This is a genomic window from Ignicoccus islandicus DSM 13165, assembly GCF_001481685.1.
Taxonomy (GTDB): Archaea; Thermoproteota; Thermoprotei_A; order Sulfolobales; family Ignicoccaceae; genus Ignicoccus; species Ignicoccus islandicus.
Genome location: NZ_CP006867.1, coordinates 55,464 through 111,729 on the forward strand (window position 1 = coordinate 55,464; position 56,266 = coordinate 111,729).

A 56,266-nucleotide genomic window follows, 5' to 3' on the forward strand; every position below is an offset into this window, starting at 1 on the left:
ACGCTCCTCACGCACTATGGGAAAAGAAATTAAGTTTCACTGAGTGTCCTCCAGGTATTGCCAGTTTGGACATATCGCTACCTCTAATAGCTTCCAAGTTTTCCTTGGAACACGCAATAAAGGCCTACTCGGAGCTCCCAGCTAAGTTATTGGGCTTATGGCCTAAGTTAGGTGTGATAAGGAAGGGCGCGCAAGCGTCCTTCACGATTTTGCGCAAGGAGAGTTCAGTAGTTAATTGCGAAACGTTCGAAAGCAAGGCCAAATTCGGACCTTACTGCGGTTTCGCTTTGAAGTATACTGTTTACGCCACTGTAATTAGGGGTTCGCTTAGGTATTATTATGGAAGTTTTATGAAGAAAGACGTCTCGAACCTTCCGGGATACAGTTGAAGGTATTCTATATCCCTTCAATGATATTGATAGCGTACGTAGTAGTACCTTTAATAACTTTATTTGCTAACGTAAACCCAAGTAGCTTCGAAGAGGTCTTTAGTAATGAGTACCTAAGCAAGACTCTAAACGAGTCTATACGTACTACCCTAGTGGCTTCGGGAATCTCGGTCGTAATTCTCATATTGCTTGGAACACCCTTAGCGTACTTCTTGGCCCGCTCGCGCAGTAAGTTAAAAAACGTACTTCAATCTATTATTGATCTACCAATGGCGCTACCTCACAGCGTTATAGGAATTATGCTGCTACTGGCGTTCCAAGGAACTCCCCTCGGTTATTTACTTAGGGAAATTGGTATAACTATTATAGATAATATATACGGTACCATAGCAGTAATGGTGTTCGTGGGTTTACCTTTTTACGTCAATGGGCTCAGGAACGGTATAGAAGACATACCGGAGTCCTTGGAAATAGTAGCCAGGTCCTTAGGCGCTAATCCTTACCAAACGTTCATTAAAATAACGTTACCTCTTTCAAAAAGGAGCATAATGGTTGCCTCCTTACTGGCATGGGCTCGTGGAATTAGCGAGATAGGCGCCCTCTTAATTCTAGCTTATAATCCAATGACCCTAAGCGTGCTTGTTTACGAATGGTACAAAACCTTGGGATTGGAGTACGCGCTGACAGCTTCAACAATATTGGCTATAATTACAATAATACTCTTCCTCGTCGTTCAACAACTCCGGAGCAAGGGAAATGATTGAGATAAAGGGGCTAGTTGTCGAAGTTGAGGGTTTTCGCGTCGAGGTTGATCAAGTTAATCTAAGTGATAAGGACTACGTAGTAATTATGGGAGCGTCCGGGAGCGGTAAGAGTCTATTAATAGAAGCTATAGCAGGCTTCAGGAAGGTTGCAAAGGGTTCCATAAAGATAAATGGAATAGACGTAACGTCGTTGCCTCCCGAGAAAAGGGGTATTTCCGTACTCCCCCAAGACCTAGCGCTATGGCCTCATATGACAGTATATGAGAATATAGCCTTTCCCTTGAGGGTAAGGGGAATTCCTGAGGTCGAAGTGAAAGAGAAGGTGTCTGAGTTAGCAAAGGAGCTATCCATATCACACTTACTCACTAAGAAGCCACATCAGCTATCTGGCGGCGAGGCTCAAAGGGTCGCGTTAGCTAGAGCTCTAATAATTAAACCCAAGCTTTTGTTGTTAGACGAGCCCACGTCCTCGTTGGACCCGCGTACGCGTGGAAGAGCGATAGAGTTAATTAAAAGGGAAGTGAAAGGAAAACTTCCAGTTATACATATATCACACAATCTAATTGAAGCAATGGAACTTGCAGATAAAGTAGCTCTAATGGTTGAAGGAAAACTCTTAGAGCCTTTACCTCTAGAGAAGGCCTTGAGGGAATATCTAGAGGCGCATTTCGAGGAAATAAGGAAATTAAATGAGGTAATATCGAAATTAGAGCATTCTTAACAATAACTCGTTAATCTTCTCTCCTCTGTAGCCGGCTTCGCCGCCAGCTCCGTAGGGCTTCTTGGTACTACCTCTGAAACCTCCTCTAGGAGGATGGAGCCTGAAGACTGGTTTTATAACGTCTTGTTTATGGAGTAATACTTCGCCACTTAGTATCTTTTCAGCTAGTTCTTCGTAACTGTTAACATTGAACTTCTCTTTTAGTACATCTAAGGTAAGTCTCTTATTTCCTGGTAGTCTACCTCTCTTCTCCAAAAGTTGCGCTAACGTTTCCTTGTTTATTTCGCCCCAAGTTATCCATGCTTGCGCTTTCCTTAACATGCCTTCTAGTCCCGGTAAGTCCTTTGGATAAATTACGGCGTGATACCTTTTGTGCAACCTTAGGTTTTCTAAGGTCTTCTCGACGTCCGGTGGGACGTCTGGTTGACCTTTAATTCTTATTATAACGTAGGCACTCATGTCCTTCACCCTTCTTGCGGCTGCGTCCAGTCCCAAGGTGCCAAGAACCTATAGGTCTGTTTTAAGGCCTCAAGCGTGGCTTTGGCGAAGTTGTGTGTAGTCCTCGTCTCTCCTTCAGTATGGGTCCATACGTCCTTAAGACCAGCGTATTTTAGAACTGTTCTGGCTACATCGCCTGCGACCAATCCGGTTCCTCTTGGTGCTGGTTTCAAGGTGATTCTAACGCTGCCACTCTTTCCGTGTACTGTAAAGGGTACGCTGTGCGGTTCACCACACGTACATTCCCAGCTTCCGCAGCCTCTCCTTACGGGGATTATGTTGAGTTTCGCGTTAGTGAGGGCCTTCTGAATTGCAAACCTCATTTGCCTCGCTTTGCCCATTCCAAGCCCAACTAGACCGTTTTCATTGCCTACTACTATTAGTACTCTCAACCTAGTAATTCTTCCAGCATCCGTTACCTTCTGTACTAGGCTTACGTCCAATACTTCATGTTTGAGATCAGGGACAAGGAAGTCGACTATCTCCGGTTCCAGTATTGGTAGGTTTTTCTCGAATATCTCGTAGATGCTAGTTATCTTCCCTTCCTTTACCATTTTACCTACTCGGGTCTTCGGTACCCAAGTTTCCAAGCTTTCGGTTTGGTCCACTCGGACGCTCATTTCCGACCCCCTCCCTTTAACCCGCTACTTGTTTATAGTTTTCGAGGATCTTCGATTTCACTTCTTCGAAGTGACTTGGATAGTTCTCTGGGTCGAATCCATTCTTTAAGAGTACTGAGAACCTCTTTTGGAACTCCTCGGGGTTCTGTTCCTTTAGCATCTTAGCGTAGCTCGCTATGTGTTCACCCCTTATCCTCTCTTCAGACGGTGCGACCTCTTCCGACATAGGGACTTCTAAGCCTACGTCATTTGCAGCCTTGATGGCAGCGAAGACCCTTGCCCCTTTAGTTGGTTTGTGTAGACCTATATTGGGTGCGGCGTATTGAATGCCCTTCTCCTTTGCTCTGAGTGCAGCAAGCATACCAGTTAAGTAAACCGCAGGAAGGGAGTTACCAGAGCCCTTCCATCCGAACTTCTGTAGTTCCTTCGAATGGGCAGCCGCTACTACGACGTCGCCTTGGACTTGAGGCTTCACTATTTGAACCCATACGTACTTGTTAGACTTCCTTACAACGAATATTGGATGGCCGCTTAGGACTAATTTGTACCTTTTCCTGTAGTCAGTCTTTCCTTCTCTCCTTCTTCTCCTAGGTACCTTATATCTGGGTCCATGGGCCATTTCACTTCACCTCAATGCCATATCTTTCTCTTAGATGTAATTTCAAGTTCCTCAAGCTGTCGAATTCACCACCTTTTGCCTTTCTATATAGTTCCCTGTAGGTCCTTCTGTCTATTACGCCCTTGTCTCGTAGGTACTTTAGGAACCTCCTTATCTTCCTTATCTTGTTCATCCATACTTCCTTCTTGGGCGTTCTAGCCGTTGCCTTACCCTTTCTCTTACCATAACCCCTTCTCCTACCCTTCTTCCTTTGCTCGTGTCGAACCTTCCATCTACTCCTCGAATTTCCTCTCTCTGGTAGTACCTTGATGACGCCTTCTTCCATTAATTTCCTAACGTCGGCTTTAGAGACCACTTCGTTCAGTTCATCTAGCCTAGTTGGATCGATCCATATTCTACTTTCTCCTACACCAGCTACGCTAGCTGCTAACCTCGCCACCTTATCCGCTCTCATCCGAACTCACCTCTCGAAACTCGAACTAAGCGTTCGCTATCCTTATCCCGAGCTCTGCAGCCCTCTTAACTATAATTTCCCTTTTCCTCTTTCCAACACTGCTCGCTATGTAGACTATGTGTTTGCTCGCATCTACCTTTTCCAACTCCTTTTCGTTATGTATTACAATAGGCTCCAAACCGCTGGGATGCAGTCCTCTCACATCTTTTGGCGTTCTATATCCTATCTTTACGATCGGTGGGTATCCCTTTAGCTGAAGCCTGCTCTTGTTATCGTTGCCCTTAGGCTTCCTCCATTTATAGCCTCTTTCGAGCCTGAAGTACCTCCACCAGTGATATCTTATGAATTCTGGAAGATCGTTTCTGATCTTTATTGCTTTCTTCATTTTCTTCCTTCTCTTTTGTAAGTTTCTTAGTACTTCTTTGCGTTTAGCTAATACGTCGTTGGAGCTCATTTCTCAATCACCTCCTTCTCATAGATGTATATTCCATCGCTGAACACTCTTCTGTCGAAGTCCTTAATCTTAGTGGCTAGTTCTATATTTGCTGCAGTTTGAGCTACTTTCTCTAAATCTATCCCTTCAACTATTAGATCTCGACCCTTTACTTGAACCTTAACGCCAGGAAGGACTTTAGCTATCCTCGGGGCCTTTTCTCCGATGAAGTTCGCTATTTCAACTACGTCGCCCTTTACGTTAACGCTTATTGGGAAGTGTGAGAATATTATTTTCATTTTATACCTCCAGCCTTTGGTAACTCCGATTATCATGTTGTTTATATGAGCAGCAATCGTTCTAACTAACGCCTTCTTTTTGCGATTGGCAAAGAATGTCTCTACTAAGATGGCATCCTTGCCCTCTTCAGTCTTCACTAGTTTTATGTTAACGCCCTTAGCGTGGGAGAAGTCTCTTTCAAGCGTTCCTTTAGGTCCACTTACCTTCACTTTCAAGCCCTCTACCGTTACGGTCACGCCGTCCGGTATCTCTACTAAGTGATGGACCCACACGGCTTTAGCCATTTTTCATTTACCCATTGAGGGGTGTCTTACGGGGATTTAAGGACTCTTATGAAGCTTCTCGTAGGTATATTCCATTAACGAGTCTATTAAACTGCGTTCTTGAGAAGGACACTTTTCTAGTAAGAATAGTAGAGACGGAGGCTTCACCACTTTACTTCTAACTAAACCCTCGAGAGTTAAGTTGCCTTTAGCATTGTATTCCACTATGGAAGAGCGCTCGATCATTAGTACCTTATCCGATATCCATATGAGCTCGGGATCGTGAGTTGCAATTAAAGCGGACCTTCCTTCTTCTCTGAGCTGAATAATGTACTTCAATACTTTCCAATACGATTCGTTATCCAAGAAACTCGTGGGTTCGTCTAAGAGTACGTACTTTGGCTTGTATACTTCGATACTAGCAATAGTAACGAGTCTTTTCTGACCTAGGCTAAGTCTTAACGTTCTCTCCTTTGTAAGATGTTCTATACCAAACTTCCTTAACGTTTCAATAACTCTTGCTCTAATTTCGTCTTCGCTCATTCCCAGCGTCCTGAGCGAATACGCAACCTCATCGTACACTGTCGGGTTAAACAGTTGCGCCCCAGGATCTTGGAACGTTAGCCCAACGAGAGGTTTTAATCGAAACCTATCTTTGCTCCATCTTAGTCCATCTATTTCTAATCTCCCTTTGATTGGTTTGAGCAATCCGGCTAGAGTCATTAGTAGAGTCGTTTTACCGCTGCCCGTAGGTCCAACTAATGCAACTATCTCACCGGAATCTACGCGCACGTTGATGTCTCGAATTATAGGATACTTGTAGCCGATTTCACCGTTCTCGAAAATTAACATTATCCCAACCTCCTCGCCTCAAGAGCCATTAACCTTAGTTCTAAATAGAACCTTACCCTATATAAGAACATTTCAAGGCTCGATAATTGGTGTCTCCAAATTTCTTTCAAGAATAACTTCTTCAAAGTTCTAGATTCTCGTGCAGCTAATAGCGTTAGTAACGAGGTAGAGAGCGTTAATGCAACTAGAAGAACGTACTCATATAACGTTACAATACCTTCCGGTATTCCTAGGTCTACAAGGATTTTCAAAATATTAATTAAGCCAACTCTTTCTATATATAGACTTATTAGTAAAGTTGATAACGAAGATCTCATTGTAAGCGAGAGCCCTTCGACAAGACCGCGATCACCTAGCCCTGTCCACGAGAAAAGCGTAGTGATGAGACCTAGAGCGAGAGGATACAGGGTAACGCTAAACGGGTACTTCAGTGTACGTAATCGCGATCTTCTCTTAATCAGTTCCCTGAGTAAGAATGGAAGAGATACTAGTATCAGCTTATCAATGGATTTCTCGAAAGAAAGGTATATAGTTGCTGATACGTACAATAGGAACTCGATTTTCGATGTCCCCTCGCGACCTCGAGAGAGCGCATAAGAAAGCTCGCTGACTTCTTCCACGAACTTCGACGTAAGGCCTCCCATAATCTTATCACTTCTCAGCAGTTTTCGCTAATATGTATCCCACTGCGAATATTACTGAGATTCCTATGATGCCGGCAATGATGTAACCTATAGCATCTGGAACTCCCGGTACGGTGTAATCGCTGAAGGGGGTCCAGTTAAATTCCATTTCCTTTAAGTGAAGCGCCTCTGCGGCTACGTCTAACGGTTCATGGTATCCTACTAGGTCAGCACCTATTACACCGAAAAGCGGACTCACAAAGAGTCCTATTACTACTACTTGTAACAGCCTCCTATTCCTTAACACGTATTTTAACATGCGCCACCACCCCTTAAATAGGATTCCAGAAGTCCGACTCTCTAGCAGTTTTAACGGCAATCATTGTAATTAATCCCTCTATAATACCCAAAAAGAAGTGCCAAACGGTCATCACAGGAACGGATATTTCTACTCCAAAGGGAAATAGCGGACTTAAGCCTATCTCTATACCACAAACGAAACCTGCTAATGTTATGCCAAACCACGCTCCTAAGAAAGCACCGATAAGCTCACCGTTTCCCTTAAATTTATTCTTTATAGCGTTGTATACCAAATATCCGACCCACCCATCTACTATTGCCATATTGAGTAAGTTAGCACCGAGGGCAGTAATTCCACCATCGTGAAAGACTAAACATTGAGTTGTAATTACCATTGACATCGCGACGAAGCCTAACCATGGACCCAATAGAATGTAAGCCAGGGCCCCCCCCACGAAGTGCAAGCTAGTACCTCCTGGAAGAGGCCAGTTCAGCATTTGAGCCACGAAGATAGCTGCTGCTAGTAAAGTGGCCTTTGAAACGTTTTGCGGAGCCCATAAGTTGCCTTCCCTGATCTTCTTTATAGTTAGGTAAGCGTAGGCAATCGCAACAACGTATGTTAGAAGTACCCAGAGCGGACTCAAGTAGCCGTCAGGTATGTGCACAAATTTCACCAACTCGTGTACAAAATGTCATGCTTAAAAAGATTTTTAATATAAATATAAGGTTCTAATAAGAACCATTAGCAGTTGTTAAGCGAAAGGCATTCGACCTTAATAATGGAATAGAAAAGGAATATGCAGTTTATCACTCTAAATGTAAAAACGCGTTAAACTCGTTAAATGAAATTAGGGAGCAATTACGACCAATAGACTTCGTCACTCAATTAGCTATTCCTCTAAGGCGTTTTCTGAACGCTTCCATCCATTCCTCGTTAAGCTCGTCGTTATTCCAAGATGACGGATCTGAAACGCCTTTCACGTATAGGTAAAGAGTTCTCACAACTCCGTTCTCGTCTTGGAATCCTCTTCTAGCAATAGGCATCCAGTTAGGAATAGGTATCTCAAGCGTTACTATTCGAGTGCCGTCCTTAACTTCTTTCTCTAGCTTCCTTACTAAATAGTCTCTAATGACATCGTAGTATATGTAAAGGTATATGACTGTAGCTACGGATAAATCCACCTCAGTGAAGTCACCTTCAATAAACTCCACTCTGTTCGAAACGCCGTATTCGGATGCCTTCTTCCTCGAAATCGCCACCAATGCGCTATCGATTTCAACTCCAATTCCCTTACACCCGCTTAGCTTGGAGGTCAATACAACTATCCTCCCATCTCCCGAGCCTAGGTCAATCAGTACATCGTTGGGCGTTACTTTGGCGAGTTCTACTATCTTCTCTGCCGTTTTTACTGGACTAGCGATGTACGGAACCAACTTCTTCAAGGTAACTCCACCAAAACGACTAATTCCTTGTCTCCGATCCTTCGGGAAACGTTCTTGAGCGCGTCTTCCCCTTCTACTATTACTATTGCGTTATACTTCCCGATGGTCTTAATCACTTTAACGTTTTGGAGACCTTCCAGCCTATCTACGTCACCGCCCTTAAGCAGTAAAACGTATCGAGTTAGCTCCTTTACTATGTCAGGTAGTATGTATCCTATGTCTTTTATGGACGCAATTTTACCTTTCCAAACAACTAGTTTGTCCGTGTTGTTGGTTCTCATAAGCCTTACAGCGCACTCTAGGTCGGTTAAGGGATCGGTAGTGATGACCCTTTGAGCAGCGTAATTTAATGCTAAATCAGAGTAAGGGTCACCGTAGGCGGCACTTCTTAGTACGCTTTCATCAGTAACTAACTTCGAACCTACGAAAGCGGCTTCAGTGTCCATGTTGACTATCTCTGTTGCCACGTCAGCTATCGTAGCCCTTTCATCTAATCTAGGTATTCTCTTAGATACATTACCTAGGTTGAGCTTACCTGAGGGAATGAATTCCGTTAGCGCGAAAACTATATCTCTTATATATAGTATTCCCTTTAATTTGTTATCATGCGTGACTAGAACGTGAGATATTCTGTATTCTTTCAGTAATCTTAAGGCCGAAATCAAGTCCTTGTCTCCGCTTAGCTTCAATGGAGAGGGCGTTCCATATTCTTCCACGGTGGTAATTTCTAAGTCCTCTCCTTTCGCAACAGCCCTTACTACGTCAGTCTTAGTGATTAAGTAATTAATTCTTTCTTGGTCGTCTAGAGCCAGCGCGGCGCCTATACCTCCCTCGCATATTACTTTGGCCGCTTTCTTGAGCGAGTCCGTAGCTTCAACTCTCGGAATTACGGGGTTTTTCAACACGTCTTCGAGAGTTAGCATTCCTAACGTCCCTCGGCTAATATCTCATAGTACGTTATCAATACTACATCAGCTTTAATGGGAGATTACTGTCATAGAGGTAAACGTAATTCGTTACTTCATCTAGACCTAATCCTATTGCCTTAACGTTCACCCCAGATTTCATGGCTTCTAGTATCAAGTCCGTAATACCAGGATGTCCGTCTTCGAACGGTCTGAAACAACACGCTCCATCGAACCCCACAACGAAAACCAAGTACTTATCGTAACCTCTGAGACTAATCAGATCTTTAATTTGCTTCACGCCCCTTTGCGTGGGACAATCTGGCCACATACCTTCTTCATACTCCCCTTTGAGATCTGCGCTCTTTAACTCCACTATACCTATCTTCCCTTCGTTGGAAACTAATTGGAAATCGAAAACAGATGAACCAAACTTAGGAGCCCTCTTTATCACCTTATATCCCCTCAGCCATGGGAGCAAACCTCTTTCCAGTGCCTCTTTGAAAGCTATCTCTTGGATTCTCGTATCTAAAACTGCAAAGGAATCCATGAAGACCCTAGCTGCCACTAACTTACAATGCGTCCTCCTCCCTCCGTTAAGCGAACAGAAGCATTCGTTTCCTTCCCATATTAGGTCCAGAAGCCTTCCCGTATTGGAGTTGTGAGCTAATTTGATATCGTTACCAACTTTCACTTCAACAACGAAACGATTCAATTTTCTCAAAATAGAACATTTAATAACATCTACCCTAAATAACGAAACGAACTCGTTCCCACGTCGCGATTTAAGCGATGGTACCCAAAGAGGCATCAAGTTAGCTCATCCCATAGGGTGAGCTTCAAAAACTCTAAGAAGAAGGCTTTACGGCTGATGCCTATTGTGTGGATAGGCAGAGCAATTGGTCACACGCCTTCGGTCCTCTTAAGGAAGCTGGTTAACGATGAGAATAAAGTCATGGTCAAACTTGAGTTCATGAATCCTAGTGGTAGTATAAAGGACAGACCTGCCTTATTTATGATAAAAAAGGCTGAAGAAGAAGGATTGCTCAAGGAAGGCTCTACGATAGTTGAACCTTCTTCAGGAAACACGGCGATTTCATTGGCAATGTTAGCGGCCGCCCGAGGATACAAAATGGTTGCTGTCGTCCCCAAAACCACCAGTTCCAATAAAATAAAGATGCTGAAGGCCTTAGGTGCTCGAGTAATTTTCTCTGAAAGCGGAGTCCCTTTAGGTCATCCAGAGCATCACTACACTAAGGCCGTGAGACTCGCAAAGGAGAACGGTTGGGTAATGCTTGATCAATACAGAAACGAGGCTAACGTCAGGGCACACTACGAAACGACGGGCCCTGAATTACATGCCCAAGCAATTCAGCTAATGGGAGGGCTAGACGCTTTCGTGGCCGGTGTAGGCACGGGCGGTACAATTCTAGGCATTGGAAAGTACTTGAAGGAAGTGAAGGAAGACGTGAGAGTTATTGCCGTGGTACCTAGCAATACGCTAATTTCCAAATTCTTAGGACTCAATGGAGACAGAACCTTCCATTCGATAGAAGGCTTGACTGCTATGCCCGTTAGTTCTCTTCTAAGAAAATATAGGCACTTAATTGATGAAGTGATTGAAATATCCGACAACGAAGCTTTGGAGACAATGAAATTCTTGGCCTCAAGGGAAGGTATTATGGGAGGATTGAGTTGCGGAGCTAACGTGGCTGCGTCGCTCAAGCTTGCTAGAGAAGGAATTAGAGTTGCAACCGTCTGTCCGGATGGATTGATTAGGTACCTTGATAGATTGGAGCTATAAGTAAATATATACAACAAATACAACTTATGCGCGGTGATATCGTGAGCGACGTTTACGTGGTCTCAGCTGTCAGGACGCCTATAGGTAAGTTCTTGGGTGCCTTTTCAAACGTTCCTGCGCCAGACCTAGCGGCGATAGCAGTTAAGGAAGCCATTAGGAGAGCTGGTATAGAACCTAAGGACGTCAATTATTATACAATGGGTAATGTTATAGGCGCAGCTGTAGGTCAGAACCCAGCTAGACGCACCGCGCTCTTAGCCGGTATACCTCACCATATTGATGGCTTCACCATCAACATGGTTTGCTCCTCCGGCATGATGTCTGTAATAGATGCCGTTAGGGCGATCAAGCTCGGAGAAGCGAGGATAGCTTTGGCAGGCGGAATGGAAAACATGACTAGGGCCCCTCTATGTCTACCTCAAGAAGCCCGAACGGGTATGAAGCATCTCATTGGTAGGCAAGCGAACCTTATAGATACTATGGTACTGGACGGATTAACAGATGCTTGGAACTGGAGGATAATGGGAGAGGAGGCTGACGCAACTGCTAAGAAGTACGGTGCAAAGAGAGAGGAACTAGATGAGATAGCTTTCAATAGTCACATGAGGGCGGCTAAAGCTACGGACGATGGAATATTTAAGAACGAAATAGTACCGGTTGAGGTGAAAACCCGGAAGGGGGTAGTCGTAGTAGATAAGGACGAGGGAATAAGGAGGGATACTAGCATTGAGAAGCTCAGCAAGCTACCTCCCGCTTTCACTCCCGATGGCGTTCACACAGCGGGCAATAGCTCTCAGTTAAGCGATGGTGCGGCCGCCTTAATCTTAGCTCCAGAGAAGGTCGTGAACGAATATGGCCTCAAGCCGTTAGCGAGGATACTAGGTTACGATATAGTAGGCCTGAAGCCGGAGGACTTCGTTGAAGCACCAGTACCCGGTATAAGGCGCATTTCCGAGAAGCTCGGTGTAAAGCCGGACGACTGGGACCTCTACGAAGTTAATGAAGCGTTTGCTATAAGCTTGTGGCTTCCGCATCACTTGCTAGGAATACCGTACGAGAGAATGAACGTTCACGGTGGCGCAATTGCCTTAGGCCACCCGTTAGGCGCTTCGGGAGCCAGGATAATAGTGACCTTGATTAATGCTCTCAAAACACATGGACAGAATAGAGGCGTTGCCACCCTCTGTCACGGAACTGGTGGTGGAACTACGATAGCTCTGGAACTAGTCTAACCTTTTAGGAGATTCCTACATAGATATTGATACTGAGTCAGATTTGTTAATTTAATGTTAAGGATTGGTGGGCCCGCCGGGATTTGAACCCGGGGCCACGGGGACCCGAGTCGGGCGCCGACCCGAAAACCCTTGGGGGTACCGGCGTACCCCGCATCCTAGTCCAAGCTAGACGACGGGCCCACCGTTCCATAGACGACGCTATATTCTTTAAAAACCTATCTGTATGTCTTTCCATTTCGGTAATTAAATGAAAGTACTGGAGCTTTCTAAGTCAGACAAGTTTAATGAAATTCCTAGGGTATCGGCGGACGATCTAGAAAACACCTTGAAGAGGGAAAGCGTTATAGTAATTGGGAAACTCGAGGAAGTAATGAATTTCGCGAAGAAGCTAGATCTCAACAAATACGTTGAGAGACTTTTCATATGCCCAGAAGATCTCTGTCCTGAGGAAGAATTACTTAAGGTGGCCAAAGAAGCAGACAAGTGGATCTATACTTACTCCATAAAATTCGGTGAACTGCCTAAAGGTAAGGTGTCGAGGAAAGACGTCATCAAATCAATAGTCTCAATTTCGACTAAGAAGGAATTAGTGAAACTTCCAATAGTAAATGAAGGGGCGCTTTGTCTCTCACCCTATTGTACTAAATGCAAAGACGTGTGTAAATGGGAAGCCATAAGGTTGAGGGATAACTACGTTTCGATTGATCCCGATAAATGCGTTTCGTGTGGTGATTGCGTTGCCGTATGTCCTCAAAGGGTTCTTTCCATGCCCGGTTTCGATGACAGGGCACTAGGTCGTTTAGAAAACGTCAAGAAGATATGGTTGTTGGAGCCAAGTGAAATCTTCCCGGAAGCGTTTTCGAAAGAGAGTCTAGTTCTCTTTTGGAACCCCCGAGATGAGTTAGTGAAAATACTCCGATCCCTCGGTTTCGAGGTATGCTACGGAGGCGAATGTTACGAAGAGTTACCGGAAAAGCTTTCCAATTGCAAGTTCGTTCAATTGATCGATGATCAGCACGTAAAGAGACTTCGGATTAGAGGCTGGCCCGGTTCTTATAAGGTTAAGATAGATGAGAAGCTTTGCACCTTCTGTTTGCAGTGCGTAAACGTTTGCCCAACTCATGCTCTCGAACACGTTTTCTTGGATCCAGTTAGGAAATCTATACAGTTTTACCCCTCTAATTGCATAGGTTGCGAGGCATGCGTTAATGCATGTCCTCCTAACAAAGGAATAATTGAGATGGGAATTGATACAATAAGAGTCATTGAACTCGAGGAGGCGAACGAGAGCGAATGTAACTCAGAGACCTTGGTTACTGAAGGGGGGAAGGAATTCCAATGCTTCCTTTGCGGGAAACCGATCGACGTATCTCCTAGCTCGTTCATAGAGCTCTACAATACTCTCAAGACCCTCTCTACAATTGCAATGGATTCGATAGACTTGGAGACCTTATATTCAGCGCTGCTGCCCTTGTTGCAGACAATAGCATGTAATGAATGCTCAGATAAGTTAGCTATGGTAATTAATGAGAAGGCGAAGAAGGCTATACTTAGGTTGGCCTTACTCTACCTATCCTGTATATACCGGAGAAAGAGGCTGATACCGGGAGACCCCCTCGAAATCGAAGACTTGGTTGAGAAGCTGGGTCTGAGCACCATTAATGATCCTTGTTACGAGTGGGAACGAAGAATAGAGCTATTTAAAGTCGACGATTTGATAACTTGATATTAAGGTTCCTCGAGACGTTCAAGACGGTAGATAGTATATGGCTGGAATAGCGGGCGTCTTGGCGTTTGACCCGGCATGGAACGTTGCTAGGTTCAATTATTACTCTTTGTTAGCTCTCCAGCATAGGGGACAAGAAGAAGCTTGTATGTTTGTTAGCGACGGTACCAAGATAGAGTGGATTTGTGGGAAGGGTTTCGTGGATGAAGTTCTCCCTAGAGCTACTGAACTTCCGGGTTGGGCTTCCATTGGAGGCGTCTGGAGCGAAGTGCCCGGATACTACGGTTTCGCGGAAGGAGACGTTGAGGTCGCGGTAGTAGTGGATGGTAGAATATTTAACGGAACCCCGAAGGACGTGGCTACTGAAATTTCTATGGCAAGGAGCGAGGGAGTGAGCGGCGTCGAACTCGCTGAGAAGGTCTTAAGGAAATTCAAAGGTACCTTTTCGCTCTTAGCGCTCACTTCCGAAGGAGAAATTATCGCTTATAGGTCACCCCCAGGCTTGAGGCCGCTTCAGTTAGGTGGGTTCGGTTTCGATATGGCCGTTTTCGCTACGGAAAGCGTTGCCTTCGACGTAATCGGTGCTGACCTAAAGAAGGACTTCGACGCAGCAGAAGCTATTTACGTTAATCAACTGGTAATGGAAAGGAGGAAGCTCTATAACGTTCAGAAGAAACTATGTGTGTTCGAATATATATACAACGCGAGACCCGATAGCGTGATTGATGGTATAGAAGTATATAAGGTTAGAGAGAGACTTGGAAGAGAACTCGCTAAATTATATCCCAGAGACGTGGACGCGGTCGTTGGAGTTCCCGAAACGGCCCTACCCTTCGCTATCGGATATTCTAAGGAATCTGGAAAACCGTACGACATGGGCTTCGTTGCTACTGGGAGGAAGGCACGCACAGCGATAAGAGTTAACCTTATGGAAAGGGTCATAGGAGTTCAATTGAAGCTCAATCCAATAAGATCTGTATTTAGAAGAAAGAGGGTGTTAATAATAGATGATAGCGTAGTCAGGGGCTTAACCCTAAAGACAGTCATTCAAACGCTAAGAAACAGAGTTGGTGCCGTTTCAGTTGACGTACTTATTGGAAGTCCCAAGATCATTTCGGAATGCAGGTACGGAGTCGAAGTACCGCCAGCGGATCAATTAATAGCTTCCCAAATGTCTGATGAAGAGATAGCTAGGTACATTGGTGCCAGGAGCATTAACTGGCTACCTCCCGAGAAGTTACCGGAAATAATTGGCGTCGATGAGTCTCAACTCTGTATGGGTTGCTTTACCGGGAAATATCCCGTTGAGACCGAAGAAGGAAAGTGATTCTACGCCAGCGTCCTTTTAAAGAATTAGCTAGTAGCGGAAGCGGAGACGGAACCCATGAAGCTCGTAGTAATATCTCACGATCCGGATAGCGGAACCAACGTGGTTGTATTAGATAACGAATTGAATAAAGTAGTGAAACTGAAGGCTTTAACAGTTTTAGAGAACGAATGGAACCCAGATTTAGGTGAGTTCAGCGTACTTAGGGACAATTTAGAACTGGAATATCAGTTACCATTAAAGAAGGAGCAATACGAAGTACTGAAGAACTTCAACATGAGGAAAGAAGGCAAAACAGTTAAAGTAAGTATACCTTACTACGTCATCATGTATCCGAAGTACGGATACGAAGGATCCCCCTACGTAATATACCTCATTAGTCCTTACTTGGAGGACGCCATAGAGGACTTGAAGGCGTTAGCGCAACAAGCTTCTACGGGCGTGGCACAAGAACCACAAGAACTATTAGAAGAGGAATAAAAAGTTACTTCTTCTTATCGGGCTTCTCTTCTGGGTTTATACCAGCTAGTTTGAGAGCTACGTCTTCCATTTCTTCTAACGGATAGAATCTCCTCATCCATATCCTTTGCGCCTCTGGGCTTCCAGCTCCGTGTACGCTTTCAATAAGGAACTCCACGCTTAACGTTAAGTTCTCTAGAAGCCTCAGTACCCTGTGTCTCCACTCAGCGGGGTAGTCCGGTAGACACTTCAGGTACTCTTGTAAGTACTTCCCTATCTTTTCGTTGATTAAGTCCTTGTAAGATGGTAAGGTACCTATTAAGCCGCCGGCGATGTCGTGGGCGAGTCTAGCTATCTCGTATGGGAACCTAGTGACCATCTGCTTCGTTACGTTGGCCATCATTTGGTCTACGTAGTAAGTTCCTGAGGCAGCCTTCTTACCTTCCCATGCAGCTGCCAGACCACCGGCGTGCATCGATTCAGTAAGGAATATCATTTCAGTTAGCTTTTCTCTGATATGGCACTTATTGGCGATTCCCATCTGCTTCGCTAAGTGGTAAGACGCACCTATAATTACGTCCGCTAATCCGGGCTTGCATCCTCCGTAAGCTTGCCTGTGGTAGCTCGAGAATATCTCAACTAGCTCAGCAGCGAATTGATACTCTCCTAACATGAACACTCTCTCCCAAGGTACGAATACGTCATCAAAGATTACAATTGCCTCGGCTGGGAAGACGTTGGGTAGAGCATCAACGTCGGGCTTCTCGAACCTCCTCGTATCGTTCGTGTACCTACCGACGACTAAGGTCACTCCTTCGGCATCTATCGGTACGGCGAAAGCTACGGCGAAGTCCTTGTCCTTCTCAGTCATGGCCCTCGTTGGCATCACTATCATTTCTTCGCTCGCTATTACACCAGTTATGTTTGCTTTGGCACCTCTAACTATAATTCCGTCGTCTCTGATTTCCTTTACGTGGACGTAGACGTCCTTATTTGGTTGCTCATGAGGTCTTAAGCTCCTAACGCCCTTGGCGTCCGTCATTACGCCGGCTAGGGCTATGTCCTCCTTTTGTACGTACTTAAGGAATTTCAGGAACCTCTCGTAGTAGCTACCGAAGTGCTCGAAGTGATCTGGTTTCTTGCCATGTTTCTTGTACCATTCGTCTATATCGTACGTAATGATGCTTATGGTATTGATTGCGTCCCAACCAACGCACCTCTGGAAGCACGAACCGGCTTTGTGGGATAACTTTCTGAAGTACTTTACTTTAATAGCTAAGTCCTTCGGGCTTTGATGTATGTGATTGAACCTGTTTACTTCCTCGTTAATGAATGGAGAGAACGCCCTAGCTAGGTGAACGTCCAGTTCCTTATCGTAGAAGCTGTCGTCCCACGGTGCCTTGTATGTCCATTCGAACGCCTTAACTGCTGGAAGAGTGAAGGGGTGTTTGGTTACGTCCTCAACCTCTTCGCCTAACACGTAGATCTTCGCTCTCCTCGACCTTTCACTTAGCGCTTTTATGTACTCTTCGGGTCTTCTTAGTCCCACAGTTACACCAGCCTATTCAACTGGTAAAGGTACTATATACTTATCTATACATTTTCCGAGCGCATTGTAATAGGAGCTATATGGAGTAATGTAATGGACGGCGAAAATTGAGAGCCAGATACGAAATGTTAGGGGAAGCAACTTCATGCAATGAGAAAACGTTAAGCTTGACGATATACTATAATATAGAAAACAGCAAGCATTTACCTACTATATTAGCCGGACTTAAATCCATTTTGGACTTAGATGTAAGTTGTCACGAAGTAGCGTTAGTTGATAACGGTTCGAGCGACAATACACTCAAAATACTACGGGATTTCAGCCAAAAGTATCGGAACAGTAAAACGGTTCACCTAATTAGGATCGGAAGGAACCTAGGCTTCTCTAGAGCTAATAACGTAGCCTACTACGCCTTGAGAGACGAGTACGGTCCCTATGAGTACGTTCTCCTGGTCAATAACGATGCAATAATACTTAGCGAACCAATCAAGATACTAATATCTATCTTACGAGAATTTGATGGAATTGGTGGCGTTCAAGGCATATTAATTAACGAAGACGGAATAGATAGCGGTCCAATGGAATGGGATTACACTTCTTTTCCCTCGCGCCCCCTACTTTCTTGGAAATACGAGAAGAAGCTCGTTCGCTATCCTCAAGTCACCCCCTTCCTCGATGGAGCCGTATCAATCTTCAAGGCTAGAGTCTTAGACGAGGTAGGATTCTTTGATCCGTTGAGTTTCATGTACGGCGACGACTACGTTCTCGGTGCAAAGATATGGAAGGGGGGTTACGCCCTGCTCTTTGTTCCCGTGATCGTTGGTTATCACAAAAGGAGTGCAACGCTCTCAAGATATTCTAACTTGTTCGCGTACTGGAGCTCGTATTACCATTCTTGTGCGGCCATAAGGTATTCCGAGGGAGCTTTTAGGATATGGAATTGCATGGGTATGTTATGGACAATAGCGAAGTCCCTTTCCGCTTACTTTTTGGAGATGAATGGGAGGCATTTGGATTGGGCTCGTGGCAGAATGGCTTCATTGATAGAATGTCCCGAGCTATCGCCCAAAGGATTCCCCCAATGGCCCGTCTTAATTGACGATAACCTCGTTTCGTCTATTATAGGGGAATTAACGTCGATCGTTGGAATTAATGAAGCGTCTAGGAGGAAGTTGGATAAATTATTAAGGACCTTAAGGGAGCGTCTCGGATAGGGGCCCTTAACGAACCCTTCGGAGGCACGCGAATTTGAGCGAAGGCGATATATTCCTCGATATCTTATTTAAGAGGTTACAGGTTAAGGAGAAGCCTGAACTGAAAGTCCCAAAGATAGGCTTAAAGGAACCCGAAGTAACAGTAAATGAAATTGAAAACTTCTATGCTGTTGATGGAGGAGGTGGGCTGGCTAAACTGGATGGAGGAAGAACTTTCTATGTAGCAAGAGCCGTGGCGACCTCGAGAGAGGATATAATAAGAGATCTTAGAGCTGAAGTAACCTATTGGCATAGTAAGCCCCTACTCGAAGCGATGAGGAGCGAGGTTGAATTGAAAGTAGCGCTTAGCGCTCCGGGAAACGCGGTAGTGATGGATGGATCGTACTACACAATGGTCACTAAATGGATGACTCGTATTCTCAGAATAGCACTTATGAGAGCTAAGCTCTCGGAAATAGTATCTTTTCAACCCACGATATCTGCCTTGAACCTACTGAATGAACTTTTATTGCGTAAAAAGATCGTTTTCATAGCTAAGAACCCATCCTTCAAGTTCTTCAAGAACTACTACATATTAAGGAAGATGTACGAAGAAACGGGCGATGAGAAATACTTCTTGCTGATGAAGGAGCCTTTACTCAATAAGAAGGACTTGTTAACTGAGGCCAAAAGGAAATCGATTAGGGAGTACGTACTACTCTTACTTAACTCTGCCGTAACGGACGCTGATTTACTAGAGGGCGAAGGCCTCTCTTCAGCGTTAGAGTTACCTTTACCGAAGCAATTGAGGAAATTCGCATCGCCTTCGAAATGGAACGAAGTTTCTAAGATGGCGGCCGAATATTACGAACTAAGTGTGGGGGAGAGCCCGCGATTCGATCGTTTCAACGTATGTAATCTCAGAGTACCCCGTATCTGGTGGCTGAAAAAGGGAAAGGTTTTCTTAACTATTGAGGAACTCAGCGAGATATCTATATGCGCGCTAACTTCGATTCGCGAAAGGGAAATCGTCCCGAACTTAGCCCTTAGGATCTTAGGGAACGAACTGGAGTACCCACCGCTCCTAGAGGTAGCTCACATGCTGAGTACCCTCAGCTCCTCCCAATTGTTAAGCTACGTTAACCTCTTGTCCACTTCAATGAACATAGGCATAGATGGTTTGAGGGAAGAATTGATATCCCTTTCGAGATCTAAGTGAGAAGTGGGGATAGAGCGAATTGGTATTGAACGCTAATTTCCAAGACTATATAATAGTGGCCAATCCAGGGGACGTAGTGACCCCCTTTCAAAACTTGGCGACTACCGGAATCCTAACGCCTCTACAGAACTTAATACAAAACACCATTGCAACTTATACTCCAGAATATATAGTACCGGCAACGATAATGTACGTAATAATATCGATGTTCATACTAGCCTTATTCCTTTACATTGTTACCAGGATCATTAGTCCGGTGATCTAATGATATATTACGTACCCGAATGGTTTTTGAAGCTCATAGCTGCTCTCTTCACCTTAGGGTTCTGGTACCAATCAATTACACTTCTTAGTGCAAACGTGGCCCTCAATGAACCAACGAGGGGTTTCTGTGCGTTTGCGTACGATGCTTGGGCTTTGTTGGTCCTAACGTACGGCGGTTTCTACTTCACTGCCGTTTCGCTAGGCGTTGCTCCCTTTTCCGACCCCTTCCTCGCCTTCTTCTTCGTTACTACTTTCGCTGCCGGATTGGCCCTTCTTCCCCTTCTCTTGAACTGTCTCTTTAAATAGGATGTAGGTCCCGTCTTCAGTGTGAAGCAAGAGCGTTTTGAAATTACCCTTCACGTCGCCCTCGTAAACGTAGGTGTCTTTCGGTGCCTCCTTCCAATTCATTTCGTTTACGTTCGCTTCGGTCAAATTTTCGCTACTGACTGCCACTCTAAGTAATTTCGTGGGCCACTTAGCTAACGCGTATGAGCCCTTAACCTTTCCTAATACCGTTTTCTCGACTCTCCCCTCACTGGAACCCTTGATGTATTCTACTAATATATCATTCATAACGTCCATTTTTTCCATGGTTTCGATTAAGTCTTTTTGGAAGGACTTCATGTCCTTGAATTCGATAGATTTTTCCAGCGTGAGTACGCTTATTTTGACTCCATTAACATCCAATTCCCTAACTCGATATATTCGCTTCCGTAGCTCCATCTTCTTCGCCATTTAAGGTTTCCAAATTGCCCCTTCTAAACTAAAATACTTCTATGTAACCTCTTCATAGTGAGAGCCTTGATAGATCCTGAAGTTTCGGTGAAGAATTACGCGCGAATCGGATGGTTAAAGGTAGTTGAATATTCAGAACCCCTCTTAAATGCGGCGAAGGTAATGGTAGAGAACAAGATTAGACACGTCCCAATAGTTTCAAATAAGAAACTTATAGGTATGCTATCAGTGAAAGACGTAATTGATAAGTTAAACGCGTTAAACATGCCCGATTTACTTAAGTCGGAAGTCGGTAAGCTCGGAAGCGGAAAGGTAATAGCTTCTAAGCCCGATGAGCCCCTCTGGCTAGCATTGAAGGTAATGAAGGAAGCTGACGTAGGTGCCTTACCAATAGTTAATGAGGAGGGCGAGGTGATAGGCATATTCACTGAAAGGGACGTAGTAACGCAAATCGCTCCTGAAATAGAATGGGACAAGAGCGTAAAGGAAGTTGGATTAGAGAACCCGAAGACGGTTGAGTTGGGTACGCCAATACTCGACGTAATATCTCTTATGAATGAAATGAAGATTAGGCACGTCCCAGTTGTTGATAGCTCCGGTGCGGTTAAAGGTATGGTAACAGCTCTGGACGTTATAGGATATGCCCTAGAGAACGATCGTTACAAGAAGGGAATAAGGATATTCGAAGACGCAGTAGATACAATAATGAAGCAACCAGTATTCGTCCGAGAGGACGCAACCCTCAACGAAGCACTAAACGTATTAGCTAACAGTAATTACGATTACGTTCTAATTGTTGGCGAAGACTTAAAGTTAAAGGAAATACTAACCGACAGAGATGTACTGAGGATAACTGCAGATCTTATGGAAAAGTTACACGGTTAAAAGCAATCTTATCTAACCATTAATATTAAGCTTATTTAATATATATCGAATTAAGTTTCCAATGGGAGGACCACAGCTCCATGTTGGATAAACCCTTCGAAGTGAAATATCGACCTATTTCAATAAAAGATATTCTCAAGAATATGCATTCTGAAGCTAGCTTGAGTATGGACATGGCCTTCTACTCTATAATATATGGCGATAAAGACGTAGCTCAAGAAATAGAGAAAATTGATGAAAACGTAGACGAGGAGTTCAATCTATTGTCAATCCAGTTGATGATGGCTGCCAGAGATCTCGAAGACGCTAAGAAACTGTTACCGGCTCTTAGGTTGGGTGTGGCAATAGATACGGTTGTAGAGGCAGCTTCGGATATAGCGAGCACTGTCTTGAGGGGTTATACTTCGGGCGATGTCATCAAAGCCGCCCTGGAAATCACAGAAGAGATATACTTGAAGGTATCTATAGATTCCAAGCATAGCGATATGACCATTGAAGAGTTCGTTGAGAAGTACGGCGCTGTTGACGTTATTGCGCTTCGAAGCAGTGGCGTTCTAATAATTAATCCATCGCCGGAAATACGGCTAAAGGTCGGCGATACCTTAATTCTGAGGGGCGATCGGGACGATATACTGAAAGTAGCCAAGGACTTCAACGTAAAAATAGAAATTCCCCAAGCAGATTTCGATGAAAAGGCAAGGGAACTAGCTCAAAGAATAGCTCTCTTAAAGAACTTGGCTGAACTATCCTTCGACCTAGCCGTTTACTCAATATTGTATCAAGATAAGATAGCTGCTGAGGAAGTATTAGAAATAGAGTCCTTCATAGACGAAGAATCCACGAAAATTGAAATGGAAGTAATGAACCACATAAAGTGTTCAGAAGAGATGTACGTCTCGACCGTTTTAATACGTAGTTTGGAGAAAGTAAGCGATGCGGCAACCAGGGTCGCTCAATTGACGTTATCCAATAACGGCGTTCATCCAGTACTTAAGAGAATAAAGGAGGAAGGGGAAGAGAAGATACTAGTAGTTCTAGTAAAGGAAGATTGCGACATGACCTTAGCTGAATTGGAAGACCTCCTAGAAGGTAACGTGTTAGCTATATACGTTCCCAACAGCTGGATACCGATACCTAACTTGAACACGAAATTGGAAAAAGGCATGAAAGTGCTTATGAAGATATACGACTCATCTGAAGACTTCTGGGAAAGGTTGGAGCAAATACGTTGTCCAATAGAAATTAGGTAGTCAATACCTCTTTCCAACCAGAATTAACCTTGGAGACGTCAAAGCGAACCTCGAACCGTTCCAATCGCCGTACGCCTCCATGGGTTCCCAACCGCTGTCTTTATACAACTTCGCTAGTTCGTGAAGGGAATATAGCCTGAATTTGAGGGGTAAGTCAACTACTCTCTCTAGACCGCTCAATCCTCTCTTGTAAACGTGAATAACTGTACTATCCATAGCAGTCCATGGATCGTACTTCGATTCAGCTATCATAACGTGATCTCCGTGCTCTATGGTCCAAGTATATTTCTCTTGGTAGTTCCTAGCCTTCAGAACGCTGTCTCTATTTTCGATGTCTATTAATAATAACGAGCTCTTCTTAGCTATCCATGCGAAACCTCTTAGAATAGATTTATCTACTTCATCACCATAGAAGCCGAAGCTCGAGTACCACGAAAGGATCGCATCGAATCTTAGACCCCCAACTACCTCGGGTAAATTCCTTAAGTCTCCTACCACACACTTGGCCTTATCTTCTACGCCAGCCCTCATTATCCTCTCGTTCGCCTTCTCAACGAAATTGGGCGAAATATCTACTCCTATTACGTCGTATCCCAGTTCGGCCAATGCAATAGTCATTCTCCCTATTCCGCATCCAGCATCGAGAATTAACCCCTTCCTTATTCCGTACTTCTTTAGCGTCTTGTGAACTAAGGCAGATTGAATTGAAGTATCTTGCCATACGGAAGGAGGCTCAACGAGTAGAGAAGAGTAGCTAAACCACCTAACCCACGTTTCCAATGACCAATCTTCCAAGACGGCTTTCCCATTACTTACACGGAGCGACTGTAATTAAGTAATAAAGTATATACAGCACAAACAAGTTTAAACCAAACTATACTGTGTAGTTAACGGGGCAGAACCCTTGAACCTATTGGAATACGAAGCCAAAGAGATAGCCAAGAAATACAAGATCCCTGTACCGGAAGGGGTTCTAATAGAAAGCCCTGATCAAGTATATGAGGCAATAGACCGTCTCGGTTTACCAGTTGTATTGAAGGCCCAAGTACCAGTAGCTGGAAGAGGCAAGGCGGGCGGAGTTAAACTAGCTAAAGATGCTGATGAGGCTAGGGACATAGCCGAAGAACTCTTCGAGAAGGAGATAAAGGGATTCCCGGTTTATTCGATACTTGTAGAGAAAGCAGCTCAAATAGAAAGGGAACTCTACCTATCCTTTGTACTAGATAGATCCAATAGGCAAGTAGTCATGTTGGCATCGGCTGAAGGTGGAATGGAAATTGAAGAGTTGGCTAAGGAGAAGCCCGAAGCAATAATTAAACTCCCTATAGAGCCCGAAATAGGTCTTAAATCTCATGAAGCTAGAATGGTTGGTAAGAAAATAGGTCTCTCAGGGAACCTACTTCGAAGTTTCGAAAACATAGCCAAGGCAATGTACCAAATATTTATGGATTACGATGCAGAGCTCGTGGAGAGCAATCCCCTAGCCGTAACTAGCGATGGCCTTAAGGCATTGGACTTCAGAATGATTATTGACGATAATTCGTTAATCAGGCACCCGGAGCTAGAGAGTTCGCGAGAGAGGGAGCTAAGGGGCGCGGAAAGGATTGCAGCCAGGAAAGGCTTCTTCTATGTTGAGCTTGATGGAAACATAGGCATAATTGGGAACGGTGCTGGTTTAACTATGGCCACCATGGACGTCGTAAAGTATTACGGAGGAAATCCAGCTAACTTCTTAGATATAGGTGGGGGTGCAAGAAGGGATAGAGTTAAGGAAGCAGTCAAGGTTCTATTAGAAAATCCCAAGGTCAAGGTAATATTCGTCAACATCTTCGGAGGCATAACTCTAGCAAGCGAGGTTGCGTTAGGTATCGTGGACGCTCTCAATGAGAGCCCAGTGAAGAAGCCAATAGTTGCTAGAATAGTTGGAACGGCGGAGGAAGAGGGAAGGAGGATATTGAAGGAAGCCGGAATACCTCTTTTTGATAGCATGGATGAGGCCGCTAAGTATGCAGTTCAACTAGCTAAGTCCTCGGCTTAGGAGGTGATGCGTTCATGGTAGTGTTACTAGATGAAAACGCGAGAGTTCTAGTCCAAGGGATCACCGGTAGATACGGTAAATTCCATGCAGAACAAATGATGAAATACGGTACTAAGATATTAGCTGGAGTAACGCCCGGTAAGGGAGGTCAAGAAGTACTCGGCGTCCCAGTATTCGATACAGTAGCAGAGGCTAAAGAGAGGTTCCCCGAACTCAATGCCTCTATAATATTCGTGCCGGCAGGGGGAGCGGCCGATGCTATAATAGAGGCGGCTGATGCCGGAATGAAGTTAATAGTAGTCATAACGGAGGGAATACCCGTTCACGACGCCTTGAAGGCGATAAGATATGCAAGGAGAAAGGGATCAACCGTTATAGGACCCAACTGCCCCGGAATAATAAGTCCCGGAAAGAGTAAGCTGGGTATAATGCCTCATCAGTACTTCGCGCCCGGCAGAATAGGGATAGTGTCTAGATCCGGTACCTTAACGTACGAGATCGCTTACCAACTCACCAAATCGGGATTAGGGCAAAGCACGGCCATAGGAATAGGAGGAGACCCGATAATAGGGCTAGACACAGTGGAAGCCGTAAGACTGTTCGATGAAGATCCAGATACCGACCTCATTGTAGTTATTGGAGAAATAGGAGGCGATGCTGAAGAGAGACTGGCTCAAGTGATAAAGAGAGGGGAAATAAAGAAGCCAATAGTAGCTTACATTGCCGGGAGAACAGCACCTCCTGGAAAGAGAATGGGTCACGCGGGTGCGATAATAAGTATGGGAAGCGGCACAGCGGAAAGTAAAGTAAGAGCCCTAAGGGAAGCCGGCGTTCCCGTGGCAGATATACCGTCGCAAGTTGTCGACTTAGTTAAGGAAGTTCTGAAGAGGTAATGTCGGAGCATTTTTACCCTTTGATTCGAGTTACGGAGGGTGATTGAGGAGTGATCGGAGACACGATCTGGGAATTCAGATCGCCCAGAAGCAAGTTCGGAGTTGGAGCATTCAACGAACTTAAATTCGAGATAGAAAGGATTGGATGCAAGAAACCCTTCTTGATAACGACCAAAGGATGGATAAAAAGGGGACTCTTAGATAGGATAAGGGAGATACTAGGGTTCGATATACCTTACTGGGATGGCGTTGAGCCGGAGCCCTCAGCGGAAAGCGTGGAAGAGGGAGCTAAGGCCTTTAGCCAATCCGATGCCGATTGCATTTTGGCAGTAGGGGGTGGTTCAGCACTAGATACTGCTAAGATAGTTAATCTCTTAGCTACTTACGGCGGAACCGTAAGGGACTACGTAGCGCCTCCCTATGGTAACGGTAAGCCCGTTCCCGGACCAGTCAAACCCATGATAGCCGTTCCTACAACTGCAGGTACTGGAAGCGAGGTCACGAGCGTCGCAGTAGTTACGCTCAAGGCTGAGAACGTTAAAGTAGGTATAAGCTCAGATTACCTAAGACCCACTCTAGCCCTCTTGGATCCGGAATTAACTTTGAGCGTACCTCCTAAGATAACCGCTGATACTGGTATGGACGCATTGACGCACGCTGTCGAGTCTTACATTGCCAAACCGTATTGGGCTCGCGAGAAACCCGATGACCCATCTAAGAGACCAGTTTACGTCGGTTCCTATCCAGTTACCGAGGCGCTAGCAGAGAAAGCAATAGAGCTTATAGGAAAGTATTTGAGAAGGGCCGTCTATTGGGGTCAGACCGATATAGAAGCTAGAAGTGGAATGTTGTTAGCGAGCTATCTAGCCGGACTATCGTTCGGTAATAGCGGAGTTGGGTTAGCCCACGCGGCCTCGTATCCGCTCGGTGGCAGGTTCAAGGTATCCCATGGGGAAGCAGTAGGTATACTTCTCCCCGCAGTACTGGAATACAATGCGCCAGCGAATTACCAGAAAGCTAAGAGAGTGGGTGAGTTACTTACTGGCACTAACTGCCCAGAGAGGACCCCAGAGGATTGCGCTAAGTGGGCTGCCGATGAAATAAGGAAATTACAGAAGGACATAAAGTTCACTCCGGGCCTGGAGGCCGTAGGAGTAGTTGAGGAGGACCTTATAGAGATGGCTGAAGAGACTTTAAAGCAGAAGAGGTTGCTGGCAACTAACCCCAGACCAGTCGACGTTGAAGGAGTCATATGGGTGTATAAGAGAGCTATGAGGAACTACTAAATCACATTAACGCATCTACAGCAAGTATTGTAAGGAAGGAAATAAGAGGTATTGTTACGTTATCATCTATTTTACCTCCAAAGAACTCGAATTTCTCTATTATGGCGGCAACTATTCCAGCTGCTATTCCAGGCACTCCGAGTATTGAGCCTATTGGTATGTTAACTATCAACATTGCTAGGTTACCTATCCACGACTTCTCTCTACGCCTTAGCACGATACCTCGAACTATTCCAGTAACGCCATCGCCCAGAGCCATGAACGCTATCGGTACTACTCCATACCAAGGATTGCCTAGGAGGTAACCCAAGAATAAGAGAAGCGTCGTCATTGCCGTGAAGTGTATCTCGTAGTCATCGGACTCGTTTTGGAACCATTCCATAATGTTGTTACTCTTACGCCTAATTAACAACGCGATCGTAACTCCCAGACTTAATGTAACTGGGATTACGAAGGAATCGTAAATTAGCGGAAAGAGAAGCACTGTCCCTCCTGCTAGTATGTGTATGATTTTTCTATTTATATATCTAACTAACTCCTCTCCATATATTTCCCTAAGCTTGCTGTAGTATATTTTCCTCGTCAAGTATTTTATTACTATTGCGACCCATGAAATAAGTATTATTGTAATAACTGCTTCCTCGAGCATCGTCAACTTAGCTTAATTCACCATGGAACGTAATATTTGAAAATAATTAAAAGGGAAGATTCTAAAAAATTAGAAAGGGATTGCAATGTTTATAGTACTTCTAAAGCTCCCGTTCTTGCTTACGTCTAATATGTTGGTTTCAGATAACTTCCTCTATATAGCAACCGGACCGCAATTAATTAAATACGATTTGATTAATCAGACTTCTCGCAATTATTATTATTTCGATAGGTGCGGATCGTTTGAGTGCTTTCCGTTTTGCGTAGGCAAGTTACGCGATTCGATAATACTCGGAACTTCAGGAGGATTGCTGTCCCTCTCGAACTCTACTTTCAACGTGATTTCGAATAAACCAGTAACGTGGTGTGAGGACGTAATCACAGTTTCCGAAATATATAGGGATATGAGAAACGTGATTACCTATGGAGAAGCATTAGACGAGAATCTGAAGACCATATATAAGGGCTGTGCCGTCTATACGGCCTCGGGAGACTATTACTCTCTGGTTTGTAACGATACATACTACTTGAGAACGCCATACGGTTCCATTAAGATAGACTCACCAGCTCTAATAACCAGAAGCAATGAGTACGTAGGCGTTCTCACCTTGAGTGGTAGAGTGATGATATTCAGAGGTAACGAGATAGCTTATCAAGGCCAGCTGCCAACTCCAACGCCGCCCTACTTCATTAACGCTAGTAACGGCGAATTCCTCCTAACTGGTGGAGGAAGGGTGTACCTATGGAAGGACGGCAAACTTTACGCGTCCAATCTGACTAACGTGCTCCAAGCCGTTTGGTATGGGAATAACCTACTTGTAATGCAATTATCTAATAACGAATTGATTATTGGATTGGTTAAAGACGTAGAATGGCGAGCTGTAGGCAAAAAGGTAACTAATCAGCCTTAGCCTTTCACGACGCCAAGTGGCCTTAGCTTAACTACTAGTTTGCTTATTCCAACTTCATGTACTACCTTTACAACTCTGTCCACGTCTTTGTAGGCTCCCGGAGCCTCTTCCGCCACTACCCTAGCTTGGGCGGCCTTTACTACTACACCTTTACTACTGAGCTCTTGGATTACTTGGCTCGGTCTGTAGGTCCTAATTGCAGCCGCTCTCGAGAGCCACCTTCCGGCTCCGTGACAAGTGCTGAACCACGTTCTTGCACCTGTAGGCTGACCTACTAGTATGTAGCTGGCAGTTCCCATAGAGCCGGGTATTAGTACCGGTTGACCTATTCCTTGATAGTCGGAAGGTATCTCGGGATGACCTGGAGGGAAGGCTCTAGTGGCTCCCTTTCTGTGTACTATTAGCTTCCTCCTCTTTCCATCCACGTCGTGCTCTTCGAATTTAGCTATGTTGTGAGCTACGTCGTAAATTATGTGCATGTCCAAGTTCTCGGGATCGGTTTTGAAGACGTTCTTGAAGCTCTCCCTTACCCAGTGGGTAATCAACTGCCTGTTGGTCCACGCGTAGTTGGCAGCCGCACTCATCGCTTTGAAGTAATCTTGCGCTTCCGGAGTATTCCAAGGAACTGATGCCAACTCCCTATCCGGTACGTTGATGCCATATCTCTTCATAGCTCTCTCCATCTTTATTAGGTAATCGCTCGCCACTTGGTGCCCCAGACCTCTCGATCCAGTGTGGACCATCACTAGGACTTGGCCTTCATGGGTTATGCCCATTACCTTAGCCGCGTGCTCGTCGTAGATTTTCTCGACTACTTGAACTTCGAGGAAGTGGTTGCCGCTACCGAGAGTTCCTAACTGAGGCGCGCCCCTCATTTTGGCCCTTTGACTCACCTTACTAGCGTCAGCCGTCTTCATTCTCCCGTGTTCCTCTATGTGTTCCGGATCTTCGCTCCATCCGTAACCTCTTTCCACGGCCCAGTATACGCCTTCTTCCAACACTCGATCGAGCTCACTTATCGATAACCTCACTTTACCGGTACTGCCTAAACCTGATGGTACGTTCCTGAAGAGTTCGTATACTAATTCCTTTATTTTAGGTCTGACGTCTTTCTCATCTAAGTTAGTCCTTAATACCCTCACTCCGCAGTTAATGTCGTAGCCTACTCCGCCGGGGGAGATGACTCCGTTTTCGTCAACTGCAGTAGCGGCGACGCCGCCTATGGGGAAGCCGTAACCTTGGTGACCATCTGGCATTACGAAGGAGGCCCTTTGAATGCCCGGCAAGCACGCCACGTTAGCTGCTTGATCGAGAGTCCTATCGCTCTTCATTTTTTCGAGCAAGTACTCGTCCGCAAAGATTATTGCTGGGACTTTCATGCAGGGTTTAACTCCTTTTTCGATGAGCCACTCGTATTTACCTACCTTCTTGAGGGGTATGTTCGAAGACATTTTCGTCTTCCATTGATCCCTACGCACATAGGGGGTTTTCAAGTACTGGGCGTTACCTCCTTCGGGGACGAATCTAACTACTGGTTAGGATTTCTCTAACTCGTTGATTAACTCTAGTTTTAGGCCCTCTCCTAATTTATTGCTGGGAGCCTTCTTTGGGTCTCACGAAACTCAATCCCGTTGAGAAAGTGATTAACGAAATTTACCCATACTTTTCTTCTATAACAGTAACAACTGTTCGCTTCAATGAAGCCACCTCTAGGTACTCTGCTCAAAGAGTCGTTGCGGTAGAAGACAATCCTCCCGTACCGAAGTCCGTCCTAGATGGGTTCGCCGTCAACTCCGAGGACGTTTTCGGTGCTTCAGAATATTCACCCATAGAGTTAGAAATAGGAAAGGAATGGAAACCAGGAGTAGCTGTCTACGTCAATACGGGGGATCCTTTACCTCAGGGTACTGATACGGTAATTCCTATTGAGGCCGTGAAGGTCGTCGGTAACAAAGTGCTAGTATTCAAACAATACCCTCCGGGTAATGCAGTAGCTAAAATTGGCGAGGATCTAAGGAAGGGCGAAACTATAATTGACAAAGGCGTTCTAATTAGACCATGGCACGTAGCGGCCTTGGCGTCTCAAGGAATAATAGAGGTTGATGTGATCGATCCTAAGATAGCTGTTGCTGCCACGGGCGACGAGATCGTGGAACCGTGGGAGGGTAACGGCGTTAGGAACAGTACGGCTTGGCTAGTTGCAAGTTTCTTCCGAGAAAGAATTGGTTCGGTACCCTCTTATCATGGAATATTAAGAGACGATGAGGAAGCCATTAAAAATTTCGTTGAAGTAGCCTTAGATAAGTACGACATAGTAATAACCACTGGAGGCTCCAGCGTAGGCAAGAGAGACATATCGGTAAAGGTCATGGAAAAACTTGCGGATAAATGGATACATGGAGTCGCTCTCACACCCGGAAGACCTCTGGGCATAGGCGTTAGGGACGGTAAACTGATGGTGTCTCTTTCAGGATATCCCGTGGCAGCGCTCTCTCAACTAGAGGTCGTAGTATGGCCAATCATCAAGAAAGCGCACGAATTAAAGGAACCTCCCAGACCTAAGGTAAGAGCCAAGCTAAAGAGGAGACTGCCCGTTACCCCTAACATGCTTCACCTCTATAGGGTCGTCGTGTGTTCGAGGGAAGGTGAGCTCTGGGTCGAACCTCTCAGGCTTACGGGCTCGGGCATACTTTCCTCTTTGATTAAATCTAACGGCATAGTGGTAGCTGGTGTGAGAGGCGAAACGGGGTACGACGCTGGCGATGAAATAGAGGTAGAACTAATAGGAGATATAGTTCCATGTAAATAAAAATTACTTTAAGGTTATTTCGCCTTTCTTTACTTTCTCTTCTAACATTCTGAGCTTATACCTAAGTAGAGTTGGCGGAACCCTTCCCAACCACGCGGGCATCTTCTTTACGAACTCATATGCCTCTTCCCAGCTTTCTAGGCCTAGCTCGTTCGCCAGTTGCTCCAGGCTCATTTCAGTATGTAAGTATACTCTTATTTTTCTTAGGACCTCTTCAGTTAGTTCTATTTCCTTTGCGTTCTCCCCTTCGCCGATCCTAACTACTAGGGTAATTCCCCCCTCTTCAGCCACGTCTAATCCCGCATCTCATCTGTGGACTAGGGTATAAATCATTGCATTTCGCGTACATGTATTAAGCACTTTTCGTCGTTCACTGAATCATCAATCTGTACTTGCCACTTTTTGTTAGTTAGAGTTTCCAAGATGCCTTTTATTATTCCAGCTTCGAACCTGCATTTCTTAAGTCCTTCTCCTTTATACCTTAACGAAGGCGGCCTTTCTATTATAACGTCAAAGTGATCGCCGTGTCTCTCTAGCTTAGTTATTCCGAATCCGCTCCTTGTTAAGTACTCGTCAATAGCTTCTATTATGTCGCCTTCTTCGTTGCTCTTCATCTGATGGCTTACTATTTCAGCTAACGTGCGGCCTATGCTTCTACCGATTTCCATTAAATGGACGTTTGCGGCTGTACCAACTATTTGATATAATCTATTTCCTATTTTGGTAATGGTAGACGCGGGTAATATTAGGTAGTCCTCCTCGCTACCTTCTATCCTTAGTATGCCGTTTTCATCTAACTTTATTGCATACGCTTCTTCCATTACACTTCCCCGTAAGTAGCGACGTCATAATAGTTTAAAGATGAGGAGGGGTACTTTAAACACCTATTTAATAATCGAATATGAACTAATTATATTAGTTGATAGAATCTAAAAGAAAATTTATAAATGATCTTAAAGTTGAATCTGAGATACTGTGAACTTATAGAGCTTCTTTAGACAATTAGCGCAAATGTAACCGCCGTACGGTCTTTCAGGTCTCTTTTCGGTCTTCGCCATTCCTCTTAATTCTACAGGTCTCGCCCTCGGAACGCCGTTTAGCGGCTTACCGCAGATGGCGCACTTAGCTTGCGAAGGCTTCCTTTTTTCGAAATGAACTACAGTTCTTCCTCCCGGCGTCCTCTTGTACACTCTCCTTCTACTTCTAGACCTGTACGCGGGTCTGACCATTCCTGAACACCCCGAGAGCAAGCCCCTTACTGTTTTAGATCTTTTCTATCGCTTCTACCACTTTCTTCGCGGCTTCCTCGACCGCCCCCTCCCTATTGTATACTACGTTAACAGCAGCGCCTACTAGAACTGCGGAAGCAATCGCGCTATTCCTAGCAAACTCCATGAATCTCCTTAGGAACTCTACATCGGAGTAATCTTTCCTGACCCTCCCGACGTCCTTCGCTTGCCTCGCAGCGATCTCTTCTGGGGAAGCTTCTATAACGAAAATAATTGCTGGATTGAGGCCCTCTACTACGTGTTTGGGAAGGCCAGGCCACACGCCGGTGGGCGTGTTTATCGCTGCGTGCGTATCAACGATTAGAACTCCATCGTCACCTAGTTCCTTTTTCGCGTCTTCTACTATCGCCTTAGCCGCCAGTGCTTGCAACTCCCTTTGTTGGCTCAAGTTCAGCTTTCTCATCTCGTCTCTGTGCTCTACCCACCCTCTTTCCTTCGCCACTTTGAACATGTAATCACCGAAGTTGGATACCTTTACTTTGACTCCCTTTTCCTTGAGTATTTCAACCGCCTTGGTGGTAACGGTGGTCTTACCTACGCCCGGAACACCGGTAGCAATTACGACCTTCAACATGGGATCTCACTCCCCCAGAATCTTCCTTAGTAGCGGATAAGTCTCTATTGCTCTCTCGAAGCTCAACATTGTGTAGTACTGTACCAATATCATTGTTGCTAGCAGTAGACCGGTACCGGTTCCATACGCTCCGAAAATGTCTGCTACTATAACTAGTCCAGCTACTATTATACTCGAAAGTATGGTTAGTGGGTAAATGTACTTAGCTAGCACTCTCTCGAGGTGCCTCGGATCAGTTCTCGCACCTGGTATTTGCATTCCAGACTCTATTAAGTTCCTAGCTTGGGTCTTAGGATCTAGACCGGAGAGCTCTACCCATAGAATACCGAAGGCTATTGAGAGTAAGGTTAAGGCTACTGAGTATACTAACATCCTAAGGGGTTCGTGAATTACCATTAGGAGACCTCTCGGAGGCGAGAGGAAGTAGGCTAATTGCGCTAGTGGGCTATTTGGTGCGGACTGAGCTATTGCTTGAACGTTCGCGAAAACTATTGCTGCAAGTAACACGGGTATGTTAGTTACGTAGAGCAAGTTAAGTGGAATCTTGGTCCTGAGACCCCTCATTCTATGCATTGCTACCGGTACGTTGACCTTCACTGAGCTGAGGTACGCTATTAAGATGATCATCGCTATTGTTGCTAAGAAACCGATCAAGTCTGGCATTGCGCCTATTTGGGTTCCAGGGACTTTGGGTAGGCCGAGCGGGTTGCCAATTATTACTTTATCTAACCCGACCATTAACGCAGAGGGGATTAAGCCGGCCCATATAACCTTACCGGCTTGTTCGAACCACCCACCTAGTTCCCACGCTATTCCGGAAATGACTCCAGCCGTTATGAACAAGCTTATACCGCTTCCTATTCCCCAACCCTTTTGGACCATTTCGTCCATCATGATAATAATTACAGTGGACGCGGCGAGTAAGATGGCGTCCAAGAGCATTATTGGAAACGGGGGAGCGTTGCTTACGACGACTCCCCCCTGACCTACGGAATACCACAAGCTTCCAGATAGAACCAGACCGAATGCCTCCACTACTCCCAGCAAGACGGCGAAGCCCTTCTGTGCTAACGTGAACAGCTTCTTGTCCTCGGGGTCCGTTATATCAAGTTCAATCAACTTTGCGCCAGCGAGCAATTCCAGCACTAGACCAGCGGTAACTATCGGTCCTATACCTAGTTGGGTCAATGTACCCGTGTTGGCGGCGAAGACTATGTTCATTAGTAGGACTTGAGGCGAAGTAACGACGTTAACGCCTACGAGCGGTATATTACTCATGATCAAATAGGCTATTAGCACTAAAGCGGTCCAGAAGATCCTCTTGTATAGGTCGGGCTTCTTGGCTGGCCTTGGAGTAGACGGTATATACGTTCCTATTGTCGCCAAAACGTCCAAGAACTTCTTACCCAAGTCCTCGTACAACTTTCGCATCCCACCATGTGGGAGGGACAATTACTAATAAAGGCCTCTTGAGGACCAGTATAATATTCCAGAGACATTTCGGATTCAGAAGCAATTGTATCTTCAAAGTAATATATCATAATTGTTCTATTAAATGAGATTTTATTGTAGGTCTTATATCTTTCACGTAATCTAGGCTCTAATCAATGGGATTTAAACGGTTCAGTATACGAAGCTTTTAATTCAAACTTCGTTATCTAAATATAGAATAAAGAGACTAAAACTTATTAAATAAAGCTCCGCGAAGCATTCCGGAAATTGCGGGGGTGCCCGAGCCTGGCCAAAGGGGGCGGGCTTAAGACCCGCTGGCGTAGGCCTGCGTGGGTTCAAATCCCACCCCCCGCACCAAGTACCTATCCCGCTTCTTTATCCTGTAATCCCCTAATACAGTATAAGCCTCCCTTAGTATAATGACCGAGACGTAGTTCATCACGTTCAACGGGAAGACGCGGCCGTGAAGAGCGTACGCAAACCTCAGCATTTTGCAGTATATTGGATTGAGTTCGAGGGAATGTTCGTGTACGACGCCACTGCACTTTAGATATTTATCTAAATCGAACGTATTTATTGATAGTCTCTTCGAATATAGGCTAATTGCGCTCACGCCTAGTCCAACGAACTGATATCCCTTAGAGACGTATTCATCGTAGATCTTGTTCTGAGCCTTAGTAAAGGTCCACGCGTTAGTCATTACGTAGCCGTGACGCTTCATTACATTTACTATTTCGTTGTACAACTTCAACCTCTCTAGTTCGCTGCCTCGAGGTAGAGGGGGCATTAAGGGATACAAGGTTACTTGGGGGACCCCTAGTTTAGCTATTTGGGAGATTTCGCTCAATGGCGTATCTAAGTCCCATATGAAGTCTACATTCGCGATATCGTATCTCTTAGATAGCAGGACGTCTAAAGCCCTTAACGTCGTCTCCAAGTCAATGCCTCTACCTAGCTTCTTCAATCTATTTGGATCTAACGATTGAACTCCCATACTAACCCTAACGACCTTTTTCTCATCTATATAGTCTAATGCATTAAGCTCCACTACGTCCAAGGGAGCCACTTCAACGGATATGGACGGCTTCCAAAGCTCCCATATCTCATCTATTAGCTCTCCTAGTTCGTCTGGAAGGCAAGATGGCGAGCCACCGCCTACGTAGACCTCTATCACGTCCAAGTCCTTGGAATATACTTCCATTACGTCCTTCCTTAACTTCTCGAAGTACCTCTTAGCTACGTCCGTTTTGAAGGGGTACCTCACGAAGTGACAGAACTTGCATAACCTCCGGCAGAACGGGACGTGAAGGTATAGACCGATCTCTTCGTTGCTAACGCTTAACTGCCTTGGTGGAGAGCTCTCAAGCTTTTCTAGTAACATTGAGGTAATCGATCTAGACATTGCGGAGATTGCTTGCAGAATCATCGATTAGACCAACTGAACGTTCAGTTAAGAGGTTAAATTCGTTGTAGAAATCATATAGACGTTTCCTCAGTAAGAAACGTAGGTGAACCGAATGCCTTTCTTAAAGTTTGAGAGATTGGAAATACCGGATGTTATATTAATAGAACCTAAAGTGTTCCCGGATCACAGGGGCTTCTTTAAGGAAATATGGAAGCGAACGCCGTTTCTATCTAACGGCATTCCCTACGATTTCGTCCAAGCTAACGTTAGTTTGAGTAAGAAGTACGTGGTTAGAGGCCTACACTACCAATTGAAGCCTTCCGAAATGGGGAAGCTCGTGATGGTCTTGAAAGGTAAGGTTTTCGACGTTGCCGTTGATATAAGAAAGGGGTCTCCTTACTACGGTAGATGGGTTGGCGTGGAACTCAGCGAGGACAATCACAAGATCTTATGGATACCACCGGGCTTCGCTCACGGCTTCCAAGCTTTAGAGGACGATAGCGTCGTATTATATTTAGTTACTAAAGAGTTCGATCCGGAAAGGGATGCGTGCGTTAGATGGAACGACCCGGAGATAGGCATTGAATGGCCTTATCCCGATAAAGCGATATTAAGTGAGAAAGACTCTAAGTGTCCGCTACTGAAGGAGGCTCGTAACAACTTCGAGTATCCAATTTAAAGTCCCAGTACCTTTTGGTAGTTGCTTAAGTCTAGGAGTCCGTGCCCACTGAAGTTGAACAATATCACCATTTCCTCGTTCCTCTCCTTCGCTTGGAGGGCCAAGTCTATTACTGCCTTTATCGCGTGATTGGTTTCCGGTGCTGGCACTATTCCCTCAGCTTGGGCGAACAACCTTCCGGCTTCGAAGCAACTCTTTTGGTCGTATTCCAATATTTCTATCCACCCTTCGTTATAGAGCAACGATATCGTTGGGGCCACTCCGTGGTACCTTAAGCCCCCAGCGTAAATTGGTGGCGGAACGAACTGATGTCCTAATGTATGCATCTTAAGTTCCGGCAACAGTCCAGCAGCGTCCGCGAAATCGTAATCGTACTTACCCTTGCTGAACTTCGGGACTTCACTTGGAGTTACTCCTACGTACCTCCTCTTCTTTTTCCTCGGGTCCTTCGTTCTCTGCAGTTCTTGACCTAGGAACGGGAATACGAGACCACCGAAGTTCGATCCCCCACCTATACACGCTACTACCACGTCCGGGTCCTCCCCTATTTCTTCCATTTGCTTCATGGCCTCTAGACCTATGATTGACTGATGTAATAGGACGAAGTTCATTACAGACCCTACGCCGTACCTCCAGCCCCTCTTCAAAGCATATTCTATTGCCTCACTCATTGCTATTCCAAGGCTTCCAGGATGGTCCGGGTTCTCTTGGAGTATCTTTTTCCCGTATTCCGTTTCCTCGCTAGGTGAAGGAACGACGTCAGCTCCATAGAGCCTCATTACTACTTTCCTGTACGGTTTCTGATAGAAACTACTCCTTACCATGAATACCTTTACTGGCATGTCGTACATTGCTCCGGCTAAGGACAAAGCGGTGCCCCATTGTCCGGCCCCAGTTTCCGTAGTGAGACCTTCAACGCCCTCGTCTTTCGCGTAGAACGCTTGAGGAATGGCGGTGTTTATTTTATGGCTTCCAGTGGGGGTAGCACCCTCGTATTTGAAATATATCCTCGCGGGGGTTCCCAAGATTTTCTCTAATCTCCTAGCCCTTAGCAAGGGAGTCGGTCTACCTATTTCACTATATATTTCTAATACCTCGTCTGGTATCGGTACCCATCTCTCAACGGTATTTTCTTGCCATATCAACTTCTGGGGAAGGACCTTCAATAGCAATTCGACTCTGGAGAACTCCTCCTCGGCCCCCTTAGGATCTCTAAGGGGAGGTAACGGCTTGGGTAGGTCGGGCAAAATGTTATACCATTTATTTGGAAGCTCCATTCCTTGCGACCTAACAGCGTTACTTAGTTGAATTAAAAAGACGTCTCCCTCACCCGAGCGGTATAGTTAGCCCTACGGATATTGGAATCGTCACGTTTAGGTCTCCTTTGGAGAGCTTTATCCCAGCGACAATTAAGTTGAATATAACGACTAATATGCTCGAAGCGACCCATAGAATCATGGCTATGTAAAACCATTCTTGCAAGGTTAGAGCCTTCCTTTTCAAGAGCGATCCCTCCGGTTCACTTTCTGCCAAATTACAAAAAGCTTTCCTCAGTACGTCTTCGCTAACCTTACCTTAGTTACCGCTTTCCTACCGCAAACGATGCATTTCTTGCCTTCTACGTTTATCTCTTTGTCGAGAGGCATACCCAGTACTCTACCTACCTCTTCGTCTAACTTTAGGCCGCACTCTTCCCTTCCACACCAAGGAACCTCTACTACGTACCTTTCTTCCACTAACTTCTTGGCCTCTTCTATATTGTCCGTCTCTCTTATCCTCGACTTCATGAACTCCCACGCTCTTTCTCTCATTGAATTGAGCATTTCCTCGGAAAGCTCTTCTAGCTTCTTCCGGAGCTCGAGTCTCTTTACTTTGACCTTACCCTTGACGTCTCTTCTAGCAACTGTTACTTCGTCGTTGTCCACTTCCCTCTTTCCTATTTCTATTCTGAAAGGAACTCCCCTTAGTTCCCAGTAGTAGTACTTCGCTCCAGGCGTTAGCTCTTCCCTATTGTCAGTATGGACTCTAATGCCCGCTTTCTTGAGTTCCTCTTCCAGCTCCCTTACGTAATTGTTTACTTTTTCCTGATCTTCTTCGTTCTTTTGTGGAATGGGTACTATTACCACTTGAATGGGGGCGACGTGCGGAGGAAGTACTAATCCCCTATCATCTCCATGTATAGCTATCATTGCAGCAAATATCCTATCCGAAATACCATAGCTGGTTTGCCAAACGTAATCCATCTCCTCATCCCTTCTCTGGAATCTGACTTCGAAGGGTATCGAGAAGTTCTGGCCGAGGTGGTGAACGGTACCTATCTGTAGAGCCCTTCCGTCAGGCATCACAGTATCGAACGCAACTGTATACAGGGCACCAGCGAACCTATCCCACTTAGGTCTCATGCTTATCATATACGGTATTGCCAAACTATCGAATATTCTCTTGTACACTTCAACTGCTTCTATGCACTGCTTGTCAGCGTCTTCGAAGCTCTCGTGTGCCGTGTGGGCTTCTTTGAAGGTACTCACTTCCCTAAGTCTAATTAGAGGCCTAGTTGCCTTAGTTTCGTACCGGTAGACGGGAACTATTTGGTAAAGCTTCATTGGTAGTTGCTTGTAACTACTTATCCATAAGCTTTCCATATAGCTAATTGCTGTTTCGCTAGTTGGTCTCAATGCTAGAGGCACTTCTAGCTCTTGGTGGCCTCCCTTGGTCACCCAGAAAACTTCTCCCTCGAAGCCCCTAACGTGTTCGCTCTCCTTTTCCAGTAAGTCCTTCGGGATAAGTATTGGAAATAATACTTCTTCATGGCCCGTTTCGTCTAAGATCTTCCTAACCACGTTATCGAGCACTAGCCTCCTTAACTTGAATCCGTAGGGCCTCCAAACACCCATTCCTTTTACGGGGTAACGTCCGTAATCGTAGAGTTCGGCCTCCCTTAATACTGTATCGAACCATTCGCTAAAGTTGCTCTTGTCGAGCTTCAAACTACCCTTCCCAACGCCTCTTTAAATGGGATGTTTAGATTAATTTTCCACAATGACGAGTCGTTGAACCTAAATGATTATCAATAAGAAGCTTCTCGCAAGTCCGAATTTGAACAGTTACGTATATGCTGGTATCTGAGAACTACCATTGTAATGCCGAAGCGCGCGTCTCGGACTTCTGTGTAATTAAAAGCTACTTCGAAGTTGTACTGAGGAACTTGTAATACTGATCTAGTTGCCCCATTACTGCTTACGTAATTCCTCCCCTAACCTGACCTTCTCTCCGAACGCCCTCAACTCTAGCCTATACCCTCTGGTAGTGAATCCCCTTTCTGCATAGAATTCTATACATTTGCCATCTAATTCCTCTAGCGAGTTTAATTCAATTTCCTTAACCAATCGCTTGTCCGGTAGAAACCTCCTATCGTGAACTAGGATCAGTTCGATCTTCCCCTTAAATTGAACATCTGGAAGTATCTCGGGCAACCTAATGCACGCTTTGTACGTTCCTTCCACGGGAATGTTACTAGTGGGATCGCCGTTAGGGTCATACCAGATCACTCTAGCGTGTTTCTCTAGGAACTTCAGTAAGTCGAAGTAAGGGATTGATGCTATGAGGCTGCAACTATTTTGCGAAACCGAACATTCTTTAACGAACACAGTTCTTAAATTGTATACGTCATCCAAATCGAAAGTAACCGTTCTGTTTTCGTGAGGTCGCAGCAATACTGAAAACATGTGCTCGTCAGGGGAAGTAATTAGATCCTTATAGAACTCCAACACTACTTTCCGATCGCATCTGTTCTGGATTAGGACCTTGTTCTCGGAACCGGGCGTTAAGGGAAGAGGCGTTAAGACCCTCATCGATACGCACGTTGAGCGAGTTTGGAGAAATCTATAGTACAAGTATCTCTCAATGGAAATAGATGCATTTTGCGTCCTCACGTAAATGTTGAAGAACAAACCCCTTGGACGAGTCATCAGTTCGATAACGTTCTTGGTCATCGAAGCGCCAGCAAGGACATCTCCAGCTAATGCTGCTGGTAACTTCGCTACGGCTGATATAACTTTCATGAATTTTCCTATCTTGCTACTATCGTTGCCTTCCTTAGTTGCAGTAATCAGAATTGTCAATACGCACGTTCTAATATTCTCCGGGCTACTTACAGTTTTTGGATAGTAATGGAATTCTTGATCGAAGCCCAACTCCATGTCAATTTTTGCAGATGTGGTAACTGATACCGGACTGTTCGATTTTACGCAAATGAGAACTGGTACGACATCGTTCAGAAGCATTCCTAATAAGTCTCCTCTTATATAGGAAGGTATTAGAGAATACATAACGAATTCTATTCCATTCAGATTATATTTCTCGAACCTCAATGTCGCTTCCGTCTCGTAAATACGTAAGGAAAATAGCGTTCTGGATAATAATAGCGAAGCCAATAGGAATAATATCAATAGAATTCTCATAATTGTAACTACCAGTTACGATTATCGTCGAGTGCCTTTTTAACATTATTTCAATCGTTAACTAAAATGCCCTCTTCCATACATTAAGATTAGGTAGGAAATTTTGAAGATAGCAATGGTATATGACTACAGCCGAGAGAAGTGCGGCATAAAGGTATACTCCGATATATTGACTAAATGGTTGAGAAAGTTAGGAGTTGACGTTGAAGTATGTGATTTGAAGAAAGAGAGATACTCGGATTCAGTTGAGGCTGCTTTGTGCGCACTAAAGGGAGATATAGTCCATACGCAACACGAGTTCGGACTCTTCAAGGGTCATTTCGGATGGTCTCAGTTACTATATTACTTAACCTTGAAATTGTACAGGAAGTTCAACGTAACTACTCTCCACACGGTATTGAAACCTGATGAAGCCTTGTCCAACTACATAAAGTTTGCTCTACCTTTTACCAAAGAAAGGCCGTGGGAAGCTATAAGAGGCTTAATAGTGAGCTTCGTGTCGCCTTACGTTCCGGAAGCCCTTTCGGATAGGTTAATCGTACACACCTTGAGGGGATACGAGCTTCTACCGGATTGGTTGAAATGGAAAGCTGAACTGATACCGCACTTCTCTCCAGTCCCCTCTCAAGTGGTCTTGGAGAACGCGAGGAGGTGTAGGGAGAGGAGCGTGCCGGAGACCATAAGGATCGTCACCCCAGGATTCATACGACCAACTAAGAGGTACGACTGGGCAATTAGGGCTCTAATAGCGCTGAAGGCAGAAGGATTGGATAAACCTGTAGAGTACACGGTCATTGGAACTACGCAGAACGAGGACGGAGAACTCTGGTATCAATATATTAAAGAAATGGCTGATAAGGTAAACGAACATACGAAGAAGGTAGGCTTAACTATAAACGTTATATATAAGCATATGAGCAAGGCCGAGATAATCAGACACGCGTGCGAGGCCGACGTAGTCCTCTTACCTTACTCAGATCCGACGCAAGAGGCTTCCGGAATACTACACGATTCCTTGGTATGCGGCAGACACATTGTCGTGTTGGAAATAGGTGACGTGAGGAACTATCCAGAGGCGTTTTACCCATTTAATCTGGACGATCCGATAGGATCCATGAAGGAAGCCCTTAAGAGGGCAATAAATGAGGTTGTGAAAGGGAATAGATGCAATCTGAACGCTCTGGCTTACGCCTACTTCACTTCGATAGACGTCGTTGCGAAAAGGCATAAGGACTTCTATTCCAAACTCCGCTCTTGAATAACTCATCTAGTAGTTGCTCTGCCTTTTCGTCGTTCCCCTCTATGTACGCTTGTATGACGTCGTATACCTTGGAGCCCAACTTCTCTCCATATATATCCTTTAGGACTTCCAACAAACTAACTTTCACTGTAGGGGAGGCATCGGATAATGGGTTGTTTGCGTACCCGCTCTTGATAACGTCTATCCTTACGTGCAGTACCCTTTCAGACAAGGTATTCACTATCCTAGTTACGTAAGCCCTCAAGTTTTCAGGTACGAATAAATGAACCACGCTATTTGGAGGCACTTTCTTATATATCTCGTTTAATTCCTTCATAAGTTCTATTGGACTAGAAGCTCTTAACTGAACTTTAACTTGAGGTCTAACTTCTATCCTTATTTTCTGGAGACTCAAGTCCTTCAGATCTACTAGGACTGGGCCCTTGTTATTTATCTCTGGTATTTCGTCCCTACTTACTGTTTCTAGCGAACCGGGATATACCGCCTTTGTATTGTGAACTTCTAAGATAGCGTATTTGTGAATGTGACCGAGGGCGTAGTATAAGAAGCCTTCCGGTAGGAACTCCTTTTCAACGCTCTGGAAGGGCATCAGATCCTTTACGCCTACGTGGGCCACCAGAACGGCCCTCTTGGAAGCTTCCCTCCTCAGCGTCCTCACGTAGCTCTTTGCCCTTTCCAACTCGCTTTCACTTAAGGGATTGAACGCCTCTAGTCCACAGAACTTGTAACCCTTAACTTCGATACATTTAGAGCTTCTAAGGAGCTTAGCTCCAGTCATTTCGCTTACGAATTCTATCGAGGGAACGCCTCTAGCCTTGGGCTTATCGTGATCGCCTGGAAGTAGAATTACCTCTATTCCTCTCTCCCTGAGTTTCCGGAAGCCTGAAACGGCCACCCTAAGTGGCTGAAGACTCGTATAAGGGACGGGTGTATCGAAGAGATCCCCTGCTACTACATACGCATCAACTCTCTCCCTTAAGGCAATTTCTATGCTTTTCTCGAAAGCGTTATAGAAGTCTAGTTCTCTTTCCTGGAGATTGTATTGTCTCTTTCCTAAATGTACGTCAGCGACGTGAAGTATTTGCAACTCTTCCGGTACCTTTGATGCTACCTGCCTACCTCGTTTAAAGCTAAAAGGAGGAAACTTTCGTTCTGAATTCACCATCCCATGGTGAATGCTCATCTCCACCTCTTGTCCAAATTAAATTTTCTATTTACTCACAATTAATTCCATCATTTCCTCAACCTTAACCATTTGAATTCAGAATTAATGGTCTTCTTAAGCACCTTCAGTTTCTACCGGACTTCCTAATGGTTAATTCCATTTCAACCCAATCATTCAACATTGCCTTTAAGAAAACAAAGGCAATTTGCTAATCTAGAGTTCAGACCATCAGTACAAGCCCCTTTCAAGATCGATCTTTATAATGAGAAGAAGCTTAGAGGGATTAATAAGCGATCATGAGAACTCTGATGATCATGGGGATTTCTACTCCAGCCTACCTTATACAAGCATATGCATGCATATATTGGACAACTAATTGAATTTAAGTTCGAAGGGGGAAGGTACGGTTGTGTAAAGGAGAGCTAAGGGAAAGGGTTAAAAGATGAGAAAGGGGTTGCTTAAATAGGAGGGCAACGGTAGAATCCCAATAGGGAATAGAAAGATCGACATATTCAGCAATCGTCGATAGTTTTTCGTACGATAGGGTAGAATCCCAATAGGGAATAGAAAGTTCTTTATCGTTGAGCGTTCGCTTCCGAACTATCTGAGGTAGAATCCCAATAGGGAATAGAAAGTTACATTTGTCGGTAAGTACGCTATTCCGTTTTCGACCTTAGGTAGAATCCCAATAGGGAATAGAAAGACGAGGAAATCGAGTTTTCTTTCCATCATTTCGCCTCCCGTAGAATCCCAATAGGGAATAGAAAGATAGTGAACGGTAAGTCTGCGATGACGAGTATTTTCGGTTGTAGAATCCCAATAGGGAATAGAAAGAGCAGACGTGATAGTTGATGACGACAAGTTACTGATTCAGAGTAGAATCCCAATAGGGAATAGAAAGACACTCAACGAGTAACTCCTTCATCATTCCAATTATCATGTGTAGAATCCCAATAGGGAATAGAAAGTGCAAATACTTTCGACTTGAGCGATTGGTTGAGCGAAAGTGTAGAATCCCAATAGGGAATAGAAAGCCTGTTTCGTTGATATTAATATATATTCTGGGGGCCAGAAAGTAGAATCCCAATAGGGAATAGAAAGAATCTCCTTAAGAGAATTATAAAAAAAGAATGGAATAGAAAGTAGAATCCCAATAGGGAATAGAAAGCCTATCCCCGAGTTCACGCACCCCCCTCCTGCAATCGCTCTAGGTAGAATCCCAATAGGGAATAGAAAGTCAATAGTCTTTTCAGGTTCTGTTTCTGTTTTTTGGAAAGGTAGAATCCCAATAGGGAATAGAAAGACGTAACAGAAATCGTTTTCGCACTTCGCTTCTTCCAATTTCCTGTAGAGATCCAAGAGGGAATAGAAAGATAAGATGTAAATCCTCACTAGTAAGCGTTTAGAACTTAACGCCTCTCTCCGAACTACCTCTCACGGAGGAAGAGTTTGGTTAACGTGAAGATCAGCAACGTCACCAAGTCCTTCGGCAGAAATGTGGTCCTAAAGGGAATAAATCTGGAAATACCTTCAGGGAAGTTCTTTGCTATACTGGGTCCATCGGGTTCCGGTAAGACAACGTTACTTAGAATAATTGCTGGTTTCGAAATCCCCGATAAAGGGAACGTGTTTTTCGACGGTAAGGACGTAACTGACAAACCGCCTTATAAGAGAAAAGTTGCCCTAGTCCCGCAGAACTGGGCGCTCTGGCCCCACATGACTGTGTTTGAAAACGTGGCCTTTGGTTTAAAGGTAATGAAGCTTCCGCGAAGCGAAATACGACAAAGGGTCAACGAGGTTCTAGACCTTTTAGGTTTGAAGGGACTAGAGGGAAGGTACCCTCACCAGTTAAGCGGAGGACAACAACAAAGGGTTGCGTTGGCGAGGGCCTTAGTAGTCAAACCTAAGTTACTCCTCCTCGACGAACCGCTCAGTAACTTAGATGCCGTTCTTAGAATAAAGCTCAGGGGCGAGCTAAAGAGGATACAGAGAGAACTGGGTCTCACTGCAATATACGTTACCCACGATCAAGAGGAGGCTTTGGCTCTAGCAGACGAACTGGCTGTGATAAATGAGGGCGTTGTAGTGGAAACGGGAGAACCAAGAGAGATATTCATTATGCCGAAGAGGCTCTTCACGGCGAAGTTCATAGGAAGAACTAGTTCCGCTAGAGGAAAGGTCGTGGAAGTTAGTGGAAAAGAGGCGTTAGTTCAGATAGGAAAATTAAGGATACGTGCGATAAATCACGGCCTGAAGGAAGGAGATGAATGCGTAGTTGTGTTCAAATCCGAGCTAGCGAAGGTTAGGCCGAGAGAGGGCTACGTCAAGGTGACAGGCATCTTGACGCTGTCCATGTACTTGGGACCGAAGGTTGAGGTTAGACTGAAACCCGAAGGCTCTGAGGAGGAAATATCGTTCTATGTAAGTGAAAGGGAGACTCCTCAAATAGGCTCAACTTATTCAGTTCACTTACCGATTGAAGCGATCCACGCCTTTCCGCTCGAATAAGTAAAATACGTATCTAAGCACTACGAGGGGGAAAGGTAGGTAGGGTATGCCAGAAAAGGAAGACTTAAAGGAAGTCATAGATCAATATCTCGAGAAGCTGGAAAGGGGCGAGCTAACTATAAGTAAGTTGGATAAGGTGCTTTCGCCTAACCTAGCTGCGGTCGTTAGGAGACTGTTCATTGAAAGGAAGACTGGAAAGGTTCTAAGCGCAATAGCATCTACCATACTTGACTTCGAGGAGCTCGTGGGAAGGAACATCGAAAACCCAATAGGAGCGGTTCAGATACCGCTAGGAGTGGCTGGACCGCTGAAAGTTAACGGCGATTACGCGAAAGGCGAATTCTTCATCCCATTAGCTACCCATGAAGGGGCGCTAGTTGCCTCTATAAATAGAGGGTGTAAGGCCGTAACGGAGTCAGGCGGTGCTCGAGCTAAAGTAATTAAGGACGGCATGGCTAGAGCGCCCGTTTTTGTCGCTCCTAATATAGAAAAGGCTTACCAATTGGTTCAATGGGTAAGGGAACACTTCGACGAAATAAAGAGGGAAGCTGAGAGCACAACGAGTCACGGTAAGCTGAAGGAAATTCAACCCTTCGTAATGGGCAATAACGTGTGGCTTCGCTTCGTGTACTTCACTGGCGACGCAATGGGCATGAACATGGCTACTATTGCAACAGAGAAGGCATGTGATTATATTGAAAGAGAATTTGGTGAGGCGAAGTGTTTAGCGTTGTCTGGAAACATGTGCGTAGATAAGAAGCCGGCTCACTTGAACGTTTTGTGTGGAAGGGGGAAGACTGTAGTTGCCGAAGCAGTTATAAAGGAGGAAGTAATAAGGAGAGTGTTCAAAGCGGACGCCCAAACTATACACGAAGTCAATTTGAGGAAGAACTTGCTCGGAAGCGCTTACGCGGGATCGCTTTCATTCAATGCACACTTCGCTAACGTGATAGCGGCGATATTTCTAGCTACAGGCCAAGATGCAGCTCAAGTAGTCGAGTCCCCCATGGGCTTCACGTGGACTGAGGTAAGGGGGAACGATTTGTACATATCAGTTACGTTACCTAGCTTGGAAGTGGGAACAGTTGGTGGCGGTACGAGGTTGCCGACCCAGAGGGAGGCCTTGGAGATACTAGGGGTAGCTGGCGGAGGAGACCCTCCTGGAACCAACGCTCTCAAGTTCGCTGAGATAGTCGCCTCAGCGGTCCTAGCGGGCGAACTCAACCTGCTTGCTGCCTTGGCCGCTAAGGAACTGGCCAAGGCACACAAAGCTCTAGGTAGAGGAATGGGTAAATGAGGATATTCCAAGTAGTCCTCTGGGACTTATTTAAGAGGCCTTTGAGAAACCTCCTAATTGTAGTCATGTTATCGATTGCAACGGTTTCCTTAATGGTCACGCTAACGATCTCGCAAGCGGCCTTCCAGATGCTTCAGAGCTACTTAAACGTGTTCTCTCCGAACGTAGTGATAGTTGCTGGTCCAGTCCTACCGGTATCCCTCTCGTTCGCTTCCTCCCTACCGGGAGTAAAGGCCATCTATCCGTTAGTTATCTCCGATGGATACCTTCAATGCAACAACTCTTTTTCCTATGTAATGTTAATAGGATATTCCAATATATCTGCAATAGCTGAGAGTACTTCAATTAAGTTAATCAAAGGGAAGTTCGGTGTAGACGTTAGCGAAGGCTTGAGTAAGTTCTATGGTAAGAAATGTGAGTTAGTTACTTCCTTCTTCGGATCCTACAACCTTACTATAGAGGGAGTTGTCGAACTGAGGAACTTAGAGGAAGTCATGCAAAGGTCCAACATAGTCTTGGCTCCAATGGAAGTACTAGAAGGCGCCATACCTAACGCGTTAGTAATAGTAGCGAAGTCTCCTAAGTACGTTAACATAATAGAAGACGAGATAGTTAACGCCACTGCGGGGCAAGCCTTCATTTTCTCCCAACGAAGCTTGCGGAAAGTAGGAGAAACTGTAACATCGCTCGCCTCAGTAACTTCCACCTTTCTAGGCTTCTTGTCGATTTCAATAGCATCAATAGCTATAGCAGTAATAGCAATTATAGATGTTAAAGACAGGAGATGGGAAATAGGCCTCTTGAAGGCGTTAGGTTTCGAGTCTAAGGACTTAGCTTTTCTCTATTCATTAGAGTCCCTAATCTATTCAACTATATCCCTAACGATAGGAATAGCGCTCAGCGGAGCCATTTTGAACCTAGCGAAGCACTCTTTCGGAGAGCTATTGAGAGGATTGATAAATAGCGAAATTATAGTAAAGAGTTTGACAATAAACGAGTCTCAAGTTATTAGGGCCATATTAATTGTAATTGGAGTTAATTTAATCAGTTCGACGATACCCGCATTGATAAGCTATTCAACGGATCCCGTTCGGGCCTTGAGGCAAATAGAGTAAACTCCTATATTCTTTCTATGCTCTCCATCAGATCTGTGGAGTGGAGCGCTACTTCGACCCCTATTTCCTTACCGGCTTTTTCGAGCTCCCTCCTCAGCTCTTCCACAGATATCGTCGCTTGGTCCAAGTCAACTATCATTATCATTGCGAACATGCCTCTGAGGACAGTCTGGGTTATATCTATTATGTTCACCTTATATCTCGCTAGTACGGAAGATATCTTCGCTACTATACCAACCTTGTCCTTGCCTATTACAGTTATCACTGCGTGCAAGATCCTTCACTCCCATGGGAACTTTCCATGTTTCTTGTAATATTCATATATTCCTCCTTCCTTTAAGAGCTCCATTATCATCTGGGGATAAGGTTTCACTTTAACTTCCTTCCCCTTCGTTAAGTTCCTTATAACACCTTTCTCTAAATCTATTTCTACTTCATCGCCCTCCTCTATCATCTCAACGGCTTCCGGAGACTCTATTACCGGTAAACCTACGTTGACGGCGTTCCTGAAGAAAATCCTTGCGAAGCTCTTCGCTATGACGGCCGACACTCCGGAATACTTTATAGCTATTGGCGCTTGCTCTCTAGAACTACCCATTCCGAAGTTCCTTCCGGCAACAACGATGTCTCCAGGCTTTATCTTCTTTGAGAGGTTCGGGTCCAAGTCCTCGAAAACGTGTTTCGCTAGCTCGTAGTAATCTACCGTTTTCGCCTTATATCTGAATGGTATTATCATGTCTGTATCTATGTTGTCACCGAGCTTGGCTACAACTCTACCCTTTACCATAAGGGTACCCGAGCTGAGGGATATATCGAGCTAGTTATTTAAGATTTCAATAACCCGTTGAGTTCGTAGCACTTTAGAGCTTTGCCGTTCGTTAAGCATAACTTCCCTTTGCTGATGCCGGAGCTAATGCTACCTTCGAATTCGGCTACCTTCTTTAAATTGTCTGTAAAGACGTACGTCTTTTGGTTGGTAGATGCAGCTAGTAATCCGTCGTTAGCGCTGAGATCGTAGGCCATTCCGTCCAATTCTGCTCTACCTACGTGTCTCATTTCCCGTTTCGATGTAAGTTCGAATTTATGTAAGTAGGATACGCCGACGAAGAAGGGATCCCTAGCTAGAACGTAGACGTAATTGTCGAGGCTCGCCACTCCCACTACTTCTTCTATAGGGATAGTTTGCATTCTCTTACATTTCTCTTGTAAGTAAACCCCTCTCTTCCCTCCTAGGACTAGGAGCCCATTTACTTCAGTAATACCCTTTAGCAAGTCGTTTACTCTAAAGCAATAGGACTCTCGTAGATTTACGACCCTCGAAACGTTATTACCTTCATAGAAAACGACCAGTGAGTCCTCGTGACTTCCTAGCGCTATTCCATTGAACTTTCTGATTTCCATCTGCCCATTGAACGTTACTACTACGTTCCTACCACCGAATAAATATTTCTTACCTATAGAAACTGTGGTGATAATGGAACCGACCCTAACGGTCTTCAATAGTTCGCCTTCAATTGAGAAAATCATCCCGTCTCCGTGCACAGTGCCAGCTACGACTACACTGTCCTTTACTTTAATTCTCTTGATTATACTTTCTTTAGGCACAGCTATAGCCCTTTCTCTCATTACATATCCGGATTAGGTTATTGCGCGTTGTGGTTTTATAATGTAATCTTCCACTTCGTAGGATTTTCATCCCACCCTTGTTCGAGGAAATTAGGGCTCCAAGCACCAAACTTACGATTCAAGAATGGGACCCCCGTGCGAGTAAATACCGATACGACTTTATTCCGATGAAATAGTTTCACCCCATCGGCAGGGTAGTTGCCTCTTACTATAAACTTCGTTTTCGTTTCTCTTAGGAAGTATCTAGTAACTCCCGGGCCCCACAAGAAGCCCTTGCCGACCGGATTCGGGCTCCAGCAGTCCTCCGGTTCGTCTTCCCAAGAACACATTTCGGCTGGGTCGTTCCAAAGATATTCTTCAATTAAGTAATTCTCGTTCACTTTGTCACTATATACGCATTCGATCGATTTGCAACCCTTTCTGATTAAGAGCGTTGAAGGACCTCCGTGAAACGCTACCACGGACCTGTCAACTATTAGCGCTAGGGGCATTGCATCGAACACTTCTCTAGCCTTAACGTAGATCTCCTCTCCTCGCTTACCGTACCTCTTCAGCAAGTGCAACGGGAAATCGTGTGGAAGAGGTTCCATTCCTTTAGGGGCTTCGTGATTTCCTCTAAGTATAATAACGTCCCGCGGTCGCTTTGCTTTAAGAGCTAGGGGTAAGAGCAAGGCCTCCACTTGCTTCGGTCCTCTATCGACGTAATTGCCCAGGAAGACCAATCTCCATTCCTCGAAGACCTCTCTCTTCCCTAACCTTTCCCAAATATCGTAGAGTTGAATGAAGCTACCGTATAAATCGCCGTGAAAGACGTAGCGAGTGTCTGGATAAGTGAAAGCTACCGGATGGACGCCGCCTTCGTACATTTTTAGCAATAGCTTCTTAGCTTCCTCTAACAATTCTATAAGTTCGTCCGGTTTTAGTGAGTTCACAGCTTCTGCAAAGCGAGCGGCGTCGTCGACTGGTAGTTCCGCTAATTCCATTCAATTTACCCCTCTAGATAATGGGTCCCATCGCGGTAATTTCTTCATTGCTGTGCGCTCCAGGGGGGCAAGTCGTGGTCATCCCATGCCTACTTTATTTTTAATACATTTATTAAGTAAGTGACCTGTTTCAAGGACTTGACCTTTTCAAGTAACGAGCTCACGTCCCTTGACACCCCTCTAAAGTAACAGCTCAGGAAAATCAACTTGTCTGAAAACGGGTCTTTCATTATCATAATAGATGGATAGCAACTTTCACTTAATATGGAAATAAGGTCTTGTAGATGAGAATTCGTAGTGGTTACCGTTAATTGAACGAGGACCTCAGTGTTTTCGTTGAGAAACATTTTCGCATTGTTTAAAGAATTTTCCAAAAGTAATTCAATTACTTTCGATCGAGGCAATCCATAAAACTTGCTCAAGTTTTCAATCACTTTATACAATTGCTCGTTTATTGAGATACCGAACCTTTTCTGTTTGGTTGACATTTCCATCCAGCAAGTTTTGAAACGACCAGTAAGTAACTTAAGTATTGCTACTACATTAACGGGGTTTAAATTAAAGAGTCTCTAACAATCTATATAAACCCATCCGAGGAAGCTATGACGGAGGTTATGAGGTCATGCCAATAAAAGCGAAATGTCCCGTCTGCGGTGCTGAGATAGAACTCCCAGACGACGTCATGGATGGAGAAATAGTTGAGTGTGAATCTTGTGGAGCGCAACTAGAAGTGAAGAGAGAAGGCGACAAAGTAGAACTTAAGGTCGCGGAAGAGACAGCTGAGGATTGGGGCGAGTGAGGGGGAGGTGAGTTGGTTCCAGTTCGTTGTTAAGGTCTATTATGATATGCCGAGAGTAGAGGAAAAGAGGTTAATGAAGGCTCTAGAAGACGAAGGCTTCGAGGTAAAGCCCTTCAACGTAACTAGGGAACCCTTACCAATAGGGGGGGTTGAGGACCACATAGCACTAATAAGAGCCGTCAGTATGTTCAGGTCCTTATATACTGCCGCAGTCCTAGAAGCGAATGGAATAACTCCTATCAATAGTTCCTTCACTATTATATATTCTGGGGACAAGATCCTAACGTACTCGGTTCTGGCGGCGAATTCCATACCAATACCCAAGACCGTTATATCCTTAAATGGAGATTCAACAATCAAAGCGTACTTACAGATAGGCTTTCCACTTGTAGACAAGCCTCCAATAGGAAGCTGGGGTCGGCTTGTTAGCCTAATAAGGGATTGGCACGAAGCCAATATAGTTATAGAACATAGAAGCATGATGAACAACCCTCAGATGAAAGCTCACATCGTTCAAGAATACGTTGAAATGCCAGAGCATAGAGATATAAGGTGTTTCGTGGTAGGTGGTAATTGTTTAGGATGTATCTATAGAATACCTAAGGAGGGAGAATGGAGATCTAACGTAGCGCTAGGTGCCGATGTCGTTAAACTAGATGAGAGCACGGAAGCGTGTGAATTAGCAGTTAAGGCGGCCGAAGCCCTCAAAGGCGAAGTCGTCTCCATAGATCTATTTGAAAGAAAGGACGGATTGGTAGTTAATGAAGTAAACGGCGTACCGGAATTCAAGGGATTTATGAGGGCTACGGGTATTGACGTCGCTAAGGAAGTTGCGAAATACGTAAAGGAGAAATTGAAGAAATAGAATTAAGTTTATTAATGAATGTGAAATGAGGTTTCCGGGGCCGTCGTCTAGCTTGGTAGGATGCCAGCCTGGGGCGCTGGTGGTCCCGGGTTCAAATCCCGGCGGCCCCACCACGCCTCTGCACTACTTAATAAAGCAGTTGTCCCCGGATTCATAGGGACTTAGGCTTGCACAGAAGACCTCATAGGAGACATCACCCCCATTCCCCCCTATCTTGGCTTCAAGTGGTTAGAGTACTTGACTTCATGCCTCAAGGTAACCCTTTAGACCATCACGCTGAGCATAGGTCCAGGCCTTTCGCTCAAGCGTTAGATGAAACCAAGTTAAAGTTAATAGAATTTGGTGTAAAGGAAGGCTCGAGTTTAAAGATAGGCGAGAGGGTATCGTTCAGACCGCTGGATGAGAGGATCATTCCGAGAGTATATTTGATAAAGTACGAGGACCTCTCAACAGTAGCTCAAGAGAACCTTCCCGAGGTGCTTCGGAACTTCGTGAAGGATAACGAGAAGCTCTTCGTTACGTTCTTGAACGTTGCAAGCCCGATAACCCTTAAGTTCCATGCATTAGAACTACTCCCTCATATAGGAAAGAAGACTCTCAAGCAAATACTTGAGGAAAGGGAAAGGAAGCCCTTTGAGAGTTTCGAGGACTTCGAGAAGAGGACGGGATATAAGGACATAGTTGAAGGCATTGTTGAAAGAATACTCAAAGAACTCCAAGGTGGTGAGAAATACTACCTGTTCGTCGAGCCTCCGCCTAGAAGCAATGCAGTGTTTCTGAATTACCTCGAAAAGGTGAGATCCATTGCGCGATCTGGTTCTAAGTGAAATCGGAAAGCTTTCTTTTAGACCGAAGAAGTGGTTAGGTCAGAACTTCACGGTAGATCGAAGGATAATAGATTACTTCGTTTCCAACATCGAGCGATCTACTGAGGTCATAGAAATAGGTACCGGTTTGGGTACGCTAACGCTAGCTCTAGCGGAGATATCTAAGCGCGTAATTACTATAGAAAGGGACGAGAGGCTTTGTAATTATTTAAAGAGGAAGTTGGAGAAGGTGAGTAACGTAACCTTAATTTGCGGCGATGCTTTGGAATATCCCTTTAATAAACCATGGGTTGTAGGTTCGATACCTTACAGCATAAGCGGACCCTTGCTAGCTAAGCTTTCAACGAGCTCTACGTGGGAGAAATCACTTCTATTACTTCAGAAGGACTTCGTTGATAGGATTACAGCGAGACCCGGTTCCAAAGATTACGGTAGACTAAGTGTGATGGTCCAATTGTGTTGCGAGATTGAAAAAGGTCCCGTGTGGCCCCCTAACTCCTTCTGGCCCCGGCCTCAAGTATTAAGTCAACACGTTCACCTCAAGAGGCTCGAGTCCGTACCAGAAGAGTTCTCCAAATTCCTTGCGTGTTTGTTTTCGCAGAAAAACAAGAAGCTAAGGAAAGTAGCGAGAAGTTGTGGGTTTGAATGGGACGACGATAGGAGAGTTAGAGAAGTGGAACCAAAGGAATTTCTACGCGTCTTTGAGAGAGTTTGGAAGTCAATCGACTTAATTGGGCCCTAACCTTTTATTTAATTCCGTGTATACATAGCTATTGAATGGGGTCAAATTATATGTATTACAAAGAGTTCGACAATATTGAAACAGCTATATCTTCTTGCAACGAATACTTAAACTCGTTAGAGATGGAATCTGAACTAATTGCTGGTGCCCTAGAGAAAGTTCAAGATGAGGGAGCGTACTTTCAGAAACTGAAGAAGGAATTAGGTGTAGAAGACAACAGAGCCATATTATTCAAAGAGATAGACGGCATTGAGGTTTATTTCGAACCTTCTCCGGAAGCCCTCGAAGAGGTCTTGAAGAAAAGGGCCGAGGTAGTGGAAAAAGAAATAGAAAAATGTAGGAAAGTATTATCAATCTTAGAAAGCATAAGGGAAATTCCTTGGTCCTCCAATTTGAAAGTTACCATATTAATGGATCCAAGTGAGGCGAAACTTTTCTTCCGGACGAGGTGATAACCAATGAAGCTCTCACCGGAACTCGATAGGACATCCAGGATTTTCGTTGACACTCTTTCTCGACTTTACGTGCTTACGAACCTTCGATTCAAGGACCTCGTTAAATATAAGGCCATAGAATTAATAGAGCGAGTTACCGGAAATTGCGTTGCCTTTCGCATACCATCGCTGGGTGGTTACGTGGTGTCTTGCCAAGGCGAAGTCGTTGCTGCATCCCTCAAAGATCCACCAGCCTTAGGGAGCCAAGCGATAGCGTTTCTAGGTGAAGAAGAGTTCGAGATTGTAATATATGAATTACCCCGGGAGAGTTTCGAGAAGGCTTTGAAACTGCTTGACGGTATAACGGTAAATGAGGAACAGTTAGAGGAATTCAAAGGGAAGCTAGCAGAGATACTCGAGAAAGTGCTCTCGAAGGAAGCCAAGTCCGAGGAGAAGGAAGCAATCGAAATTCCCGAAGTGATTTCCCAAGCCCCACCGCTAGAAGTACTTGATTTAATAGACCTCGTAACCATTTCGGACGAAATAGCCTATTTCTTGTCAAAGAACGGAATCGAGGCTGAGAGTCAGACGCCAGAAGAAGTGAACGGAATGATGGTGGCAGTCATAAAAATTAAGGAACCGTCCGTCGATCTAAGGAGCTTATTCGAAAAGCTCTACGAAGCGAGTAAGAGGGCCGAGTTAAAATCTCTACTAAAGGTCATTACGAGCGATGGGAGGACTTATTATTTCGATAGCGTAACTTACGACACGGTCTTGAAGATATTGGATCGCTTCGGAATAAACGAATCACCATTGCTGTATATAGAATCGAATGGCGAGGCCGTCCTCAATATAATCTTAGAATCGAAGATATGGCAGAACCTAATACCTCGAATGGTCGCATCTATAACGTCCGCCCTTTCAACGAGGAACTTTCCATGGAAAAGGACTTACGTGAAGGTAAGACTGGGTGATTTAGAACTCACTGGTGAAATAATTCCTCAATCTAAGTAAAGCTACTTGGAAAAGATACTCTTTATCTTTAGTATTAGTAAGGTTATGAAGCCCGGCTTTGAGCCGTCTGGTAATATGTATTTTCCGCACTTCGGACATTGCTTAATTGAAACGTCAGCTCCGCAATTCCAACACCTCTTCACGTTGTAAGTTAAACTGCTTCCGCACTTCGGACACTTGTATACCTCGAAGGTTAGGTCTGCGCCACAGTGCTGGCAAATTATTCTGATGCCTTTCACTAAGTTTTCAATCAATTTTTCTATAAGTTTATCAAGTACGTAATCGTATTTTACGGTTAGTATGAATTTGTCGTAGGGGAAGATATATATTCTGTTAGTATTATCCTTTAGGAAAAC

At 44.8% G+C, this 56,266-nt stretch carries 63 protein-coding genes, 3 tRNA genes, 1 pseudogene and 1 CRISPR repeat array (2 of these 68 only partly in view); of the genes and pseudogenes, 31 read left to right on the top strand and 36 right to left on the bottom strand.

Annotated features, from left to right (window positions below; all coding sequences use genetic code 11):
- The 3 genes in view from pyrC to EYM_RS00355 are tightly spaced (each overlapping or abutting the next) and all read left to right on the top strand, a layout consistent with a single transcriptional unit that may run on beyond the window.
- On the top strand, nucleotides 1-389 hold the 3' portion of the coding sequence (gene pyrC / locus EYM_RS00345; RefSeq protein WP_083494957.1) for a dihydroorotase. 832 nt of this gene lie to the left of the window's left edge; the window shows 389 of its 1,221 coding nt (coding positions 833-1,221); the start codon falls outside the window, past its left edge; its stop codon occupies nucleotides 387-389.
- The gene (locus EYM_RS00350) at nucleotides 386-1,153 is read left to right on the top strand and encodes an ABC transporter permease (protein ID WP_083494958.1); all 768 of its coding nucleotides are present in this window, start codon (nucleotides 386-388) and stop codon (nucleotides 1,151-1,153) included. The genes pyrC and EYM_RS00350 overlap by 4 nt, the downstream gene beginning before the upstream one ends.
- Nucleotides 1,146-1,874: an ATP-binding cassette domain-containing protein gene (locus EYM_RS00355; protein ID WP_075049155.1), complete on the top strand. Its 729-nt coding sequence runs from the start codon at nucleotides 1,146-1,148 to the stop codon at nucleotides 1,872-1,874. Before EYM_RS00350 ends, EYM_RS00355 begins: the two co-directional genes overlap by 8 nt.
- On the opposite strand, the gene EYM_RS00360 is transcribed toward EYM_RS00355, so the two are convergent.
- From EYM_RS00360 to sfsA, 13 genes are all read right to left on the bottom strand, one after another.
- On the bottom strand, nucleotides 1,860-2,333 hold the full coding sequence (locus tag EYM_RS00360; RefSeq protein WP_174500662.1) for a 50S ribosomal protein L30: 474 nt from the start codon (nucleotides 2,331-2,333) through the stop codon (nucleotides 1,860-1,862). The genes EYM_RS00355 and EYM_RS00360 overlap by 15 nt on opposite strands.
- A gap of 5 nt (nucleotides 2,334-2,338) precedes the next feature.
- Nucleotides 2,339-2,992, bottom strand: coding sequence for a 30S ribosomal protein S5 (locus tag EYM_RS00365; protein WP_075049156.1), 654 nt, complete (start codon nucleotides 2,990-2,992; stop codon nucleotides 2,339-2,341).
- Between the two features lie 16 nt (nucleotides 2,993-3,008).
- Complete coding sequence (locus EYM_RS00370; protein ID WP_075049157.1) at nucleotides 3,009-3,611, bottom strand: 50S ribosomal protein L18; 603 nt, start codon at nucleotides 3,609-3,611, stop codon at nucleotides 3,009-3,011.
- A gap of 1 nt (nucleotide 3,612) precedes the next feature.
- Nucleotides 3,613-4,065 (bottom strand): 50S ribosomal protein L19e, encoded by a 453-nt coding sequence (locus tag EYM_RS00375; RefSeq protein ID WP_075049158.1) that lies wholly within the window; start codon nucleotides 4,063-4,065, stop codon nucleotides 3,613-3,615.
- 25 nt (nucleotides 4,066-4,090) lie between these two features.
- Nucleotides 4,091-4,519: a 50S ribosomal protein L32e gene (locus EYM_RS00380; RefSeq protein ID WP_075049159.1), complete on the bottom strand. Its 429-nt coding sequence runs from the start codon at nucleotides 4,517-4,519 to the stop codon at nucleotides 4,091-4,093.
- The gene (locus EYM_RS00385) at nucleotides 4,516-5,082 is read right to left on the bottom strand and encodes a 50S ribosomal protein L6 (protein WP_075049160.1); all 567 of its coding nucleotides are present in this window, start codon (nucleotides 5,080-5,082) and stop codon (nucleotides 4,516-4,518) included. The genes EYM_RS00380 and EYM_RS00385 overlap by 4 nt, the downstream gene beginning before the upstream one ends.
- A gap of 36 nt (nucleotides 5,083-5,118) precedes the next feature.
- Complete coding sequence (locus EYM_RS00390) at nucleotides 5,119-5,913, bottom strand: energy-coupling factor ABC transporter ATP-binding protein (protein ID WP_075049161.1); 795 nt, start codon at nucleotides 5,911-5,913, stop codon at nucleotides 5,119-5,121.
- Nucleotides 5,913-6,557: a hypothetical protein gene (locus EYM_RS00395; protein WP_075049162.1), complete on the bottom strand. Its 645-nt coding sequence runs from the start codon at nucleotides 6,555-6,557 to the stop codon at nucleotides 5,913-5,915. Before EYM_RS00395 ends, EYM_RS00390 begins: the two co-directional genes overlap by 1 nt.
- 7 nt (nucleotides 6,558-6,564) lie before the next feature.
- Nucleotides 6,565-6,855: a PDGLE domain-containing protein gene (locus EYM_RS00400; protein WP_075049163.1), complete on the bottom strand. Its 291-nt coding sequence runs from the start codon at nucleotides 6,853-6,855 to the stop codon at nucleotides 6,565-6,567.
- Between the two features lie 13 nt (nucleotides 6,856-6,868).
- Entirely contained in the window at nucleotides 6,869-7,501 is a 633-nt protein-coding gene (locus EYM_RS00405) for an energy-coupling factor ABC transporter permease (protein ID WP_075049164.1), read from the bottom strand.
- A gap of 217 nt (nucleotides 7,502-7,718) precedes the next feature.
- Nucleotides 7,719-8,279: a methyltransferase domain-containing protein gene (locus tag EYM_RS00410; RefSeq protein WP_075049165.1), complete on the bottom strand. Its 561-nt coding sequence runs from the start codon at nucleotides 8,277-8,279 to the stop codon at nucleotides 7,719-7,721.
- Nucleotides 8,276-9,202 (bottom strand): CBS domain-containing protein, encoded by a 927-nt coding sequence (locus EYM_RS00415; protein WP_075049166.1) that lies wholly within the window; start codon nucleotides 9,200-9,202, stop codon nucleotides 8,276-8,278. Before EYM_RS00415 ends, EYM_RS00410 begins: the two co-directional genes overlap by 4 nt.
- A 43-nt stretch (nucleotides 9,203-9,245) precedes the next feature.
- Entirely contained in the window at nucleotides 9,246-9,995 is a 750-nt protein-coding gene (gene sfsA, locus EYM_RS00420) for a DNA/RNA nuclease SfsA (protein ID WP_157058691.1), read from the bottom strand.
- 60 nt (nucleotides 9,996-10,055) lie between these two features.
- Here sfsA and EYM_RS00425 point away from each other — a divergent pair, with 60 nt between their 5' ends.
- Nucleotides 10,056-10,988 carry a PLP-dependent cysteine synthase family protein gene (locus EYM_RS00425; protein WP_075050553.1) on the top strand — a complete coding sequence of 311 codons (933 nt, stop codon included), beginning with the start codon at nucleotides 10,056-10,058 and terminating at the stop codon, nucleotides 10,986-10,988.
- Between the two features lie 41 nt (nucleotides 10,989-11,029).
- Nucleotides 11,030-12,220, top strand: coding sequence for a thiolase family protein (locus tag EYM_RS00430; RefSeq protein ID WP_217221085.1), 1,191 nt, complete (start codon nucleotides 11,030-11,032; stop codon nucleotides 12,218-12,220).
- 65 nt (nucleotides 12,221-12,285) lie between these two features.
- Here the strand turns inward: EYM_RS00430 and EYM_RS00435 are convergent.
- Nucleotides 12,286-12,403 (bottom strand) — tRNA-Pro (locus tag EYM_RS00435).
- A gap of 67 nt (nucleotides 12,404-12,470) precedes the next feature.
- Here EYM_RS00435 and EYM_RS00440 point away from each other — a divergent pair.
- From EYM_RS00440 to EYM_RS00450, 3 genes are read left to right on the top strand one after another with little or no spacing between them, the layout of a single operon-like run.
- Nucleotides 12,471-13,949, top strand: coding sequence for a 4Fe-4S dicluster domain-containing protein (locus tag EYM_RS00440; RefSeq protein ID WP_075049168.1), 1,479 nt, complete (start codon nucleotides 12,471-12,473; stop codon nucleotides 13,947-13,949).
- Between the two features lie 40 nt (nucleotides 13,950-13,989).
- Entirely contained in the window at nucleotides 13,990-15,276 is a 1,287-nt protein-coding gene (locus tag EYM_RS00445) for an amidophosphoribosyltransferase (protein ID WP_075049169.1), read from the top strand.
- 57 nt (nucleotides 15,277-15,333) lie between these two features.
- Nucleotides 15,334-15,756: a DUF2286 domain-containing protein gene (locus EYM_RS00450; RefSeq protein ID WP_075049170.1), complete on the top strand. Its 423-nt coding sequence runs from the start codon at nucleotides 15,334-15,336 to the stop codon at nucleotides 15,754-15,756.
- Between the two features lie 4 nt (nucleotides 15,757-15,760).
- Here EYM_RS00450 and EYM_RS00455 read toward each other — a convergent pair whose 3' ends face one another.
- Nucleotides 15,761-17,284: a 4-hydroxyphenylacetate 3-hydroxylase family protein gene (locus EYM_RS00455; protein WP_075049171.1), complete on the bottom strand. Its 1,524-nt coding sequence runs from the start codon at nucleotides 17,282-17,284 to the stop codon at nucleotides 15,761-15,763.
- Nucleotides 17,285-17,391: 107 nt separating this feature from the next.
- Here EYM_RS00455 and EYM_RS00460 point away from each other — a divergent pair, with 107 nt between their 5' ends.
- Genes EYM_RS00460 through EYM_RS00470 form a run of 3 tightly spaced genes read left to right on the top strand, consistent with a single transcriptional unit; the run spans nucleotide 17,392 to nucleotide 19,961 of the window.
- On the top strand, nucleotides 17,392-18,498 hold the full coding sequence (locus EYM_RS00460) for a glycosyltransferase (RefSeq protein WP_075049172.1): 1,107 nt from the start codon (nucleotides 17,392-17,394) through the stop codon (nucleotides 18,496-18,498).
- 34 nt (nucleotides 18,499-18,532) lie between these two features.
- Entirely contained in the window at nucleotides 18,533-19,696 is a 1,164-nt protein-coding gene (locus EYM_RS00465) for a DNA double-strand break repair nuclease NurA (protein WP_075049173.1), read from the top strand.
- 19 nt (nucleotides 19,697-19,715) lie between these two features.
- A complete protein-coding gene (locus tag EYM_RS00470) occupies nucleotides 19,716-19,961 on the top strand; it encodes a hypothetical protein (protein WP_075049174.1) in 246 nt (81 codons plus the stop codon).
- A gap of 197 nt (nucleotides 19,962-20,158) precedes the next feature.
- Here EYM_RS00470 and EYM_RS00475 read toward each other — a convergent pair whose 3' ends face one another.
- Nucleotides 20,159-20,695, bottom strand: coding sequence for a hypothetical protein (locus EYM_RS00475; protein ID WP_075049175.1), 537 nt, complete (start codon nucleotides 20,693-20,695; stop codon nucleotides 20,159-20,161).
- 66 nt (nucleotides 20,696-20,761) lie between these two features.
- Between EYM_RS00475 and EYM_RS00480 the strand changes: the two genes are divergently transcribed.
- Together EYM_RS00480 and EYM_RS00485 are read left to right on the top strand one after the other, a co-directional pair.
- Nucleotides 20,762-21,580, top strand: a complete 819-nt coding sequence (locus EYM_RS00480; RefSeq protein WP_075049176.1) for a CBS domain-containing protein — start codon at nucleotides 20,762-20,764, stop codon at nucleotides 21,578-21,580.
- A gap of 80 nt (nucleotides 21,581-21,660) precedes the next feature.
- Nucleotides 21,661-22,830 carry a potassium channel family protein gene (locus EYM_RS00485; RefSeq protein ID WP_075049177.1) on the top strand — a complete coding sequence of 390 codons (1,170 nt, stop codon included), beginning with the start codon at nucleotides 21,661-21,663 and terminating at the stop codon, nucleotides 22,828-22,830.
- On the opposite strand, the gene EYM_RS00490 is transcribed toward EYM_RS00485, so the two are convergent.
- Nucleotides 22,831-23,625, bottom strand: a complete 795-nt coding sequence (locus EYM_RS00490; RefSeq protein WP_075049178.1) for a class I SAM-dependent methyltransferase — start codon at nucleotides 23,623-23,625, stop codon at nucleotides 22,831-22,833.
- 109 nt (nucleotides 23,626-23,734) lie between these two features.
- On the opposite strand from EYM_RS00490, the gene sucC reads away from it, so the two are divergent.
- The 3 genes from sucC to EYM_RS00505 are packed head-to-tail and all read left to right on the top strand — an operon-like array spanning nucleotide 23,735 to nucleotide 27,047.
- Complete coding sequence (gene sucC, locus EYM_RS00495; protein ID WP_075049179.1) at nucleotides 23,735-24,868, top strand: ADP-forming succinate--CoA ligase subunit beta; 1,134 nt, start codon at nucleotides 23,735-23,737, stop codon at nucleotides 24,866-24,868.
- A 14-nt stretch (nucleotides 24,869-24,882) separates the two neighbouring features.
- Nucleotides 24,883-25,761 carry a succinate--CoA ligase subunit alpha gene (sucD, locus tag EYM_RS00500; RefSeq protein WP_075049180.1) on the top strand — a complete coding sequence of 293 codons (879 nt, stop codon included), beginning with the start codon at nucleotides 24,883-24,885 and terminating at the stop codon, nucleotides 25,759-25,761.
- A 50-nt stretch (nucleotides 25,762-25,811) separates the two neighbouring features.
- A complete protein-coding gene (locus EYM_RS00505; protein WP_075049181.1) occupies nucleotides 25,812-27,047 on the top strand; it encodes a hydroxyacid-oxoacid transhydrogenase in 1,236 nt (411 codons plus the stop codon).
- A gap of 1 nt (nucleotide 27,048) precedes the next feature.
- On the opposite strand, the gene EYM_RS00510 is transcribed toward EYM_RS00505, so the two are convergent.
- Nucleotides 27,049-27,702: a dolichol kinase gene (locus EYM_RS00510; protein WP_157058692.1), complete on the bottom strand. Its 654-nt coding sequence runs from the start codon at nucleotides 27,700-27,702 to the stop codon at nucleotides 27,049-27,051.
- Nucleotides 27,703-27,781: 79 nt separating this feature from the next.
- Here EYM_RS00510 and EYM_RS00515 point away from each other — a divergent pair, with 79 nt between their 5' ends.
- Nucleotides 27,782-28,606 carry a hypothetical protein gene (locus tag EYM_RS00515; protein WP_075049183.1) on the top strand — a complete coding sequence of 275 codons (825 nt, stop codon included), beginning with the start codon at nucleotides 27,782-27,784 and terminating at the stop codon, nucleotides 28,604-28,606.
- On the opposite strand, the gene EYM_RS00520 is transcribed toward EYM_RS00515, so the two are convergent.
- Nucleotides 28,603-30,057, bottom strand: coding sequence for an RtcB family protein (locus EYM_RS00520; protein WP_075049184.1), 1,455 nt, complete (start codon nucleotides 30,055-30,057; stop codon nucleotides 28,603-28,605). The two genes, EYM_RS00515 and EYM_RS00520, sit on opposite strands and share 4 nt — an antisense overlap.
- A gap of 155 nt (nucleotides 30,058-30,212) precedes the next feature.
- Between EYM_RS00520 and EYM_RS00525 the strand changes: the two genes are divergently transcribed.
- A complete protein-coding gene (locus EYM_RS00525) occupies nucleotides 30,213-31,415 on the top strand; it encodes a molybdopterin molybdotransferase MoeA (RefSeq protein WP_075049185.1) in 1,203 nt (400 codons plus the stop codon).
- 3 nt (nucleotides 31,416-31,418) lie between these two features.
- Here the strand turns inward: EYM_RS00525 and EYM_RS00530 are convergent, their stop codons facing one another.
- The 5 genes from EYM_RS00530 to secY form a co-directional block, all read right to left on the bottom strand.
- Nucleotides 31,419-31,706 (bottom strand): hypothetical protein, encoded by a 288-nt coding sequence (locus EYM_RS00530; protein ID WP_083494961.1) that lies wholly within the window; start codon nucleotides 31,704-31,706, stop codon nucleotides 31,419-31,421.
- A gap of 38 nt (nucleotides 31,707-31,744) precedes the next feature.
- On the bottom strand, nucleotides 31,745-32,236 hold the full coding sequence (locus EYM_RS00535) for a hypothetical protein (protein WP_075049186.1): 492 nt from the start codon (nucleotides 32,234-32,236) through the stop codon (nucleotides 31,745-31,747).
- Nucleotides 32,237-32,368: 132 nt separating this feature from the next.
- Nucleotides 32,369-32,644 carry a 50S ribosomal protein L34e gene (locus EYM_RS00540; RefSeq protein WP_075049187.1) on the bottom strand — a complete coding sequence of 92 codons (276 nt, stop codon included), beginning with the start codon at nucleotides 32,642-32,644 and terminating at the stop codon, nucleotides 32,369-32,371.
- A gap of 34 nt (nucleotides 32,645-32,678) precedes the next feature.
- Entirely contained in the window at nucleotides 32,679-33,275 is a 597-nt protein-coding gene (locus EYM_RS00545; RefSeq protein ID WP_075050555.1) for an adenylate kinase, read from the bottom strand.
- 9 nt (nucleotides 33,276-33,284) lie between these two features.
- Entirely contained in the window at nucleotides 33,285-34,700 is a 1,416-nt protein-coding gene (gene secY, locus EYM_RS00550; RefSeq protein ID WP_217221087.1) for a preprotein translocase subunit SecY, read from the bottom strand.
- 299 nt (nucleotides 34,701-34,999) lie between these two features.
- On the opposite strand from secY, the gene EYM_RS00555 reads away from it, so the two are divergent.
- Nucleotides 35,000-35,087 (top strand) — tRNA-Leu (locus EYM_RS00555).
- Nucleotides 35,088-35,604: 517 nt separating this feature from the next.
- Here EYM_RS00555 and EYM_RS07970 read toward each other — a convergent pair.
- Nucleotides 35,605-36,156: pseudogene (locus EYM_RS07970) on the bottom strand (radical SAM protein); the annotation flags it as partial.
- Nucleotides 36,157-36,247: 91 nt separating this feature from the next.
- Between EYM_RS07970 and rfbC the strand changes: the two are divergent.
- Nucleotides 36,248-36,814, top strand: coding sequence for a dTDP-4-dehydrorhamnose 3,5-epimerase (gene rfbC / locus EYM_RS00565; protein WP_075049189.1), 567 nt, complete (start codon nucleotides 36,248-36,250; stop codon nucleotides 36,812-36,814).
- On the opposite strand, the gene EYM_RS00570 is transcribed toward rfbC, so the two are convergent.
- The 4 genes from EYM_RS00570 to EYM_RS00585 all read right to left on the bottom strand — a co-directional run bounded on the left by EYM_RS00570 (nucleotide 36,811) and on the right by EYM_RS00585 (nucleotide 41,184).
- Entirely contained in the window at nucleotides 36,811-38,091 is a 1,281-nt protein-coding gene (locus EYM_RS00570; protein ID WP_075049190.1) for a TrpB-like pyridoxal phosphate-dependent enzyme, read from the bottom strand. The two genes, rfbC and EYM_RS00570, sit on opposite strands and share 4 nt — an antisense overlap.
- 49 nt (nucleotides 38,092-38,140) lie before the next feature.
- Complete coding sequence (locus EYM_RS00575) at nucleotides 38,141-38,317, bottom strand: hypothetical protein (RefSeq protein ID WP_157058693.1); 177 nt, start codon at nucleotides 38,315-38,317, stop codon at nucleotides 38,141-38,143.
- Nucleotides 38,318-38,364: 47 nt separating this feature from the next.
- On the bottom strand, nucleotides 38,365-39,801 hold the full coding sequence (gene proS, locus EYM_RS00580) for a proline--tRNA ligase (protein WP_075049192.1): 1,437 nt from the start codon (nucleotides 39,799-39,801) through the stop codon (nucleotides 38,365-38,367).
- Between the two features lie 243 nt (nucleotides 39,802-40,044).
- Entirely contained in the window at nucleotides 40,045-41,184 is a 1,140-nt protein-coding gene (locus EYM_RS00585) for a hypothetical protein (protein WP_075049193.1), read from the bottom strand.
- Between the two features lie 193 nt (nucleotides 41,185-41,377).
- On the opposite strand from EYM_RS00585, the gene EYM_RS00590 reads away from it, so the two are divergent.
- Complete coding sequence (locus EYM_RS00590) at nucleotides 41,378-42,532, top strand: glycosyltransferase family protein (RefSeq protein WP_075049194.1); 1,155 nt, start codon at nucleotides 41,378-41,380, stop codon at nucleotides 42,530-42,532.
- On the opposite strand, the gene EYM_RS00595 is transcribed toward EYM_RS00590, so the two are convergent.
- Nucleotides 42,471-43,622: a DNA repair exonuclease gene (locus EYM_RS00595; protein ID WP_075049195.1), complete on the bottom strand. Its 1,152-nt coding sequence runs from the start codon at nucleotides 43,620-43,622 to the stop codon at nucleotides 42,471-42,473. The two genes, EYM_RS00590 and EYM_RS00595, sit on opposite strands and share 62 nt — an antisense overlap.
- A 554-nt stretch (nucleotides 43,623-44,176) precedes the next feature.
- Nucleotides 44,177-45,073: direct repeats of the CRISPR family, unit length 26 nt; unit sequence GTAGAATCCCAATAGGGAATAGAAAG.
- An 85-nt stretch (nucleotides 45,074-45,158) separates the two neighbouring features.
- On the opposite strand from EYM_RS00595, the gene EYM_RS00600 reads away from it, so the two are divergent.
- The 3 genes from EYM_RS00600 to EYM_RS00610 are packed head-to-tail and all read left to right on the top strand — an operon-like array spanning nucleotide 45,159 to nucleotide 48,620.
- A complete protein-coding gene (locus EYM_RS00600; protein WP_236943439.1) occupies nucleotides 45,159-46,208 on the top strand; it encodes an ABC transporter ATP-binding protein in 1,050 nt (349 codons plus the stop codon).
- A 46-nt stretch (nucleotides 46,209-46,254) separates the two neighbouring features.
- Entirely contained in the window at nucleotides 46,255-47,505 is a 1,251-nt protein-coding gene (hmgA, locus tag EYM_RS00605; RefSeq protein ID WP_075049197.1) for a hydroxymethylglutaryl-CoA reductase (NADPH), read from the top strand.
- Complete coding sequence (locus EYM_RS00610) at nucleotides 47,502-48,620, top strand: ABC transporter permease (RefSeq protein WP_075049198.1); 1,119 nt, start codon at nucleotides 47,502-47,504, stop codon at nucleotides 48,618-48,620. The genes hmgA and EYM_RS00610 overlap by 4 nt, the downstream gene beginning before the upstream one ends.
- 4 nt (nucleotides 48,621-48,624) lie before the next feature.
- On the opposite strand, the gene EYM_RS00615 is transcribed toward EYM_RS00610, so the two are convergent.
- From EYM_RS00615 to EYM_RS00635, 5 genes are all read right to left on the bottom strand, one after another.
- Nucleotides 48,625-48,897 carry an ACT domain-containing protein gene (locus tag EYM_RS00615; protein ID WP_174500663.1) on the bottom strand — a complete coding sequence of 91 codons (273 nt, stop codon included), beginning with the start codon at nucleotides 48,895-48,897 and terminating at the stop codon, nucleotides 48,625-48,627.
- A gap of 3 nt (nucleotides 48,898-48,900) precedes the next feature.
- Entirely contained in the window at nucleotides 48,901-49,407 is a 507-nt protein-coding gene (locus EYM_RS00620) for a 3-isopropylmalate dehydratase small subunit (protein ID WP_075049200.1), read from the bottom strand.
- Between the two features lie 38 nt (nucleotides 49,408-49,445).
- The gene (locus tag EYM_RS00625) at nucleotides 49,446-50,225 is read right to left on the bottom strand and encodes a hypothetical protein (protein ID WP_157058695.1); all 780 of its coding nucleotides are present in this window, start codon (nucleotides 50,223-50,225) and stop codon (nucleotides 49,446-49,448) included.
- A 56-nt stretch (nucleotides 50,226-50,281) separates the two neighbouring features.
- Nucleotides 50,282-51,229, bottom strand: a complete 948-nt coding sequence (locus EYM_RS00630; protein ID WP_075049202.1) for a metallophosphoesterase family protein — start codon at nucleotides 51,227-51,229, stop codon at nucleotides 50,282-50,284.
- Nucleotides 51,230-51,318: 89 nt separating this feature from the next.
- On the bottom strand, nucleotides 51,319-51,717 hold the full coding sequence (locus EYM_RS00635; protein ID WP_075049203.1) for a hypothetical protein: 399 nt from the start codon (nucleotides 51,715-51,717) through the stop codon (nucleotides 51,319-51,321).
- Nucleotides 51,718-51,851: 134 nt separating this feature from the next.
- On the opposite strand from EYM_RS00635, the gene lysW/argW reads away from it, so the two are divergent.
- The 7 genes from lysW/argW (at nucleotide 51,852) to EYM_RS00670 (ending at nucleotide 55,910) form a co-directional block, all read left to right on the top strand.
- Nucleotides 51,852-52,028 carry an alpha-aminoadipate/glutamate carrier protein LysW gene (gene lysW/argW / locus EYM_RS00640; RefSeq protein WP_075049204.1) on the top strand — a complete coding sequence of 59 codons (177 nt, stop codon included), beginning with the start codon at nucleotides 51,852-51,854 and terminating at the stop codon, nucleotides 52,026-52,028.
- A gap of 7 nt (nucleotides 52,029-52,035) precedes the next feature.
- A complete protein-coding gene (gene lysX, locus EYM_RS00645) occupies nucleotides 52,036-52,893 on the top strand; it encodes a lysine biosynthesis protein LysX (RefSeq protein ID WP_217221088.1) in 858 nt (285 codons plus the stop codon).
- A gap of 36 nt (nucleotides 52,894-52,929) precedes the next feature.
- A tRNA-Pro gene (locus tag EYM_RS00650) sits at nucleotides 52,930-53,006 on the top strand.
- A 54-nt stretch (nucleotides 53,007-53,060) separates the two neighbouring features.
- The gene (locus EYM_RS00655) at nucleotides 53,061-53,720 is read left to right on the top strand and encodes a DUF655 domain-containing protein (protein WP_236943417.1); all 660 of its coding nucleotides are present in this window, start codon (nucleotides 53,061-53,063) and stop codon (nucleotides 53,718-53,720) included.
- Nucleotides 53,698-54,462: a 16S rRNA (adenine(1518)-N(6)/adenine(1519)-N(6))-dimethyltransferase RsmA gene (gene rsmA / locus EYM_RS00660; protein WP_075049205.1), complete on the top strand. Its 765-nt coding sequence runs from the start codon at nucleotides 53,698-53,700 to the stop codon at nucleotides 54,460-54,462. Before EYM_RS00655 ends, rsmA begins: the two co-directional genes overlap by 23 nt.
- A gap of 50 nt (nucleotides 54,463-54,512) precedes the next feature.
- On the top strand, nucleotides 54,513-54,914 hold the full coding sequence (locus tag EYM_RS00665; protein WP_075049206.1) for a hypothetical protein: 402 nt from the start codon (nucleotides 54,513-54,515) through the stop codon (nucleotides 54,912-54,914).
- 6 nt (nucleotides 54,915-54,920) lie between these two features.
- Entirely contained in the window at nucleotides 54,921-55,910 is a 990-nt protein-coding gene (locus tag EYM_RS00670; RefSeq protein ID WP_075049207.1) for a hypothetical protein, read from the top strand.
- 2 nt (nucleotides 55,911-55,912) lie between these two features.
- Here EYM_RS00670 and EYM_RS00675 read toward each other — a convergent pair whose 3' ends face one another.
- Nucleotides 55,913-56,266 carry the 3' portion of a roadblock/LC7 domain-containing protein gene (locus EYM_RS00675; protein WP_075049208.1) on the bottom strand. Its footprint extends 222 nt past the window's final position, so only the last 354 of its 576 coding nucleotides appear in the window; the start codon falls outside the window, past its right edge; the stop codon is at nucleotides 55,913-55,915.

Coding starts and splice junctions, on each gene's coding strand:
- EYM_RS00355 (WP_075049155.1), top strand. CDS start 1,146: ATGATTGAGATAAAGGGGCTAGTTGTCGAAGTTGAGGGTTTTCGCGTC.
- EYM_RS00360 (WP_174500662.1), bottom strand. CDS start 2,333: ATGAGTGCCTACGTTATAATAAGAATTAAAGGTCAACCAGACGTCCCA.
- EYM_RS00365 (WP_075049156.1), bottom strand. CDS start 2,992: ATGAGCGTCCGAGTGGACCAAACCGAAAGCTTGGAAACTTGGGTACCG.
- EYM_RS00370 (WP_075049157.1), bottom strand. CDS start 3,611: ATGGCCCATGGACCCAGATATAAGGTACCTAGGAGAAGAAGGAGAGAA.
- EYM_RS00375 (WP_075049158.1), bottom strand. CDS start 4,065: ATGAGAGCGGATAAGGTGGCGAGGTTAGCAGCTAGCGTAGCTGGTGTA.
- EYM_RS00380 (WP_075049159.1), bottom strand. CDS start 4,519: ATGAGCTCCAACGACGTATTAGCTAAACGCAAAGAAGTACTAAGAAAC.
- EYM_RS00385 (WP_075049160.1), bottom strand. CDS start 5,082: ATGGCTAAAGCCGTGTGGGTCCATCACTTAGTAGAGATACCGGACGGC.
- EYM_RS00390 (WP_075049161.1), bottom strand. CDS start 5,913: ATGTTAATTTTCGAGAACGGTGAAATCGGCTACAAGTATCCTATAATT.
- EYM_RS00395 (WP_075049162.1), bottom strand. CDS start 6,557: ATGGGAGGCCTTACGTCGAAGTTCGTGGAAGAAGTCAGCGAGCTTTCT.
- EYM_RS00400 (WP_075049163.1), bottom strand. CDS start 6,855: ATGTTAAAATACGTGTTAAGGAATAGGAGGCTGTTACAAGTAGTAGTA.
- EYM_RS00415 (WP_075049166.1), bottom strand. CDS start 9,202: ATGCTAACTCTCGAAGACGTGTTGAAAAACCCCGTAATTCCGAGAGTT.
- sfsA (WP_157058691.1), bottom strand. CDS start 9,995: ATGCCTCTTTGGGTACCATCGCTTAAATCGCGACGTGGGAACGAGTTC.
- EYM_RS00425 (WP_075050553.1), top strand. CDS start 10,056: ATGCCTATTGTGTGGATAGGCAGAGCAATTGGTCACACGCCTTCGGTC.
- EYM_RS00440 (WP_075049168.1), top strand. CDS start 12,471: ATGAAAGTACTGGAGCTTTCTAAGTCAGACAAGTTTAATGAAATTCCT.
- EYM_RS00445 (WP_075049169.1), top strand. CDS start 13,990: ATGGCTGGAATAGCGGGCGTCTTGGCGTTTGACCCGGCATGGAACGTT.
- EYM_RS00450 (WP_075049170.1), top strand. CDS start 15,334: ATGAAGCTCGTAGTAATATCTCACGATCCGGATAGCGGAACCAACGTG.
- EYM_RS00475 (WP_075049175.1), bottom strand. CDS start 20,695: ATGGCGAAGAAGATGGAGCTACGGAAGCGAATATATCGAGTTAGGGAA.
- EYM_RS00485 (WP_075049177.1), top strand. CDS start 21,661: ATGTTGGATAAACCCTTCGAAGTGAAATATCGACCTATTTCAATAAAA.
- sucD (WP_075049180.1), top strand. CDS start 24,883: ATGGTAGTGTTACTAGATGAAAACGCGAGAGTTCTAGTCCAAGGGATC.
- EYM_RS00515 (WP_075049183.1), top strand. CDS start 27,782: ATGTTTATAGTACTTCTAAAGCTCCCGTTCTTGCTTACGTCTAATATG.
- EYM_RS00520 (WP_075049184.1), bottom strand. CDS start 30,057: ATGTCTTCGAACATACCCCTCAAGAAGGTAGGTAAATACGAGTGGCTC.
- EYM_RS00535 (WP_075049186.1), bottom strand. CDS start 32,236: ATGGAAGAAGCGTATGCAATAAAGTTAGATGAAAACGGCATACTAAGG.
- EYM_RS00540 (WP_075049187.1), bottom strand. CDS start 32,644: ATGGTCAGACCCGCGTACAGGTCTAGAAGTAGAAGGAGAGTGTACAAG.
- rfbC (WP_075049189.1), top strand. CDS start 36,248: ATGCCTTTCTTAAAGTTTGAGAGATTGGAAATACCGGATGTTATATTA.
- EYM_RS00570 (WP_075049190.1), bottom strand. CDS start 38,091: ATGGAGCTTCCAAATAAATGGTATAACATTTTGCCCGACCTACCCAAG.
- hmgA (WP_075049197.1), top strand. CDS start 46,255: ATGCCAGAAAAGGAAGACTTAAAGGAAGTCATAGATCAATATCTCGAG.
- EYM_RS00610 (WP_075049198.1), top strand. CDS start 47,502: ATGAGGATATTCCAAGTAGTCCTCTGGGACTTATTTAAGAGGCCTTTG.
- EYM_RS00620 (WP_075049200.1), bottom strand. CDS start 49,407: ATGGTAAAGGGTAGAGTTGTAGCCAAGCTCGGTGACAACATAGATACA.
- EYM_RS00630 (WP_075049202.1), bottom strand. CDS start 51,229: ATGGAATTAGCGGAACTACCAGTCGACGACGCCGCTCGCTTTGCAGAA.
- EYM_RS00635 (WP_075049203.1), bottom strand. CDS start 51,717: ATGTCAACCAAACAGAAAAGGTTCGGTATCTCAATAAACGAGCAATTG.
- lysW/argW (WP_075049204.1), top strand. CDS start 51,852: ATGCCAATAAAAGCGAAATGTCCCGTCTGCGGTGCTGAGATAGAACTC.
- EYM_RS00665 (WP_075049206.1), top strand. CDS start 54,513: ATGTATTACAAAGAGTTCGACAATATTGAAACAGCTATATCTTCTTGC.
- EYM_RS00670 (WP_075049207.1), top strand. CDS start 54,921: ATGAAGCTCTCACCGGAACTCGATAGGACATCCAGGATTTTCGTTGAC.